At 54.7% G+C, this 57,671-nt stretch carries 49 protein-coding genes and 4 pseudogenes (2 of these 53 running past the window's edge); 44 read left to right on the forward strand and 9 right to left on the reverse strand.

Features of this window, described 5'->3' with window-relative positions:
* From KGB20_RS01990 to KGB20_RS02045, 13 genes and pseudogenes are all read left to right on the forward strand, one after another.
* Positions 1–32, forward strand: partial view of an aldehyde dehydrogenase family protein gene (locus tag KGB20_RS01990; RefSeq protein ID WP_218497839.1) — the final stretch only. The gene continues 1,387 nt to the left of window position 1, outside the view; 32 of the gene's 1,419 nt are visible here — the last part of the coding sequence; the start codon falls outside the window, past its left edge; it ends in the stop codon at positions 30–32.
* A 99-nt stretch (positions 33–131) separates the two neighbouring features.
* Positions 132–1,670 (forward strand): amino acid permease, encoded by a 1,539-nt coding sequence (locus KGB20_RS01995; RefSeq protein ID WP_218497840.1) that lies wholly within the window; start codon positions 132–134, stop codon positions 1,668–1,670.
* A 34-nt stretch (positions 1,671–1,704) separates the two neighbouring features.
* The gene (locus KGB20_RS02000; RefSeq protein WP_024777145.1) at positions 1,705–2,907 is read left to right on the forward strand and encodes a trans-sulfuration enzyme family protein; all 1,203 of its coding nucleotides are present in this window, start codon (positions 1,705–1,707) and stop codon (positions 2,905–2,907) included.
* A gap of 208 nt (positions 2,908–3,115) precedes the next feature.
* Positions 3,116–3,433, forward strand: coding sequence for a DMT family transporter (locus KGB20_RS02005; protein WP_223531874.1), 318 nt, complete (start codon positions 3,116–3,118; stop codon positions 3,431–3,433).
* A gap of 444 nt (positions 3,434–3,877) precedes the next feature.
* Positions 3,878–4,660 (forward strand): transporter substrate-binding domain-containing protein, encoded by a 783-nt coding sequence (locus tag KGB20_RS02010; protein ID WP_218497842.1) that lies wholly within the window; start codon positions 3,878–3,880, stop codon positions 4,658–4,660.
* 57 nt (positions 4,661–4,717) lie between these two features.
* Positions 4,718–5,446 carry an ABC transporter permease gene (locus KGB20_RS02015; protein WP_064676932.1) on the forward strand — a complete coding sequence of 243 codons (729 nt, stop codon included), beginning with the start codon at positions 4,718–4,720 and terminating at the stop codon, positions 5,444–5,446.
* On the forward strand, positions 5,443–6,153 hold the full coding sequence (locus KGB20_RS02020) for an ABC transporter permease (RefSeq protein ID WP_218497844.1): 711 nt from the start codon (positions 5,443–5,445) through the stop codon (positions 6,151–6,153). Before KGB20_RS02015 ends, KGB20_RS02020 begins: the two co-directional genes overlap by 4 nt.
* A 103-nt stretch (positions 6,154–6,256) precedes the next feature.
* Positions 6,257–7,018: an ABC transporter ATP-binding protein gene (locus KGB20_RS02025; RefSeq protein ID WP_024777150.1), complete on the forward strand. Its 762-nt coding sequence runs from the start codon at positions 6,257–6,259 to the stop codon at positions 7,016–7,018.
* 12 nt (positions 7,019–7,030) lie between these two features.
* Positions 7,031–7,528 carry an Lrp/AsnC family transcriptional regulator gene (locus KGB20_RS02030; protein WP_064676935.1) on the forward strand — a complete coding sequence of 166 codons (498 nt, stop codon included), beginning with the start codon at positions 7,031–7,033 and terminating at the stop codon, positions 7,526–7,528.
* A 115-nt stretch (positions 7,529–7,643) separates the two neighbouring features.
* Positions 7,644–8,675 (forward strand): annotated as a pseudogene (locus KGB20_RS29205) (cache domain-containing protein); the annotation flags it as partial.
* A gap of 72 nt (positions 8,676–8,747) precedes the next feature.
* On the forward strand, positions 8,748–9,533 hold the full coding sequence (locus KGB20_RS29210; RefSeq protein ID WP_411740885.1) for a methyl-accepting chemotaxis protein: 786 nt from the start codon (positions 8,748–8,750) through the stop codon (positions 9,531–9,533).
* Between the two features lie 413 nt (positions 9,534–9,946).
* Positions 9,947–10,090, forward strand: coding sequence for a hypothetical protein (locus KGB20_RS29215; protein WP_371318483.1), 144 nt, complete (start codon positions 9,947–9,949; stop codon positions 10,088–10,090).
* A 113-nt stretch (positions 10,091–10,203) separates the two neighbouring features.
* Entirely contained in the window at positions 10,204–11,382 is a 1,179-nt protein-coding gene (locus tag KGB20_RS02045; RefSeq protein ID WP_218497848.1) for a M20 aminoacylase family protein, read from the forward strand.
* A gap of 224 nt (positions 11,383–11,606) precedes the next feature.
* Here KGB20_RS02045 and KGB20_RS02050 read toward each other — a convergent pair whose 3' ends face one another.
* Positions 11,607–12,500, reverse strand: a complete 894-nt coding sequence (locus tag KGB20_RS02050; RefSeq protein WP_223531878.1) for a LysR family transcriptional regulator — start codon at positions 12,498–12,500, stop codon at positions 11,607–11,609.
* Between the two features lie 110 nt (positions 12,501–12,610).
* Between KGB20_RS02050 and KGB20_RS02055 the strand changes: the two genes are divergently transcribed.
* Positions 12,611–13,033 (forward strand): DoxX family protein, encoded by a 423-nt coding sequence (locus KGB20_RS02055; RefSeq protein ID WP_024777155.1) that lies wholly within the window; start codon positions 12,611–12,613, stop codon positions 13,031–13,033.
* 168 nt (positions 13,034–13,201) lie between these two features.
* Here the strand turns inward: KGB20_RS02055 and alr are convergent, their stop codons facing one another.
* The gene (gene alr, locus KGB20_RS02060) at positions 13,202–14,431 is read right to left on the reverse strand and encodes an alanine racemase (protein ID WP_223531880.1); all 1,230 of its coding nucleotides are present in this window, start codon (positions 14,429–14,431) and stop codon (positions 13,202–13,204) included.
* Between the two features lie 442 nt (positions 14,432–14,873).
* On the opposite strand from alr, the gene KGB20_RS02065 reads away from it, so the two are divergent.
* The 15 genes from KGB20_RS02065 (at position 14,874) to KGB20_RS02135 (ending at position 33,733) form a co-directional block, all read left to right on the forward strand.
* Positions 14,874–16,247, forward strand: a complete 1,374-nt coding sequence (locus KGB20_RS02065) for a sigma-54 interaction domain-containing protein (RefSeq protein WP_218497851.1) — start codon at positions 14,874–14,876, stop codon at positions 16,245–16,247.
* 182 nt (positions 16,248–16,429) lie between these two features.
* Positions 16,430–17,578: an iron-containing alcohol dehydrogenase gene (locus KGB20_RS02070; RefSeq protein ID WP_223531882.1), complete on the forward strand. Its 1,149-nt coding sequence runs from the start codon at positions 16,430–16,432 to the stop codon at positions 17,576–17,578.
* A 76-nt stretch (positions 17,579–17,654) separates the two neighbouring features.
* Complete coding sequence (locus KGB20_RS02075) at positions 17,655–19,097, forward strand: hypothetical protein (protein WP_223531884.1); 1,443 nt, start codon at positions 17,655–17,657, stop codon at positions 19,095–19,097.
* A 361-nt stretch (positions 19,098–19,458) separates the two neighbouring features.
* Complete coding sequence (locus tag KGB20_RS02080) at positions 19,459–21,174, forward strand: sensor histidine kinase (RefSeq protein WP_223531886.1); 1,716 nt, start codon at positions 19,459–19,461, stop codon at positions 21,172–21,174.
* A 7-nt stretch (positions 21,175–21,181) separates the two neighbouring features.
* A complete protein-coding gene (locus tag KGB20_RS02085; RefSeq protein WP_223531887.1) occupies positions 21,182–22,531 on the forward strand; it encodes a sigma-54-dependent transcriptional regulator in 1,350 nt (449 codons plus the stop codon).
* 373 nt (positions 22,532–22,904) lie between these two features.
* Positions 22,905–24,149, forward strand: coding sequence for an ABC transporter substrate-binding protein (locus KGB20_RS02090; protein WP_223531889.1), 1,245 nt, complete (start codon positions 22,905–22,907; stop codon positions 24,147–24,149).
* Positions 24,150–24,179: 30 nt separating this feature from the next.
* Positions 24,180–25,499, forward strand: coding sequence for an ABC transporter substrate-binding protein (locus KGB20_RS02095; protein WP_223531891.1), 1,320 nt, complete (start codon positions 24,180–24,182; stop codon positions 25,497–25,499).
* Positions 25,500–25,571: 72 nt separating this feature from the next.
* Positions 25,572–26,471, forward strand: a complete 900-nt coding sequence (locus KGB20_RS02100) for a branched-chain amino acid ABC transporter permease (protein WP_223531573.1) — start codon at positions 25,572–25,574, stop codon at positions 26,469–26,471.
* Positions 26,471–27,415 carry a branched-chain amino acid ABC transporter permease gene (locus KGB20_RS02105; RefSeq protein ID WP_223531893.1) on the forward strand — a complete coding sequence of 315 codons (945 nt, stop codon included), beginning with the start codon at positions 26,471–26,473 and terminating at the stop codon, positions 27,413–27,415. The genes KGB20_RS02100 and KGB20_RS02105 overlap by 1 nt, the downstream gene beginning before the upstream one ends.
* Positions 27,412–28,194 carry an ABC transporter ATP-binding protein gene (locus tag KGB20_RS02110; RefSeq protein WP_107022596.1) on the forward strand — a complete coding sequence of 261 codons (783 nt, stop codon included), beginning with the start codon at positions 27,412–27,414 and terminating at the stop codon, positions 28,192–28,194. Before KGB20_RS02105 ends, KGB20_RS02110 begins: the two co-directional genes overlap by 4 nt.
* A complete protein-coding gene (locus tag KGB20_RS02115; protein WP_223531895.1) occupies positions 28,191–28,838 on the forward strand; it encodes an ATP-binding cassette domain-containing protein in 648 nt (215 codons plus the stop codon). The genes KGB20_RS02110 and KGB20_RS02115 overlap by 4 nt, the downstream gene beginning before the upstream one ends.
* Positions 28,839–28,847: 9 nt before the next feature.
* On the forward strand, positions 28,848–30,002 hold the full coding sequence (locus tag KGB20_RS02120) for an iron-containing alcohol dehydrogenase (protein WP_223531897.1): 1,155 nt from the start codon (positions 28,848–28,850) through the stop codon (positions 30,000–30,002).
* A 17-nt stretch (positions 30,003–30,019) separates the two neighbouring features.
* The gene (locus KGB20_RS02125) at positions 30,020–31,174 is read left to right on the forward strand and encodes an iron-containing alcohol dehydrogenase (RefSeq protein WP_223531899.1); all 1,155 of its coding nucleotides are present in this window, start codon (positions 30,020–30,022) and stop codon (positions 31,172–31,174) included.
* A gap of 184 nt (positions 31,175–31,358) precedes the next feature.
* Complete coding sequence (locus tag KGB20_RS02130; RefSeq protein ID WP_223532006.1) at positions 31,359–32,603, forward strand: OprD family porin; 1,245 nt, start codon at positions 31,359–31,361, stop codon at positions 32,601–32,603.
* A 173-nt stretch (positions 32,604–32,776) separates the two neighbouring features.
* The gene (locus KGB20_RS02135) at positions 32,777–33,733 is read left to right on the forward strand and encodes a cyclase family protein (protein ID WP_223531901.1); all 957 of its coding nucleotides are present in this window, start codon (positions 32,777–32,779) and stop codon (positions 33,731–33,733) included.
* 379 nt (positions 33,734–34,112) lie between these two features.
* On the opposite strand, the gene csiR is transcribed toward KGB20_RS02135, so the two are convergent.
* Positions 34,113–34,811 (reverse strand): DNA-binding transcriptional regulator CsiR, encoded by a 699-nt coding sequence (csiR, locus tag KGB20_RS02140; RefSeq protein ID WP_223531903.1) that lies wholly within the window; start codon positions 34,809–34,811, stop codon positions 34,113–34,115.
* A gap of 195 nt (positions 34,812–35,006) precedes the next feature.
* Here csiR and glaH point away from each other — a divergent pair, with 195 nt between their 5' ends.
* The 4 genes from glaH (at position 35,007) to KGB20_RS02160 (ending at position 40,333) form a co-directional block, all read left to right on the forward strand.
* Entirely contained in the window at positions 35,007–35,984 is a 978-nt protein-coding gene (gene glaH / locus KGB20_RS02145) for a glutarate dioxygenase GlaH (protein WP_223531905.1), read from the forward strand.
* Between the two features lie 89 nt (positions 35,985–36,073).
* Positions 36,074–37,348 (forward strand): L-2-hydroxyglutarate oxidase, encoded by a 1,275-nt coding sequence (lhgO, locus tag KGB20_RS02150; RefSeq protein WP_223531907.1) that lies wholly within the window; start codon positions 36,074–36,076, stop codon positions 37,346–37,348.
* A gap of 13 nt (positions 37,349–37,361) precedes the next feature.
* Entirely contained in the window at positions 37,362–38,810 is a 1,449-nt protein-coding gene (gabD, locus tag KGB20_RS02155) for an NADP-dependent succinate-semialdehyde dehydrogenase (RefSeq protein WP_223531909.1), read from the forward strand.
* A gap of 101 nt (positions 38,811–38,911) precedes the next feature.
* Positions 38,912–40,333 (forward strand): aspartate aminotransferase family protein, encoded by a 1,422-nt coding sequence (locus tag KGB20_RS02160; RefSeq protein WP_223531911.1) that lies wholly within the window; start codon positions 38,912–38,914, stop codon positions 40,331–40,333.
* Between the two features lie 246 nt (positions 40,334–40,579).
* Here KGB20_RS02160 and KGB20_RS29220 read toward each other — a convergent pair.
* The 3 genes and pseudogenes from KGB20_RS29220 to KGB20_RS02170 form a co-directional block, all read right to left on the reverse strand.
* Positions 40,580–40,739, reverse strand: a pseudogene (locus KGB20_RS29220) (transposase); the annotation flags it as partial.
* A gap of 506 nt (positions 40,740–41,245) precedes the next feature.
* Positions 41,246–41,989 (reverse strand): cache domain-containing protein, encoded by a 744-nt coding sequence (locus KGB20_RS02165; RefSeq protein WP_223531913.1) that lies wholly within the window; start codon positions 41,987–41,989, stop codon positions 41,246–41,248.
* Positions 41,990–42,097: 108 nt separating this feature from the next.
* A complete protein-coding gene (locus KGB20_RS02170) occupies positions 42,098–42,829 on the reverse strand; it encodes a FadR/GntR family transcriptional regulator (protein WP_223532007.1) in 732 nt (243 codons plus the stop codon).
* A gap of 279 nt (positions 42,830–43,108) precedes the next feature.
* Here KGB20_RS02170 and KGB20_RS02175 point away from each other — a divergent pair, with 279 nt between their 5' ends.
* From KGB20_RS02175 to KGB20_RS02185, 3 genes are all read left to right on the forward strand, one after another.
* The gene (locus KGB20_RS02175; RefSeq protein ID WP_223531915.1) at positions 43,109–44,602 is read left to right on the forward strand and encodes an aldehyde dehydrogenase; all 1,494 of its coding nucleotides are present in this window, start codon (positions 43,109–43,111) and stop codon (positions 44,600–44,602) included.
* A gap of 87 nt (positions 44,603–44,689) precedes the next feature.
* Complete coding sequence (locus tag KGB20_RS02180) at positions 44,690–46,168, forward strand: APC family permease (RefSeq protein WP_223531917.1); 1,479 nt, start codon at positions 44,690–44,692, stop codon at positions 46,166–46,168.
* Between the two features lie 66 nt (positions 46,169–46,234).
* Entirely contained in the window at positions 46,235–46,720 is a 486-nt protein-coding gene (locus tag KGB20_RS02185; protein WP_223531919.1) for an ester cyclase, read from the forward strand.
* Positions 46,721–46,984: 264 nt separating this feature from the next.
* Here KGB20_RS02185 and KGB20_RS02195 read toward each other — a convergent pair.
* Positions 46,985–47,691, reverse strand: a pseudogene (locus KGB20_RS02195) (transposase); the annotation flags it as partial.
* A gap of 172 nt (positions 47,692–47,863) precedes the next feature.
* Here KGB20_RS02195 and KGB20_RS02200 point away from each other — a divergent pair.
* The 7 genes and pseudogenes from KGB20_RS02200 to KGB20_RS29225 form a co-directional block, all read left to right on the forward strand.
* Positions 47,864–48,895, forward strand: coding sequence for an IS110 family transposase (locus tag KGB20_RS02200; RefSeq protein ID WP_223531921.1), 1,032 nt, complete (start codon positions 47,864–47,866; stop codon positions 48,893–48,895).
* A gap of 517 nt (positions 48,896–49,412) precedes the next feature.
* Positions 49,413–50,717 (forward strand): AAA family ATPase, encoded by a 1,305-nt coding sequence (locus KGB20_RS02205; protein ID WP_223531923.1) that lies wholly within the window; start codon positions 49,413–49,415, stop codon positions 50,715–50,717.
* The gene (locus KGB20_RS02210) at positions 50,714–51,232 is read left to right on the forward strand and encodes a hypothetical protein (protein WP_223531925.1); all 519 of its coding nucleotides are present in this window, start codon (positions 50,714–50,716) and stop codon (positions 51,230–51,232) included. Before KGB20_RS02205 ends, KGB20_RS02210 begins: the two co-directional genes overlap by 4 nt.
* A 68-nt stretch (positions 51,233–51,300) precedes the next feature.
* Positions 51,301–51,603, forward strand: coding sequence for a hypothetical protein (locus KGB20_RS02215; protein ID WP_223531927.1), 303 nt, complete (start codon positions 51,301–51,303; stop codon positions 51,601–51,603).
* Between the two features lie 126 nt (positions 51,604–51,729).
* Positions 51,730–52,311 (forward strand): hypothetical protein, encoded by a 582-nt coding sequence (locus KGB20_RS02220; RefSeq protein ID WP_223531928.1) that lies wholly within the window; start codon positions 51,730–51,732, stop codon positions 52,309–52,311.
* A 594-nt stretch (positions 52,312–52,905) separates the two neighbouring features.
* Positions 52,906–53,754 (forward strand): IS110 family transposase, encoded by an 849-nt coding sequence (locus tag KGB20_RS02225; RefSeq protein ID WP_223531930.1) that lies wholly within the window; start codon positions 52,906–52,908, stop codon positions 53,752–53,754.
* A gap of 108 nt (positions 53,755–53,862) precedes the next feature.
* Positions 53,863–53,937: pseudogene (locus tag KGB20_RS29225) on the forward strand (gamma-glutamyltransferase); the annotation flags it as partial.
* Between the two features lie 183 nt (positions 53,938–54,120).
* Here KGB20_RS29225 and KGB20_RS02235 read toward each other — a convergent pair.
* Together KGB20_RS02235 and KGB20_RS02240 are read right to left on the reverse strand one after the other, a co-directional pair.
* Entirely contained in the window at positions 54,121–54,348 is a 228-nt protein-coding gene (locus KGB20_RS02235; protein WP_317850880.1) for an AbrB/MazE/SpoVT family DNA-binding domain-containing protein, read from the reverse strand.
* Positions 54,349–55,074: 726 nt separating this feature from the next.
* Entirely contained in the window at positions 55,075–56,307 is a 1,233-nt protein-coding gene (locus KGB20_RS02240) for a glycosaminoglycan attachment site (protein WP_223531932.1), read from the reverse strand.
* Positions 56,308–56,731: 424 nt separating this feature from the next.
* Between KGB20_RS02240 and KGB20_RS02245 the strand changes: the two genes are divergently transcribed.
* A protein-coding gene (locus tag KGB20_RS02245) for a DUF4238 domain-containing protein (RefSeq protein ID WP_223531934.1) crosses the window boundary here: on the forward strand, positions 56,732–57,671 show its start. It continues 1,454 nt past the right edge of the window; the window shows 940 of its 2,394 coding nt (coding positions 1–940); the start codon lies at positions 56,732–56,734; the stop codon falls past the right edge of the window.

Below are 57,671 nucleotides of genomic sequence, written 5' to 3' on the forward strand. Positions count from 1 at the left end.
TGATCTGCTTAAACGGTGTTGGCGGAAGTTGATTAAAGGATCGATGTGAATCCCTAGGATTAAATCGGGTCCTCGGCAAGGCTCTTCTGGTCGGTAGAGCCTTGCCCAATACAACAATAAAAGGTAACAAAATGAGTGTGAATGATCTTAATCCCACACGCGTGCCATCGTCTGGTGTAACTCGAAAGAGAGACTTCAGCGCAGAAGATGCTGGCTATCAAAAGGTGCTCAAGCCTCGCCAGGTTCAGATGATTGCCATAGGGGGGGCAATCGGAAGTGGTCTATTCATGGGCGCAGGCGCACGACTCGCCGAAGCCGGACCCTCGCTTGTGTTTGTCTATGCAATCTGTGGCTTTTTTGCGTGGTTCATCATTCGGGCTATGGGCGAACTGGTGATGTATCGCCCATCCTCGGGCTCGTTCGTCTCCTATGCTCGAGAGTTCTACGGTGAGAAATGGGCTTTTGCCGTGGGATGGATGTACTGGACTGACTGGGTAATGGTTGCCATTGCAGATCTCACAGCGACAGCGCTCTACCTGAATTTCTTCAAAGCCTATGTCCCTTTCATGGGCGACATCCCTCAATGGTCCTTGGCACTGGGAGCATTGGGTTTTGTTACTGCGATTAACCTTGTCTCGGTAAAAATTTTTGGTGAACTCGAATTCTGGTTTGCCCTGATCAAGGTGGCTGCATTAACGACCTTCCTTGGGATCGGCATTTACATGGTGCTGTTCGGCACTCCGCTGCCAGGCCATGAGGTTGGATTCAAACTGATTTCTGACAATGGCGGTTGGTTCCCATCAGGCCTCTTGCCCGCCGTAATCATGATCCAGGGGGTGATATTTGCGTATGGCAGTGTGGAGTTGGTTGGTACTGCAGCTGGCGAAGCCCAAGACGTCGCTACAGTCATGCCGAAAGCCATTCGGGCAGTTGTTTTCCGCATTATTGTTTTTTACGTTGGTTCTGTATTGCTGTTGGCAATGCTGCTCCCCCACACAGCGTACTCGGCGGGGGTAAGCCCGTTTGTGACTTTCTTCGGCTCGCTGGGGATCAAGGGTGCAGACGCGATTATGAACATGGTCTTGATTACCGCGGCCGTGTCTTCTCTGAACGCTGGCATTTACTCCACTGGCCGGGTGCTTCGCTCGCTGGCAATCAACGGATCAGCCCCTAGCTTCCTGGCCAAGATGAACCGTCAAGGTGTTCCGTTCGCTGGCATCATGCTGACGACCGTTGCTTCACTAATTGGTGTCGTACTTAACGCCATTGTTCCGGGGGAAGCCTTTGAAATCGCGCTGACACTCACTGCCGTTATGTTGATCGGTTCGTGGTCAACAATCGTCCTGTGTCAGATCAAGCTCTTCAAATACTCCCAGCAAGGTGATCTGGAGCGTCCGGGGTTTCGAATGCCGTTTGCGCCTTACAGTGGTTACGCGACTTTGGGGTTCTTCGGTTTGGTTCTGGTTCTTATCGCATTCGATTATCCCGTAGGTACGTACTCGATTGCTTCGCTGCCGTTTTATGCCACCGCCCTTGTTGTTGGTTGGTACATGGTTCGTGGCCGTGTTCGTGCAATTGAGAGTGGTGAATTAGTCTTTGACGAAAATCAAGAATTGGTCCGAGCAGATCAGACTAACCGTCCTTCTTTCACTCACCTTCAGAATCAATGACACCCAACAAAAAATAACTTTGGAGGAAATAGACATGCGTCCTGACAAAAAGAATCTGTCCACACTTTCGGCGGCTACACTCGCAGTTCATGGTGGTAACGTAACCGACACCACTACTGGTGCTGTTCGCACTCCGCTGGTAATGGCTAACTCTTATCTCTTGCCTGAAGATCCGGCCACGATGGACTGGTCTAGCCCAGACGGCCTTGTGTACACGCGGAACCAGGGGCATAACCAGGTATGCCTTGAAAAGAAACTTGCTGCACTCGAAGGCTGCGAGGCTGCGGTTGTATTTGCTACCGGCGTAGCCGCTTTGCATTCAGTGTTTTTCTCTTTCTTGAAAAGCGGTGACCACGTCATTGTCAGTGATATTACGTATCAGGCTGTATGGCGTCTTTTCGCGGAGCTTTTGCCTGAGCGTTATGGCATTGAAGCCACATTTGTCGACGTAGGTGACCTAGAGGCTGTTCGCCAAGCGATCCGCCCTAATACCAAACTGATCCATACCGAGACGATTGCTAATCCAACCACTAAGGTTGCAGATATCGCTGCGCTGGCTGAAATTGCCCATGCACACGGGGCACTGATTTCCGTCGATGCTACTTTCACTCCACCTCCGTTTTTCCGTGCCAGTCAGCACGGGGTCGACCTGGTCGTCCACTCTCTGACGAAGTATATCAATGGCCATGGTGATGCCATGGGCGGGGTGGTTATCGGTTCCACTCAGATGATTACCAAGATCAAGAATGACGCTCTTGTTGACCTCGGCGCGACCATCTCTCCATTTAACGCCTGGATGATAATGCGCGGTTCAGTCACGCTGCCTCTGCGACTGAAACAACTTCTAAATACGGCTGAAAAATTGGCTGAGTTTCTCAATTCGGATGATCGTATAGCCTATATCTACTATCCGGGGCTTCCGTCCCACCCGCAGCATGAACTAGCCCGTCGGCAATTTGCAGGCAAGGGATATGGGGCGATGATGGCTTTTGCAGTAAAGGGCGATCCGGATACTCAGAATCGGTTCGTTTCGAATCTGCGCATCATCACTTCTGCAGTATCCCTCGGGCACGATGAGTCCCTCATCGTTCATGTGGGTGCGGAAGGCCGAGGCGGCTTTGACAAGTACCCTGAAGAGTTCCGTACCTACGGTCACCTTCGGTTTTCGGTGGGGCTCGAAGATCCGGACGATTTGATCAAAGATATTTCCCTGGCCTTGGACGAGACATTCAAATGATCTGAACGCAAAAAATTGGTGGCACCTTTAGCGTTGGATGTACGGCATTGCTCAAAATATGGTCTGGTCGGTAACCCTCCTTTGCCCCCGTACCAGCGGGGGCTTTTTTAAGAGCCCGATCCATTGTTTTTATTTTCAGGGGCGCGGCCCCAATACTTGTAGGTTGTATTCGTCTTGGTCGTGACGGATCTTTCAATGGAGGCTTATCATGGCTTGGATATGTTTAATATTTGCAGGGGTACTTGAAGTTGTTTGGGCTTTCTCCATGAAGCAATCTGAAGGTATGACCAAGCTTGGGCCGACTGTTGTTACCTTGGTCATGCTAATGGCAAGTTTTGCGCTCCTATCATTTTCCATGAGAAGTCTACCGCTTGGTACTGCTTATACAATTTGGACTGGCATTGGTGCTGTTGGCGCGTTTGCAGTGGGTATCATTTTTCTAGGGGAACCTGCCAGCCTTATGCGAGTTGTCGCAGCTGTCTTAATTGTCAGCGGTCTTGTAATGATGAAGCTGGCTTCAGCTTGATTTTTTCTGTTTCGGTTAGAAAATAAATGATAAGAGTTGGAGTGACGCCTCAGCATTTCCTGAGGGGGTTCATGCGCTGATTTTTTGTTTACCTTTGCAAAACAGGTTTTCAGTCAAGCAGATTGCTCTCTGTTACGAGCGGTTTGCTCATAACATTGATCTGTTTGCCATATTTGGATGAGCGAGCCATCGGCGTACTATCAGTGTCCAGTACCAGGACATGAGGTCTTGATTATGAGTGAGTATAAAATTGCTTAGGAGGTGTATAGCTAAATTTCTATTGCCGTTGATTGCGTAACGCTTGCCACAGCTCTTAAATGGGTGTGCAGTAATGCAACTATTGCGGGGGTTTATATCCGAAATGTAGTTGCCGAAAGAAGAATCGTTAAAGTCGTCAAATCGTTCACTGCCCTTAATCAAACTACAACATCTAGGGATTCTCATATGATTTCGCTTCGAAAGCTCTTCGTGTTAGCACTTTTCCCACTTTGCGCAAATGTCGCTCTGGCCAAGGAGTACAAAGAACTGCGTTTTGGCGTTGATGCTTCTTACGCACCATTCGAATCTAAAGCCGCAGATGGTAGTCTTACGGGGTTTGATATCGATCTGGGTAATGCAATCTGTGCCAAATTGAAGGTCAAATGTACGTGGGTCGAGAGCGATTTCGACGGCACGATTCCTGGCCTGAAGGCCAACAAATTCGATGGCATTCTCTCTTCCATGACGGTGACCCCAGCCCGCGAGAAAGTCATTGACTTCTCAAATGAGCTGTTCTCCGGCGCAACCTCTTATGTGTTCAAGAAAAACTCTGGTCTGAGCGAAGAGGTTACTTCCCTTAAGGGCAAGACCGTAGGCTATTTGCAAGGAAGTATCCAGGAAGCCTATGCCAAAGCGGTTCTGGATAAGGCAGGTGTCAAAACTCAGGCCTATCAGAACCAGGATCAGGTTTACTACGACCTGGTTTCCGGTCGCCTCGATGCGGCGATCCAGGACATGCTGCAAGCTCAGCTGGGTTTTTTGAATTCCCCCCAAGGCACTGGTTATGAAGTCAGCAAGCCCGTTGACAGCGAGTTACTGCCAGCCAAAACAGCTATTGGTATCTCTAAAGGTAACAAAGACCTCAAGGCCTTTTTGGATAAGGGCATCCAAGCGTTACACGATGACGGTACCTATGACTTAATCCAGAAAAAACACTTCGGTGATCTGAATCTCTATAGCGGCAAGTAAGGCCCGGGTGCCCGTCCTTGGGGCGGGCGCTTTATTATCGCGATAGGTTCCTGAATTATGTTCGAAATACTGTTGCAGGCCCTCGGGCTCTCCACATACAGCATGAAAGGGTTCGGTCCTCTGTTGCTGGAGGGCGCCTGGATGACCGTCAAGTTGTCAATACTCTCGCTGCTGTTGAGCGTGCTGCTTGGTCTTATCGGGGCCAGTGCCAAACTTTCCAGTGTCAAACTCCTGCGAATCCCAGCACAGCTCTACACTACCTTGATTCGCGGGGTGCCGGACCTAGTGCTGATGCTACTGATCTTTTACAGCCTGCAAACCTGGTTGACCGGGATCACGCAGGCACTGGATTGGGAATACATAGAGATCAATCCGTTTGTTGCCGGGATCATCACGCTGGGGTTTATCTACGGGGCCTATTTCACTGAGACTTTTCGCGGGGCGATGCTAGCCGTGCCCCGTGGACAGGTGGAAGCGGCCACCGCCTATGGCTTAAGTCGCACTCAGCGCTTTCGCTTTGTGGTCTTCCCGCAAATGATGCGTTTTGCTTTACCGGGTATTGGTAATAACTGGATGGTCATCCTCAAAGCCACTGCACTGGTGTCGATCATAGGCCTTGCTGACTTGGTAAAGGCAGCCCAGGACGCTGGTAAAAGCACCTATCAATTGTTCTATTTTCTGGTCTTGGCAGCGCTTATTTATTTGGTGATTACCAGTACTTCAAACTATGTCTTGCGTTGGTTGGAACGGCGTTATGCGGCAGGTTCCCGGGAGGCTGTACGATGATCGAACTCTTGCAGGATTACTGGAAGCCTTTTCTCTATAGCGACGGCCACCAGATCACGGGGCTAGCCATGACTTTGTGGTTGCTCAGTGCCTCAATCTTCATCGGATTTTTGGTGTCGGTCCCGTTATCCATTGCCCGGGTTTCATCCAAGTGTTACCTACGCTGGCCCGTACAGTTCTACACTTACCTGTTTCGGGGAACGCCGCTCTATATCCAGTTGCTGATTTGCTACACCGGGATCTACAGCCTGGCTGCAGTTCGTGCACAACCGGTGCTCGATGCATTTTTTCGCGACGCGATGAACTGCACCATCCTTGCGTTTGCGCTGAACACCTGCGCTTACACCACGGAGATTTTCGCCGGAGCAATTCGCAACATGGCCCATGGCGAAGTCGAAGCTGCGAAGGCCTATGGCCTGACAGGTTGGAAGCTCTATGCCTACGTGATCATGCCATCGGCGCTACGTCGCTCGTTGCCGTACTACAGCAACGAAGTAATTCTGATGCTGCATTCGACCACCGTGGCCTTCACTGCAACCGTCCCGGACATTCTGAAAGTTGCTCGCGACGCCAACTCGGCGACCTTTCTGACCTTTCATTCGTTCGGTATTACTGCGCTGATTTACTTGGTGGTTACCTTCGCGCTTGTCGGACTATTCCGCATCGCCGAGCGCCGTTGGTTGGCTTTCCTTGGTCCGGCTCATTAGGGCTTGGTACTCCATATGGCCGCTCATTAGGCCTCGGGCTTTGTCGCCGGCTGTCACAGCTGCACAGCGACGCCACATTTTCCCTTAGAGGATGATTGCGCACATGTACAAATTGACTGTTGAAGAACTGCACAAGAGTTACGGTAACCACGAAGTACTCAAGGGCGTATCTCTGAAAGCCAAAACTGGTGATGTGATCAGTTTGATCGGCGCCAGTGGGTCAGGCAAAAGTACCTTCCTGCGCTGCATCAACTTTCTCGAAACACCCAATGACGGAGCCATGAGCCTGGACGGCAAGCAGATTCGCATGGTCAAAAACCATCATGGCATGCAGGTGGCCGATGCCGCTGAGTTGCAAAGGCTGCGCACCCGTCTAGCCATGGTCTTCCAGCACTTCAATCTGTGGGGCCACATGACCGTTCTGGAAAACATCACGATGGCCCCGCGCCGGGTGCTGGGTGTCAGCAAAAAAGATGCCGAAGATCGTGCCCGACGTTATCTGGACAAGGTGGGGCTGCCAGCGCGCGTTGCGGAGCAGTTTCCAGCATTTCTCTCTGGCGGTCAGCAACAGCGAGTGGCGATTGCACGAGCATTAGCGATGGAGCCGGAAGTTCTGCTGTTCGACGAACCGACGTCGGCGCTGGATCCTGAACTGGTGGGCGAAGTACTAAAGGTGATTCAGGGCCTGGCCGAAGAAGGCCGGACCATGATCATGGTGACCCACGAAATGAGCTTTGCCCGCAAGGTGTCGAGCCAGTTACTGTTTCTGCATCAAGGCCGAGTCGAGGAGCAGGGTGGGGCAGAGATTCTGGATAACCCGCGCAGCGAGCGCCTTCAACAATTTCTGTCTAATGGACTGAAGTGAATAGAGTTAACAATGAAAAGGAAGGAAAAAAATCCCGATTTTTCACGAACATTGGGGCGTATTGATGAGGCTATCATTGACGTATTACGCCATGACGGGCGCATCACGTACCAGAAACTAGCAACACTTGTGCACCTGACCGCAAGCCCTTGCCAGGAACGCGTACGCAAGTTGGAGAGGCTAGGGGTGATTCGCGGTTATGGTGCGTTCATCGATGTGCAAAAGGTCTCACCGGGATTGTCACTACAGGTATTGGTCGCTATATCGAGCCAGAATCGGCGCACTGCACAAAAAGCCTTCGAAGCATGTGTAGATAGCTGTTCTCAGGTCTTGGAATGCCATCTTATCAGTGGTCCGTTCGACTACAGCCTGCGTATGCACTGTACAGATATGAAGCACTATCGTGCGCTTACGGAAGTTTGGTTGGAGAATGAGGACCTGTGTATCGACAAACTGGTTGCCTACCCTGAATTGGCTGTTGTTAAACATTCGTCCACACACCACGACTAGCGGTGTAGTGTAAAAGATACGGGCTACGCATGAGATGAACTGGCGCAGGTCTTAAAGGCCTGCGGTTGGAGTTAAATAATAAAAACAGAAATTTTTAATCTCGGGTAAATTTCCAATGACTGTCCACTTAAGGTTCAGCCACAAAGTTCTGCTCGCCGCATCGCTCGTAGTCATTGCAGCATTCTCATTATTCACACTGTACAACGATCTTTTTCAGCGTGACGCTATACATACAAACCTCGAAAGCCACCTTGAGGGGATGAGCAAAATTGCTGCAAGCAATGTCCAAGCTTGGCTGTCTGGACGTGTTTTGCTGATAGACACCGTCGCTCAGACTGTTGCCAACGACAATACGCCGGACAGTGTGGTGCGCCTGCTGGAACAGAAGACGCTGCTTTCAACGTTTAACTTCACCTATTTTGGGGGTATCGACGGCAGCTTTGCGATGCGACCAAAAGACGAATTGCCCGCCGATTATGACCCGCGTACCCGGCCTTGGTACAAGGATGCGATGGCAGCTGGTGGTACGACTTTGACTGAGCCGTACCTGGATGCATCCACTGGCCAGTTGATGATGACCATCGCTACTCCGGTTCACCATGGAAACCAACCTCTCGGTGTGGTCGGTGGTGACCTGACTTTGGATACCCTGGCGAAAATTGTCAGTTCGCTCGATCTGGGCGGCATCGGTTATGCCTTCCTGGTCAGTGCCGACGGCAAGATACTTGCTCACCCGGATAAAGACTTGGTGATGAAAAATCTTATCGATATCTATCCGCAAGACACACCCGCTATCAGCACCCATTTCAGTGAGACTGAGCAGGCGGGTGTTCCTTATATTCTGATGTTCTCGCCGATCAAGGGGCTGCCCTCGGTCAACTGGTATATCGGTTTGTCCATCGACAAGAAAAAAGCCTACCAGGCGTTAGGCGATTTCCGTGCTTCAGCTATTTTCGCCACTCTGATTGCCGTGCTAATCACGTTGCTTCTACTGGGCATGCTAATCCGCGTACTGATGCAACCTCTGAGGTTAATGGGCAAAGCCATGCGCGATATAGCCCAGGGGGAGGGGGACCTGACCCGACGTTTGGCCGTGCATTCTCAAGATGAGTTTGGAGAATTGGCCAGCGACTTCAACCTTTTCGTGGAGCGAATCCAACATTCAATACGCGAAGTCTCATCAGCGACCGAACAAGTCAACGAAGTGGCAAAGCGAGTGATGTTTGCCTCCAGCTCATCCATAGCAAATTCCGACGAACAGGCCAATCGCACCAACAGCATTGCAGCAGCGATCAACGAGCTGGGTGCAGCCGCTCAGGAAATCGCGTGTAATGCCGGTGATGCCTCACTTCAGGCGTCAGATGCACGCCTTCAGGCTGAGGGTGGCCGGCAAGTGGTAGCTCAGACGATCAACGCCATGAACGAGTTGTCAGGAAAAATTCGTGCATCCTGCAGCAACATAGAGACGCTTAATGGTAAGACGGTGAGCATTGGTCGGATCCTTGAAGTGATCAAGGGCATTTCCGAACAGACCAACCTACTAGCGCTCAACGCCGCTATCGAGGCTGCGCGGGCGGGCGAGGCAGGTCGCGGTTTCGCTGTGGTGGCGGATGAAGTACGCAGTCTTGCCTACCGCACTCAGATATCGGCACAAGAAATTCATACGATGATTGAGGAGCTTCAGGTCGGCGCTCGTGAGGCGGTTTGCACCATGAGCGAAAGCGAGCGCTATAGCCATGAAGGTGTGGTTATCGCCAACCAGGCTGGCGAGCGACTAGGGAGCGTTACTCAGCGTATTGGCGAAATTGATGGCATAAATCAGTCTGTAGCCACTGCTACTGAAGAGCAGACCGCTGTAATCGACTCGTTGAATATGGACATCACCGAGATCAAATCCCTCAACCAAGAAGGCGTGGAGAATCTCCAGGCCACCTTGCTCGCCTGTGATGACCTTGAGCAACAAGCCAGCCGACTCAAACATCTGGTGGATAGCTTCCGTACTTAAGTTGAATACATCGAACGCTGTTGATTATTAATAGTTTTTCCTGCTCAGTGGGAACCCCGAGTTCTTGATACTGAGGGCCCATTGAGCAAACTGAATCGCATCGCGTTTCGGATGTATCTCCTTGCCTTAAACGAGGCCAACTCAAAAAGCTATGAGCAAATCGAACTACTTCGAGGCATTAAAATTCAATCACTCGATCAACAATATCCGACCTTTACATGACCCGGGTTAACGATGGAACGAACTACACATAATGCTGCCTTTCTCAATCGGGTGATTCACCTACAAGCATCGTTCCTCGCAGGCCTGGGCGGAAACGAAAAGCCTATCTCACGTTTTTGTCGGAGCTAAGTGTTCATGCGCGTGAATTTCTGCGTAATAGACTTCAGTGTCAACCAAGTGATATCGAGGACTTGCTACAAGAAACATTCTTGGCCGTGTATAGCAGGCGCGAAACGTACCTCCCAGATCAACCAGCGACGGCTCAGGTATTTGCCATTGTGCGCTACAAACTCGCTCGAGGTGGGCGCGTCATGATGCGTTTCACGACTCGCTAGACAATACAGCTGCCTGCCAGTGATTGAGCAGAGTTTGCAGCACTTAACGTTGATGAGCTTTATATCCTCGCACTTTGCAGGCGAGCCTCCCTTACATGAAACAGGTGAAGTCCATGACCGTTCGACCCATGCTGCCGGGTATCCGTGCCATTGAAGCTGAAATGATTGAGTTGCGCCGTCAGCTTCATGCTTATCCGGAGCTCAGCCTTAAGGAGTTCAAAACCTCAGATCTGGTTGCTGCCAAGCTCGAGTCGTGGGGGTTTGAGGTGCATCGTGGTTTTGGGGGGACTGGTGTTGTAGGGCGTTTTCAGCAAGGTTGTGGAAGTAAGGTCATTGGTATTCGGGCAGATATGGATGCACTGCCGATTCAGGAGCAGACCGGATTGCCTTATGCGAGCCAGCATCCAGGCGCCATGCATGCCTGTGGTCATGACGGCCATACTGCAATGCTGCTGGCTGCCGCGCAGCACCTAGCCAACAGCCGGCAGTTCGACGGTACGCTGGTGGTCATCTTTCAGCCCGCCGAAGAAAGCGATGGGGGCGCGCAGAAAATGCTGGATGATGGTCTCCTGGAGCGATTTCCCTGTAATGCGTTGTTCGGTATGCACAACATGCCTGGGTTGCCAGTAGGGAAGTTGGGTTTTCGGGCCGGACCGTTCATGGCCTCCACCGATACGGTTGAAATTCGAATTGATGGTACGGGCGGGCATGGCGGAATGCCACATAAAGCCATTGACCCCATACTTACTGGAGGGGCAATTGTCATGGCACTGCAGAGTATTGTGTCGCGCAATACGGATCCTCTGGAGACGGCGGTGATCACTGTGGGCTCCTTTCATTCTGGTGAGGCGCCCAATGTCATTCCGGGGCATGCAGTACTCCAACTATGTGTGCGCGCCTTGAAGCCTAACGTTCGTGCCGACCTTCTCAAGCGGATTGTCCAGGTTGCCCAAGCTCAAGCGCTTAGCTTCGGTGCCAGTGTCAGTGTGGAGGTTGATAGGGAAGAATCATTGCCACCCTTGATCAATGATCCTCAGCTTACTGCGTTTGCCCGACAGGTCGCTGTTGATTGGTTGGGTGAAGAGGGGGTGATTCAAGACATGGCACCTATTGCTGCCAGCGAAGATTTTGCAGTGATGCTTGAGCATTGTCCTGGCAGCTATCTCTTTATCGGTAATGGTGATGGGGAAGGGGGGTGCATGGTGCATAACCCTGGGTACGACTTCAACGATGACTGCCTGGGGACGGGGGCTAGTTACTGGGTTCGGTTAGTTGAACAATTTCTGGTTTGAGCTGGTTGAGATCAGGTGCAGTACTTACCCGATCCAGTAGCATTTGTGAGTGAGAGACAGGAACAGCACAGTCACCAGCGCAATGATCGCGGCACTGGTGAAAACCAGGGATTGCCTCCCCGGCAAGCCCCCCATGAATAAAGAAAGTAACTGTCCGGAAAAAATCGCAATTGAACGGTACGCAAGGTTACGTTCCATCTGAAATACGTCACTCTGCTCAACGGTCATGTGGTTGTCGGTCCAGGCCAGGAACGTTGAAGTGCTTCATTCAAAAAGCGGGTGAAGGCTTGCACCCGAGCGGTATGTCTCAGGTCCTGATGGGTGAGGACCCACAGTCCCGTTTTGAGGGCGTTGAGTCCTACGAACGGGACCCGCTCTAGCCCGGGGGTTGAATCTCCCAAATAGCAGGGAAGTGCGGCTATTCCCAAGCCCCCCAGCGCTGCTTGCCTAAGGGTGACCAAAGAGTCGGCCTTGAAAACAATGGACGTTGCAGGAACGCTGGCACGCAGCCATTTTGCAATATCCATTTGACCAAGTGCGAGATCCGGGGCAAGCCATCGATTGAAGTGCGCTGGATCAACGCTCCCATGACGCTGAGAAAATCCCCTGGCAGCGTAAACGGCAAACCCGACATCGGCGATACGCCTACCGATCAATGCGTCGGGAGGACTGTCACTGGTTCGTATTGCTACATCTGCATGCCGTTGGGCCAGATCGCTGATGAAATTGCCGGTGGTGACTTCAAGTGATATCTCGGGATGGAGTTCACTGAATCCTCCAAGTGCCTCCGGTAAAATGGATGCCATTAAAGTATCGCAGGTGGTAATGCGGAGTATGCCCTCCAATCGCAGATCCTTGCCTTCGAGTTTGCGGGACAGTTCGCTGACGGCGATATTCATGATATGTGCTGTCTGCAGTAATTCTTCTCCGGCGTCAGTCATTGTGTAGCCGGTCGAGAGGCGATCAAATAGTCGAAATGCATGAAGTTTTTCGAAGGCATTGATACGCCTCAGCACGGTGGTGTGATTAAGATGAAGTGCGCGTCCGGCGGCGGCAAAAGACTTGTGTTCGGCAACGGCAAGTATCAGGCGCAGATCGTCCCAGTCCCAAGTGTGCATATATGCAGTCCGTAATAGCTAAATTGCAGATTGTAGGGTTGCTGATTACTCGCAACAATATATTCGGAAGGCAGCGCAACGTGCGCTGTCAGTGTTATTTTGGAAGTTGTATGGACGATTTTAAAGGTATCTCCTATGGTGTTTTATTGCTTCGCCTGACAGCTGGTATTGCGTTGCTTGCGCACTCTCTGTATTTAAAGGTTTTCGTTTTTACAATGTCAGGTACTTCAAGTTTTTTTGAGTCGATTGGCTTGCCGGGTGTGTTGGCGTGGCTGGTTCTCGGAGTTGAGGTCACCACGGGTGCAATGCTGGTGCTGGGCTTTAAAACTCGCTATGCGGCCTTGGCGGCCATTCCTGTTTTATTGGGTGCCACCTGGGCGCACTCGGGTAATGGCTGGCTGTTCAGCAGTACCGGCGGGGGCTGGGAGTACCCGGCATTCTGGACGGCGGTGCTGATTGCTATCGCGCTGTGTGGCGATGGTGCTTATGCCCTAACGCCGCAGCGTGCATCGGATAAAAATGCCGCCAGCTGAAAGACGGAACAGACGTCCTGAAAAAACCATGACCGCTGCCCAGGCCGAAGCTCCGTTGCCAACTGAACTCTGGTGCGGTTTTTGGCCAACTGGCGGATCAGTGCAACTGCGCAATGAAAAGCCACCCTGATGAGGTGGCTTTTCATCACATGCTATGGGCCTCTTGCTTTAGTCGACCAGTATTCGAATGTTTGAGGTGCCCCACATGGTGTAAACATCGGCGAGCAGTGCACCGTTATTGATGTCTTCCAATTCAGCTTGTGTAATCTCGGCATCGCCTTGTTTGCCATAGAGCGTTACGGTATCGCCGGGCTTGACGTTTTTTATGTCGGTCACATCTACCATAACTGTGTTCATCGAGATTTTTCCGACCGTGGGCACTTTCACGCCATTGATAACGACAAAAGACTTGTTGGTAAACACTCGGCGGTAGCCATCTGAGTAACCTACTGGGATGTTGGCGAGCCTGGAGTCTCGAGTCAGTGTGAGGGTGCGGTCATAACCCACTGTGTTTCCGGCAGGATAGGTGTTGACCGCAGCAACCTTGCTTTTAAGTGACATGACGCGTTTCAGCTCGGCGCGGCCGATCAAATCGCCGTAAAGTGCTCCGCCCACGCGCACCATGTCCAAGTGGGTTGCCGGGACGTCAAGCGTTGCGAACGAGTTGGCACAATGAACGGTAATTTCGTCACGGTTCAAGTGTGCTGTCTTGATGATCCAGTCCTGCTCCGACATGAACTTGTCATAGGCCTCCATGACGAAGGCCTTATCCTCGACGGCGAAGTGCGTCATGATCCCGGTGACCTTCAGTCCCTTCATTGAGGTGATTTCCAGCACGTCTTTTTTGCCCTGCTCGGTGGCAAGCTCCAAGCCATTCCTACTCATGGCGCCCGCATTGGTAACGAGATGAATTTTGATGGGCTTGCCATTGTGTTCTGCCAGCGTGCTGATGGCTTGGGCTACCTGTGCATTGCCGATAAGCTCTTCAATGTCATAAGGCAATGCGCTGACGATTTCTCCCTCCGTGGCTTGCCGAACGCGAATTATTTTTCCTGTGTAGCCCTCTTTTCTGGCAATTCGCGCTTCTTCATTACTCGCAATGCCGATGCAATTAATGCCCGCTTCCATGATCGTCGGAATCAATAATGCGATGCCGTGGCCATAAGCATCTGCTTTCATCACGGCGCACAAGCTACTGCCTTTCGATAATCTGCTTTTTACGAATTCTATATTTTGCTTGAAAGCAGATTTATTGATCTCTAACCAGGCGTTTGTTTGGGATATTGTTGCATTTACGTCCTGCTTGAAGTTGTACTCCTGTAGCAGCGGTGCAGCGACAGCCTGAGTGCCAAGTGCAATGAAACCTACTGCGGCAAAGTGAGAAAATGTTGTTTTCATTATTTCATCCTTTGAATGCTTTTTTGCAGGGGAAGTTGGTTTCGTGTTATTCGCTCAATGCTACACCTTCAATGCACAGGTGCCAGTTGGCAAATGGCTTGTTGCATTGAGCGTTTTGCTTGTTGTAGCAAGCTAACTGCTCGTGCGGGTTGTTCTGAAGTTAGTGTCTTTGCTGTTTCTTCCAGGTGGGCGGGGAGGTGTGGGAGCAGTTCGTGAGAGGGGAGGTAAGTGATGACTCTTTTCACTTGTCGGACGGTGACCTGTTCCAGCCAGCCCTTGAGTCAACGCCGGCGTCACACGCTTCTATTGGATTAGGCCCCATGCCCTTGGCTGCATGGGACCACTTCAAGGCTTCAATTGCTCTCTTGTCTTCCCGTCACTCTCCATCCCTCAACACAACGTTTACACTTAACGGCTCCGCACTCTCGAAGGAATCTCCCCGGTGAACGTCAACGACGCCAGTTTCGAAGAACTGCTCAACGCTTTGCATGACGGCGTCTACATCACTGATGGCGACGGCAAGACGCTGAAGGTCAATCAAGCCTATGAGCGCCAGACCGGGCTCAGTGGTGCTGATCTCATCGGCCGATCCATGCAGGAGCTGGTGAAGGAGGGCGTCCTCTCGCAATCGGCCACACTGCGTGTATTGCATGAAGGTCGGCCGGTGTCGGTGATGCAGAGCCTGAGTCAGGGCAAGAAATTGCTAGTCAGCGCCACGCCGATTCTCGACGCTGATAACCGGATTTCATATGTTGTCAGTACCGTACGCGACATGACCGAACTGCTGCGCATGAAACACGAGCGCGATGAGTTGCAACAGCTTAAACAACTGCGCAACAGCACCGCCAAACTTCATGCTGGCCAACGAGACAATCTTTTGCGTTCTCCGCTTATGGCCGATCAGGAGGTTTCAGGCCGCGTCTTCTCGCTGGCCCGGCAGGTTGCCAGTAGCTCGGTGAAGGTTCTGCTTCAGGGAGAAACCGGCGTCGGAAAGACCCTTGTAGCGCAATTCATCCACAACGCCAGTCCACGGGCCAGTGAACCATTTCTCGCGCTCAACTGCGGTGCACTGCCCGAGAATCTGATTGAAGCCGAGCTGTTTGGTTATGCGCCTGGAGCGTTCACAGGCGCAGGCCCCAAAGGCAAGCGCGGCCTGTTGGAATTGGCGCATCACGGAACATTGTTTCTCGACGAAATTGGTGATTTGCCACTGCCGGTGCAGGTCAAGTTACTCAAGGTTATCGAAGAAAATCGCTTCATTCCTGTCGGCGGCCTGGAGTTGAAGGAGGTCGATGTGCGCATCATTAGTGCCACCCACCACGACCTCAAGCGTCTGGTGGCAGACGGTCGTTTTCGGGCTGATCTGTATTACCGGCTCAACGTGGTGCCGATCAACATTCCAGCACTGCGCGAGCGTCGTGAGGAGATTCTGCCGCTTCTAAATTACTACCTCGATAGATTCAATGTCCGTTATGAACGCCAGGTTCAATGGAGTCTCGAAACCCTCGACCTGATGTGCGACTACACCTGGCCTGGCAACATCCGTGAGTTGATCAACATAGTCGAACGGTTGGTGGTGACCAATCAAACCGGGACTATTGAGGCGCTGGACATGCCTGAGGAGATCCTCAACCTCAACCCGCTGAATACCGATGACAGCCGCTTACCGCTGCGCAAGGTGTTGGAAAACGCCGAGCGCAGTGCGATTCGTGCCGCGCTGCGTGTGCACAAGACCACGCGCCTGGCAGCCAAGGCGTTGGGCGTGAGTCAGGCGACTGTGGTGCAGAAAATGAAACGCTGGGAACATTCTGATTAGGATTTTAATCAGCCCCGAATTAATCGATCAGAAAACTAATCGGGACTGACCGGTAAAAAACCCTCTTTTTTCGTGTGAATCGCGCAAAGGCCCACGCCACAGGGCTTTGCGGGTATTGGCACGTCTTTCGCTATCTCATATGGCACGTCTTCCAATAAAACAACATCCACTGGACGAGCACTATGAACATCTCTGCTTTCAAAATCGCCAACAAACTGATCACTGGACCGGCTGCTATCGAGCAGCTTGCCACTGAACTGAATCGCCTCAATGTCAAAAACCCGCTGATCGTGACAGACGCCGTTCTGGTCCAGTCTGGCACTGTGGGCTTGGCGCTGGCACAGTTGGGGGGGCGCTGTTACGGCATTTTCGATCAGGTCAAACCGGAACCTGAAATTGCCATCGTTGAGGACTGTACCCGCATTTATCGCGAGGGCGGCCACGACGGGTTGATTGCTGTGGGTGGCGGCAGCGCAATTGACATCGCCAAAGGCGTCGCGGTGTTTGCCGAATATGAAGGTCCACTGGCTGAACTGTTCGGTGTCGATCTGGTGAAACGCAAAGGCCCCGTGCTGATTGCCATTCCGACTACCGCTGGCACCGGTTCGGAAGTGACCAACGTGGCAATCTTTTCTGACAAGCAAGCGAAGCTGAAGAAAGGCATTGTCAGCGACTACCTGCTGCCTGACGTAGCATTGGTCAGCCCGATCATGACCCTGACTTGTCCACGCAGTGTGACGGCGGCCAGCGGTGTCGACGCGCTGGTGCATGCGGTCGAGTCTTATCTTTCGGTGAATGCTTCGCCCATCACTGATGCCATTGCGCTGGGTGCGATCAAGCTGATCGCCAAGGCGCTGCCCAAGACTTATGCCAATCCGTCCAACCTCCAAGCCCGGGAAGACATGGCCACCGCCAGCCTGATGGCCGGCATGGCCTTTGGCAACGCAGGGGTAGGCGCAGTGCATGCTCTGGCGTATCCATTGGGCGGCCGGTTCAACATCGCCCATGGTGTCAGCAATGCCTTGCTGCTGCCGTACGTGATGGAGTGGAACAAGATGGCCTGCGTCGAGCGCTTCCGTGACATTGCCGAAGCCATGGGCGTGCGTGTCGCCGACCTGAACGACAAGGATGCGGCGGATCAGGCTGTCAAAGCCATGGCGGATCTATGTGCCGCTGTGGATATCCCAACTGGTATGCGCAGTTTCAACGTGCCTGAGGATGCCATCCCGGCGATGGCCGAAGAGGCCAGTAAGATCGACCGCTTGATGCGCAACAACCCGCGCAAGTTGACCGCCACTGATATTGAGAAAATCTACCGCGCAGCCTACTGATCCCGAAAAGCCGCGACGCCCCAGCCTGCCGGTTCGGGCGTCTGCCATTACAAGACCAATAAAACAGGTGCACTCAATGTCCAACACTACTGCGCAACGGAGCGAAAGCCCGTACATCCCGCTGGGTCCTTTCAAGGTTCGGTTGCCGTTTGTTCACTACAAAATCGAGCTTCCGGACTACCTTCAAGGCTTGCTGATGTGTGCCGTGGATCTGGCCGCCATTCCGCTGATGACCGAACTGCTCGGCATGCCATTTGAGGTCGCACTGGCCGTCGTGATGCTCAACGGCTTGCTTTACCTCGTGCACCATTTGCTCGGTGACCCGACCATACCTGGCTGGATCACCCCGGCGGTACCACTGTTGATGGCTTACTGTGCTCAATTTCCAGTGGGCCCGGAGCGTGTCCACGCCTTGATTGCCTTCCAGTTGATGCTGGGGATTTTCTCAATTGCCCTAGGGGCGACCGGGATGGCGAAGAAGGTTGTGGAGTATGTGCCCTCGGCGATCAAATCCGGGATTATCGTCGGTGCCGGCTTGAGTGCGGTGATCGCGGTGTTCCAGGTTGGCGGTAAATTCAATGTGCTGCCCTGGACGATTTCCATTGCGGTCGGCATCGCCTTCTATCTGATCTTCTCTCAGCACTTCAACGAACTGAAGCAGCGTAACCGCTTCTGGTGGAACTTCGCCAAACTGGGGATCTTGCCGATCATTCTGTTGGCGGTGGTGATTGCGCCGCTGTTCGGTGAGGCGCCTTGGCCAACCATTCAGTGGGGCATCAGCAAACCGGATTTCGCCGGGCTGTGGAGCAACTACACCGTGTTCGGTCTGGGCATGCCGCCACTGTCTATGTTCATCTCCGCGCTGCCGACCATGCTGGCGGTGTACATCATTGTCTTCGGCGATGTGCTTAGTGCGAAATCGCTCCTCGATGAGGCAGAAACTGTCCGCACTGATGAAGTCGTCGACTACAACGCTGATCGCTCTCACCTGATCTTCGGCGCGCGTAATGCGTTCATGAGTATCTTTGGCCCGGATGTCGCCATGTGCGGCCCAAAATGGGCGGCGATGCTGGTGGTGGTGATCGAGCGTTTTAAAGGTGGGCCGAAGGCGATGAAATCGATCATCGGCGGTGTCGGGTCGTTCCGTTGGGGGACCAACACCGGTCTGCTGTTGTTGCCGGTAGTGACTCTGGTACAGCCGATTCTCGGTGTTGCCCTGTCGCTGACGTTGCTGATCCAGGGTTATGTGAGTGTGCGTCTGGGCATCCTTGAAGCTCGTAGCCAGCGCGACTTGGGTATCGCGGGCGTGATCGGCGCGGTACTGGCGATCAAGGGTGCGAGCTGGGCATTCGGGATTGGCGTTGTGTTGTGTTTGCTGATCTACGGCAAAAACTTCTTCAAAGGCGAGGTGGATGGGACATTTGCCAAGGATCTGAAGGCGGCGGATACCAAGCCGGCCAAAGGTGCTGAGTCGCCCAAGACTACTAAGAAGGTAGCAGAAGAGGCTATGGCTGACTGACAGGCCTGAGTCGCTCTATCTGACACTATTGCGGTGAGCTTCCTCCCACAGGTTTTGTATTGATCACGTCATCTGTGATCAACACTCATCCATTTGTGGGAGGAGCCACGGGCTAACTCCAGCCAGGCCCCACGAAAGAAAGTTCGCCTTGCCTTCGCCATGCGAGCGATACCTTCCAGGTTAGCGATGGTGGTCGGGTTTCTGCGATCGTGAAGCTGTTAGCGTCAAGTGTGTCGCAGAATATGCGGGGAGGAGGGTATCTCCGACAATTCGCAGTCGTACTTCCACCGAGACGAATAGACAGATACAAGCTGTCGTCTCTATGCTGGCAGCGACTTTATAAAAACAATCAAAAAAAGCCATGAACCGTACTGCTTACTTCTGCTTGCTGCGCAAGTGGCTCGCCCGGCCGCACGGCAGCCTGGTGGCACGCTATACCTTACTGTCCGTCTTTGTGATGAGCATCGCCCTCATTATGCTGGCAGTGCTCTATGAGCAATTGGCCAAAGATTTGCTCAATCGCTTGACTGGTGAACGTCTGGACGCCCAGGCCTTGTCCACGGCGAACCGCTTGTCTTCATTTCTCGATGATCGCTTTTACCAGGTCTCGGCATTGTCCAATCACCCGAACATGCCGGGGTTTATTGCCGATCAGTCCGCGCCCGGCAGTGACGTGGAGTCTTTGCTCAAGATCGAAGCGGATTTTCCGTTCCTGTATGGCGTGCTGTTTTTCGATGAACAGGATCATTTGGTCAACGTGCTGCCGGGGCAAGCCGCCTCTGGTGAGCCCTATTGGACCAACACTCATTGGTCTATCGCCGGACTGCCGATCCAGTGGGTAGGTGATATCGAAGTGATCGGGCCATTGCTGGCTGAACCCGGGCGCTCGGGTGGCTTCTTGATCCGCAAGACCATCCGCAATGGTCGCACCGATCACCGTGTGCGCATCGCCTTGCACCTGCGCCTTGCATCACTCACCGAGTTGCTCGTCAGTGCCGGGATGAGCGGGGTGGTTGCGCCGTTGCTGCGGGTGCCAGGCGGTGCCTTTATCGACCCCACCGGGCGCGCGGTCGAGGCGCCGAATCAGTGGCGTGACGGCCCCCAGATAATTCCCGGTTGGCAACTGGTGTTCAGAGTGCAGCCTGGGGCCATCCTTAAGCCGTTGAACGATGCACGCTGGTGGTTGTACTGGATAGCTGCTGGTTTTATCGTGTTTATCCTCATAGTGTTTTTTACTCTGTCGCGACAGTTGCGCTCGCGGGTCAGCACCTTGTTACAGGGCGCTCATCAGTTGTCCATGGGCGACCTCAGTTATCGCCTGGCTGAACAGCCCCGTGACGACGAAATCAACCATGTAGCGCGGGCGTTCAATGTAATGGCCGCGCGCTTGGCGGACATGTTGGAAAACACTGTGCGGACAGAAAATCTCGCGGTACTGGGGGCCTTTGCCACGGGCGTGGCCCATGAGGTGCGCAATCCCCTAACAACCATGAAAACTACAGTGCAAGCCTTGCTGCGCCGAGAAGAAGAACCCGAGCGACGCCACTTGCTGACCGACCTGGGCAAGGAAATCGACCGCTTATCCCATGTCACCAGCGATCTGTTGGAATATGGGAGGCCTCACCCGGCTCAACCCGAGGTGGTTGCCGTCGCGTCGTTGTTCGAGCAGATCGTCCGGCTGGCAGGGCCGGACGACCCGCAATTGCTGTGCGAAACAGAACCAGGCTTGCAGCTTTACGTCGACCCGGACCAGATCCGGCAGATCCTGGTCAACCTTTGTTTGAATGCCTTCCAGGCCTGCGACAACCAGAACCCTGTGCGCCTGTGCGCCCAAGTATGGGGCGGGCAGGTGCGAGTCATGGTCATTGACCAGGGATGCGGTATCTCCGAGGCGGACTTGCAGCGCATCCGCCAACCGTTTTTTACCTCCAAGGCGCGGGGTACCGGGCTGGGGCTGAGCATCAGTCAGCAACTGCTGGATGCCAACGGTGCGCGCATGGACATTATCAGTACGCTTGGCGTAGGGACTCAGGTGATCCTGGACTTTCCCGCGCCCCCAGGGAACGAGGTGAAGTAAACCACCGATGTCTGACATTCACGTTTTGATAGTAGATGACGAAGAGGCGCTGGTGCGCTCCCTCAGCTATGCCCTGCGCGGCGAAGGAATGCGCATCAGCACGGCCGGCAGTGGTGAGGCAGCACTGGAGCTGTTGGCGGAGGAGACCACCGGCATCGATATCGTGCTGCTCGACCTCGGTTTACCGGGCATCGATGGCCTAGCCACGTTGGACGGTATACGCCAGCTTCACGCACGACTGCCGGTGATCATGATTTCCGCTCACGGTGATACCCGCGCCGCCGTACAGGCAGTGAAAAGCGGCGCCACTGACTACCTTACAAAACCTTTTGAACTCGACGACCTGCTGGCGACCATCACCAGCACCTTGCCATTGGCCAGATGCGAAGAACCCGCAGTGGCGGTGAGTGATGAACTGGCCGCTGGCCTGCTTGGCCATAGCCCGGCGATGAGCACCTTGCACGCAGCGGTGGGGCGCATTGCCCGTAGTTCCGCAACGCGGATTTTGTTGCTTGGAGAATCCGGCACAGGGAAGACTTTGGTCGCCCAAGCCCTGCACAACCATAGCGGGCGGGGCGGGCAACCGTTTATCGAGGTCAACTGTGCGGCATTGCCGGAGCAGTTGATCGAGGCAGAGTTGTTTGGTTCGGAAAAAGGCGCGTATACCGGCGCTCACCAAAAGCGTGCCGGGCTGGTCAGTCAGGCAAATGGCGGCACGCTGTTTCTCGATGAGATCGGCGAATTGCCGCTGGCACTTCAAGCCAAGCTCTTGCATTTTCTTGAGAACGGCAGCTACCGAGCCGTGGGCGCCAATGCCGCGAGTCGCGCGGATGTGCGGGTGGTGGCGGCGACCAATCGGGATCTGGCCGATGACGTGCAATCGGGACGGTTTCGTGAGGACCTGTTCTATCGCCTGAACGTTATCACACTGGATATTCCTTCACTGCGCGAGCGCGGTGAAGACGTGCTGTTGCTGGCCGAGCATTTCGCCCGGCGCCAGGCTGTGGAGGAAGGGGTCGAACCGATCCGCTTCCCGCCGGACAGTGCCCAGGCATTGGCCCGTCACCGCTGGCCGGGGAATGTACGCGAGCTTAAAAACCTGGTAGAGCGCTTGACCATACTGTCACCAGGGCAGGCGATTAGCGTGGCGATGTTGCCTTCAGCGTTGCAAGGCCTGCAGATCGAGCCACTGGTACTGGGCGAGCAGCTCGAACTCGCCGAGCGTGATCTGGTCACCGATGCTCTGAGCCGCGCATCGGGCCATAAGGGCCTGGCAGCAAGCCTGTTGGGGATTTCCCGGCACGCGCTCAAGCGCCGTCTGCATCGCCTGGGACTGGATCGCTCGACCGAGCGGTAACCGCTCAACAATGCGCGCAGGTTGAGCGCTAAGCGCTCAATGCAATCGTCGCAAATCTCAGTAGCCGCTGCCGAGGCACGTGGCTGCGATCAATTTCAAGTGCGCTCACCCCGGGCGCCCAGGTATGCCTGGCAGACTGCATTTCCAAGCTGGCGGCCGCTATGCGTCCGATCGCAGCCACTTGCCTAGGCAACTCCTACAAGCTTTTCAGCCTTTCTGGCACACCCTTTGCTCTATCCCTCTGGCGAACTAACAAGAGGCGTTGCCAACGCCCTAAAGGATACTTATGTCACTGCCACGTCCATGGTTTTATTGCTCGTTCACAGTGTGCAGTCTTTTGCTGAGCGTTGTAGCTTCAGCTCAGGTCGGCCGCGTGGAGTTGGGCGCTGCCGCCTCTCAGGCGGACCTGACGATGGGCTGCCTTTACCCGATGACCGAGCGCGCAGCGATCTACGGCCAGGACAGCATCGCCGGGATCCAGATTGCCCTAGGTGAGTTGCAGGCGCAGCGCGAGGCTGGCCAGCAAGTGCCACGTCTGCGCGTGATCATCGATGACGATCAGTCCAAGGCTTCCTATGGCGTAGGCCTGGCGAAAAACTTCATTCATCAGGACGGTGTGCAAGTGCTGTGCGGTATGGTCTCGTCCGGCGTGGGGCTGGCGGTCAGTCAGTTGGCCAAGCGCGAGAAAGTACTGATGATCGGCACCGACCATGCGTCCTCGCGCATGACCTTGGAAAACGGCCACCCGTACTATTTCCGCGTCACCAATGACACTTGGACCTCGATGGCCGCCGGTGCCCGCTACCTGCAAGCCCTGCAACAACAAACCGGATGGAAACGCCTGGCGTTCATAGGCCCCGATTACGAATACGGCCACGTGTCCCGCGATGACCTGCACGAGGCCTTTGCCCAACTGGGTGTCAAGTTCGAGGACGTCACCGAACTCTGGCCACGCCTGTATGAACCTGACTACTCCGCCTATATCGCCGCTCTGGAACAAGCTAAACCCGACATCATTGTCTCGGCCCTGTGGGGCGGTGACTTCCAGGCCTTCGTCAAGCAGGCAGCAAGCACCCAGTTGTTCGCCACCTCGCGCCTAGCCAACTTCGACACCGGGGGTAACTACGATTTCCTGGTGTCCCTGGGCGACCAGGCTCTTCCGGGGCTGATCCTCTCGGCACGGCACCATAACAACTGGCCGGATACGCCGCGCAATCGTTCCTTTGTCGAGCGCTTCCAGGCCATCAACGGTCGCTACCCGACCTACGCCGCCGAAGGTGCCTACACCGGTGTCATGGTGTTAGCCAAAGCCTATGAAAAAGCGCTGGGCAGCGTCGACGCCCCGGATTTGATACGTGCCTTGGAAGGCTTGGAAATTGCCTTGCCAGAAGATCCGCCCGGGTTCGTCTCATGGATCGATCCGCTAACCCACCAAATCCAGCAGACCCAGGCAATTGGCACTCCGGTGCTCAACAACGATTACCCGCCCGCCAAGGTGATGCTGGGTAATTGGGTGGTGTATTCCGCCCAGGAACTGCAGCAGAACAGCGCAACCATCAAGCGTCGAATGAGCGCTGAAAGCCCTGACTCGAAAAAGAGTCGTCCCGAGAGTCCCTAGTCAATTCATCAATCGAAAGTGGAAGCACAGATGAACAATTATAAGAAAAACATACTGAAGCACCGTTTGACCCTTGCTATTACCGCTGGCGTGGCCCTGTCCATGGGCTCCTCAGCCATGGCTGCCGAGAACGGTAAGTTTCGTATCGGAGTCGTGACTTTCCTATCGGGCCCAGCAGCCGGGCCGTTCGGCGAGCCCTCCGCGAACGCCGCCAAAGTGCTGGTGGAAGGGCTAAACCAAGGCAAGCTCCCGGCGCCTTACAACACCATTGGTATTAACGGTGCCGAAATCGAGGTGGTGATCATCGACGAAGCGGGCGGCGCGGCTAAACAGGTCGAAGAGTTCCGTAACCTGGTGCAGCGCCAGAAGGTCGATGCAGTGGTGGGCTACATTTCCTCCGGCGACTGCCTGGCCATTGCGCCTGTGGCCGAAGAGCTGGGGGCCATGACCGTGTTTTACGATTGCGGCACTTCTCAGTTGTTCAACGAAGACAAGACCCCGCAGTTTGTCTTCCGCACCGGCCTTGATGCGGCCGTGGACAATATCGGCGCCGCCCGTTACCTGACCAAGACCCGCCCTGACGCGCAGAAAATTGCCGGCATCCAGCAGAACTACGCCTTTGGACAAGACAGCTGGAAAGACTTCACCCACTCCATGGAGCAGTTGATGCCCAAGGCCAAGGTGGTCGAGTCGCAGATGCCTAAGGTTTTCCAGGGCCAATACGGCGCCGAGATTTCCGCTCTGTCGGTCAAGCGCCCGGACATCATCCACTCCAGCTTCTGGGGCGGCGACATGGAAGCGCTTGTGTTGCAAGCCAATGCCCGTGGTTTGTTGGAAGACGCCACCGCGGTTTTGACCTGCGGCGAGTCCGCCCTGGACCGCTACAAGGACCAGGCTCCCAACGGCATGGTCATAGGCGGCCGTGGCCCGTTTGGTGCGTTCGCGCCGGATAACGAACTCAATCGCTGGTTCAAGGACAAGTACCAAGCCGCTTACAGCACCGCGCCAACTTACCCGGCGAGCAAAATGGCCCAAGCCATTCTCGGCCTCAAGCACGCAGCGGAAAACGCCAAGGTTGAACAGGGCAAGATCCCTGCGCCGCAGGAGATCGCCAAGGCGTTCAAGGGCGCGACCTTTGAGTCGGTGTCCGGCACGGTGCAAATGGCTCGCGCCGGGGGGCATCAGGCGATGCAGGGCATTTCCTATGGCGAGTACCAATTCGACAAGGCGAGCAAGAAAGGCAACGTGCAAAACGTCATCGCCTTCTCCGGCGAATGCGTGACTCCACCAGACGGCACCACCGCCCTGGAATGGATCAAGGCTGGCTTCCCCGGTGCCCAGTGCAACTGATCAACCTCGCTTGATTGTTCCGAAGTGGCGGCCCGTCCGGCGTCGCCACCTTTATGCCAAGGTAGGACCTCTATGATGAGTCTTTTCGCGGTGCTGATTGACGGCACCATCTATGCCTCGTGGCTGTTTTTGGTCGCGGCAGGGTTGACGGTGATCTACGGGGTCATGCGGATCCTGAACATGGCCCATGGCAGTTTTTATGCCATTGGCGCCTACACCGCAGCTTCGCTGGTGGGCTGGTATTTCAATAACGGTATTGGCCCGGTCTGGGCCGGTTACCTACTGATGCTTGGCTGTGCCGTGGTGGCCGGGCTGATCGTTGGCCTGATTATCGAGCGCGGGCTGCTCAAGTTTATGTACGGCCGAGACGAAGTGCTGATGGTGATCATCACCTACGCGCTGCTGCTGGTGTTGGAAGACACCATGAAAATGATCTGGGGCGTGAACCCCTATTTTGCCTATCAACCCTATGCCGAAATGGGCCGTAGCGCCTTGGCCGGGCTGAAGGTATCCAATTACGACCTGATGCTGGTAGGCGTGTCGCTGGTGCTTGGACTGGGCTTGTACCTGTGGCTGGAGCGCACGAACCAAGGCAAGGTCCTGCGGGCTGTGATCCACGACCGTGAAGTGGCTATGGCCATGGGTGTCAACGTCAAGCGCATGTTCACCCTAGTCTTTGTGTTGGGCACCATGCTCGGCACCTTGGCCGGTGCCTTGACCGCTCCGGCTATTTCCGTAGCGCCGGGCATCGGCGTGGAAATTATCGTCCTGGCCTTCGCCGTGGTGGTGATCGGTGGCATGGGCAGTATCGAAGGCGCGGCGGTAGGCGCCTTGCTAGTAGGGCTGAGCCGTGCGGCGGCGGTGCACTATGCGCCGGAGTTCGAACTCTTTGTGATTTACGGCGTCATGGCGCTGGTTCTGGCGGTACGTCCGCAAGGCCTGTTCGGCCGCGTGCTTGCGAGGAAAATCTGATGCGTATGGATAAAACCGAACTGATTCTGCTGGCGGTTGCAGCGTTGCTGGCCGCCGGTGGCTGGATTGCTCCGCAATGGCTGGTGTTTTTGCTGACCATGGCGTTGGCCAAGGCCATGGTGGTGCAAGGCGTGGTGATGCAGATGCGCGCCGGTCTGGTGACTTTTGGCCAAGGCTTGTTCTTCTGCGTTGGTGGCTATGCCGTGGGCATGAGTGGACATTTCCTAAACATCACCGACCTAGCCGTGTTGCTAATGATCGGAGTTGGCGTCGCGGTTTTATTGGCGATGATTCTAGGCCTGCTGATGACCCGCTATCGGGAGATTTTCTTCGCCATGCTGTCGTTGGCGTTTTCGATGATTCTCTATGGCGTGCTGGTGAAAAGCTCGGCCCTGGGCAGTACTGACGGCTTCAACGTCAAGGCCTGGACCCTGTTTGGCTGGTCGCCGGCCGCCGGGCAGGGGCCGCTGGTTTTGTTCATGATCATCGTTGCCAGTTCGACGGTATTGGCTGTGTTGCTGCATCGCTATAGCCGCAGCAATGCCGGGATGATGTGTGAAGCAATTCGTGAAAACGAAGTGCGTGTCGAATACCTCGGGCAGTCCCCACGCTGGGTGCTGTACATGAACTACGTAGCCGCCGCAGCCGTTTCGGCATTGGGAGGTGGTTTCATGGCCTTGTCCGCCGGGCATATCGACCCGGAAATGGCCTACTGGATCACCTCCGGTGAGTTCGTGTTCATAGCCTTACTCGGTGGCACCGCCCACGTGGCGGCACCCTTTATCGCCGCCATCGTGTTTGCCGTGGTGCGCACTTACGCCATCGAACTGGTGCCCCATAGCTGGCAGTTGATTCTGGGCTTCACCTTACTGGCGATCATTGTGTTCCTGCCCAAGGGCTTGTGGAGCCTGTTTGCCGGTAACGCTAGGAGGGCTAAAGCATGACCTGCATTCTCGAAACCCAAGGTCTGTGCAAGGAGTTCGGCGCCGTCACTGCAGCCAAGGACGTCAATGTGCGGATCAACAAAGGGGAAGTGGTCGGTGTGATCGGCTCCAATGGTGCCGGCAAGACCACTTTCATCAATATGGTCACAGGTTACTTGAAGCCGAGTCGGGGCGAGATCCTGTTCAATAACCAGTCGATCATTGGTCGCACGCCTCGAGCGATTACCCGCTCGGGCATGGCCCGCTCGTTCCAGGTCGCCCAACTGTTTGCGCAATTGAGCGTGCTAGACAACCTGCTGATTGCGGTGGCGGCGGCCGAAAGCCCGTTTCCAGCGCTGCTGGTGCCCATGCGTAGCGCCTCACGCATTGCCCGTGCCGACGCCATTCTCGTCGAGTTCGGCATACCGCAATGGCGTGACACTCTGGTCACTGCGGTGCCGCAAGGGGTGCGCAAACTCATCGATATTGCCATGGCGTTGATTGGTGATCCGCAGATGTTGTTGCTCGACGAGCCAACCAGCGGCGTTAGCGCCGAAGAGAAAACCGCGCTGATGGACACCGTGATGCGCGTCGTTGCCGAGCATCAAGTAACCGTGCTGTTCGTCGAGCATGACATGGACGTGGTACGCCGCTATGTGTCGCGGATTCTCGCGTTCTACAGCGGTGAAGTCCTGGCCGACGGCGCCCCGGAAGAAGTCTTGGCCAATGCGCAGGTGCAGGAGTTTGTCACTGGCGGCGCCAAAGCCCACGACAAGGCGCAAAGGAGTGCCGTGAAATGAGCCTGGAAATTCGCAATCTCAATGTATCGATTGAAGGCATACCGATCCTCAATGACGTGTCGCTGTCCATCGGCCCCGGGCAAATGGTCGGTCTGATCGGCCACAACGGCGCCGGTAAGACCACCTTGATCCGCGCCATCATGGGTTTGTTGCCCACGGACCGCGGCGAGATGTTTTTTGGCGGACAGGACCTGCGCGCGCAGCCGGCTTTTACCCGCGCCGCAGCGGGTATCAGCTACTTGCCCGAAGATCGGCGCCTGATTCCGTCGCTGACCGTGGAAGAGAACATCATGCTGCCAGTGTGGGCCAACAAACTGGCCGACAGCAAACAGCGTCTGGAATGGGTCTACAGCCTGATTCCAGAGATCGCCCAGTTCCGTGACCGCAAGGCGATGCAGTTGTCCGGTGGCCAGCAGAAGCTGGTGGCCATGGCCCGGGCACTGATGCCGGGCAAGCAACTGTTGATTCTGGACGAACCTTTCGAGGGCGTAGCGCCGGTCTTGTCTCGGCGTTTAAGCGAGGTGATTGCCAAGCTGGGCCAGCAAGGCCTGTGCGTGTTGATCTCCGAATCCGATGACACACATTCTGCCGACCTGGTCGATGCGTTGTTTCGCATCGAGCGCGGCAGCGTGACAGCAGGGTAGGGCAGATGTATGTCGACATTTAACTTTGAAACCACGCCACGTGTGATCTGTGAGATCGATGGCGCGTTGCGCCTGGGCACCTTATGCCGCGAGCTAAAGGCCGAGCGGGTATTGCTGGTCAGCGATCCGGGGTTGTTGCGCGCCGGTTTGCTGGATGCACCTTTGCGAGCCCTGAACGAAGCCGGGGTCGACGCGACACTGTACAGCGATGTGCAGGCCGATCCACCGTCGGAATCGGTACAGCACGCGGTGGATACCGCCCGTAACTGCCGTGCCCAAGCAGTGATCGGCCTGGGCGGTGGCAGCTCCCTGGACACCGCGAAGTTGGTAGCTTTGCTCTGTGGTCGCGAGCAGGCGCTGGAGTCGATCTACGGTATCAACCTGGCCCAAGGCCCGCGTTTGCCATTGATCCAAGTGCCGACCACGGCGGGCACGGGCTCGGAAGTAACGGCGGTGGCGATTGTCACTACCCCCAGCCATGAGAAAAAGGGCGTTGTCAGCCCATTGCTGTATCCGGATATCGCGCTGCTGGATGCCCGACTGACCGTCGGCTTGCCGGCAGCCGTCAGCGCCATGACCGGTATCGATGCCATGGTCCATGCCATCGAGGCCTACACCAGCGTGCACAAGAAGAATGTGCTGTCCGATGGCCTGGCAATGCAGGCGTTGCGCCTGCTGGCGGGCAATCTGGATCGGGTCCTGGCGACGCCTGGGGATTTACCGGCTCGCTCCGACATGCTTCTCGGCTCGATGCTAGCGGGCATGGCCTTTGCCAACTCGCCGGTGGCGGCGGTGCATGCCCTGGCGTACCCATTGGGCGGCCACTTCCATGTGCCCCACGGCTTGAGCAACGCCTTGGTGCTAGTGCCGGTGCTGAACTTCAATCGTCCTGCAGCCGAGGCGCTGTACGCGCAACTGGCGGCGGCGGTGCTGCCAGGGCAGCGCTTTGCCAGCGAGGCGTTGGCCTGCGATGCCTTTATTGAGTTCATGACCCGGTTGGTGGAACGCATGCCGTTTGCCCAGCGGCTACGGGACGTGGGCGTGACTGTCGACGACCTGGATCGCCTGACCGATGACGCGATGAAGGTCGAACGCCTGCTTATCAATAATCCGCGCCCGGTAACCCACCAAGATACCCGCGCCATCTATGCCTCGGTGCTGTAAACAAAAAGGACTGACCGATGAGTTATGAATTCAGAAGCGTGCCGCGCATAGTCTGCGAAGAGGGCGCGTTGCACAGCGTGGGCAAGGTGCTCAAGGATCTCGGTGCGCAACGGGTGATGCTGGTGTGCGATCCTGGCATTGTCAGCCTGGGTTTTGCAGTTGAGGCCCAGGACTCGCTTGAGGTGGCTGGCTGCGCAGTCACAGTGTTCGACCAAGTGGTTCCCGACCCTTCGTCCGCCGTGGTCAAAGAGGCCGCCGAGCAGGCCCGACAATTCAAGGCCGATGGCGTGCTGGGCCTCGGCGGCGGCAGTTCCTTGGACGCCGCCAAACTGGTGGCGTTGCTGATCAACAGCGAGCAGCCCCTGGAGGAGTTGTATGGAACCGACAAAGCCCTGGGGCAGCGGGTGCCGCTGGTGTTGGTGCCGACCACGGCAGGCACCGGCTCTGAAGTGACTTGGGTCTCCGTCATCACTGACGAGCAACAGCGCAAGCAAGCGGTGTATTCGTCGCAACTGATGCCGGACGTGGCGGTGCTCGACCCGCAACTGACACTCGGACTGCCGCCCAGAGTCACCGCCGCCACCGGTTTGGACGCCATGGTGCATGCAATCGAGGCCTACACCAGTCGCACACGTAAAAACCCGATTGCCGATGGCTTGGCCTCCGCCGCCTTGGGGTTGCTGAGCGCCAACCTGCGCAAAGTATTGGCCAACGGTCAGGACGTGGCGGCGCGTACAGCGATGCTGCAAGGCTCGCTGATGGCGGGTGTGGCCTTCGTCAACGCCTCGGTGGCGGCGATTCATGGGTTGGCCTATCCGCTAGGGGCACGCTTTCACATTCCCCACGGCCACGCCAATGCCCTGGTGATGGCGCCGGTACTGCGCTTCAACCTGATTGCGGCGCAACGCCAATACGCGGAGCTGGCGACGTACCTGTTTCTTGATCGCCATTTCGAGGACGAAGCCGAGGCAGCCGAAGCCTTTGTCCAGGCAATTGAAGCGCTGGTGGCCGACAGCGGCCTGGAAACCCGGCTGTCGAAACTGGGAGTGGACGAACCCGCCCTCACCGAAATGGCCAACTCGGTGGTACTGAACCTGCGTCGCCTGATCGACAGCAATCCCAGGGACATGACTGAGCAGGACGTAGAAGCCCTCTACCGCAGCATCTTCTAACCGACTGACGCGCATCGCCCATTAGCGTGCGGTGCGCCGAAGGGATACGCGCTCTGATTCGACAGTGCGTATCCATTTGTCCCTCCCTTTATTCACCTCGTCTGCCAACGCGGAGGGGAGGGTTTTGTGTGCTTTTTTAACCATGAGTATAAAAATAATGAACTGCAGCAATAAAAACAGCCGCATGTTGGCACCTGTCGTCGGTACCTATGTCTTAGGGCTGGCGCTGGCCGCGTCTGCCTTTCCGGCCGTTGCCGAGGACTTTCTCGAAAACGCCAAGGCGAACCTTACCTCGCGCAACTTCTACATCAACCGCAACTTTACCAACCCGGCTTACCCGCAGAGCAAGGCCGAGGAGTGGACTCAGAGTTTTATCCTCGACGCCAAGTCCGGCTTCACCCAGGGCACCGTGGGTTTTGGTGTGGACGTGCTGGGGCTGTACGCGCTCAAACTCGATGGTGGTCGCGGTACCGCCAACACCCAGTTGCTGCCAGTGCATGACGATGGCCGTCCAGCCGATGATTTCGGGCGACTGGGCGTGGCGTTGAAGGCTCGGCTGGCAAAAACTGAACTGAAGGTCGGCGAATGGATGCCGGTACTGCCGATCCTGCGTTCCGATGACGGCCGCGCCCTGCCGCAAACCTTCCGGGGTGGCCAGGTGACTTCCCAGGATATCGACGGTTTGACCCTGTACGGCGGGCAGTTCCGCGGCAACAGTCCACGCAACGACGCGAGCATGGACGATATGTCGATGACCGGTCGGGGCGGGGTTACCTCCGATCGCTTCAACTTTGCCGGGGGCGAGTACAGCTTCAACAGCAAGCAAACCATGATTGGCCTGTGGAATGCCGAGCTCAAGGACATCTACAACCAGCAGTTCATCAACCTGGTGCACAGCCAAACAGTGGGTAGCTGGGTAGTGGGCGCCAATCTTGGCTACTTCATCGGCAAGGAAAGCGGCAGCGAGCGGGCAGGGGAGCTGGACAACAAAACCGCCTCCGCCCTGTTCTCGGCCAAGTATGGCAGCAGCACCTTTTACCTGGGCTTGCAGAAGGTCAGCGGCGACAACGCCTGGATGCGCGTCAATGGCACCAGCGGCGGCACCCTGGCCAACGACAGCTACAACTCCAGTTACGACAATGCCAAGGAGCGGTCCTGGCAGTTGCGTCATGACTTCAACTTCGTTGGTGTGGGCATTCCCGGGTTGACCCTGATGAACCGCTACATCAGCGGTGAAGACGTACACACCGCGACTGTGAGTGACGGCAAGGAGTGGGGCCGGGAGAGTGAGTTGGCCTATGTGATCCAGAGCGGCAACCTGAAAAACCTTTCGCTGAAATGGCGCAACAGCACCCTGCGTCGCGATTACAGCAGCTTGGAGTTCGACGAGAACCGTCTGATTATCAGCTACCCCTTCTCGGCGCTTTAATACCGCTAAACAGATCGCACGCTACGCCAGCGGCTACAGACTTTTGTAGCCGCCGCTCGTTTGTCATTAAGCGAGCACTTTCATTTCAATGTTTTGTATGTCCTGAGCGGTAAGGACGCAAGGCGCATTAGTCGTGCGCTTCAATAACCACCGTGACTGAAAAGGAAAACATCATGACTACTGCAGTTCCTAAGATGGATGATTTTTTGCAGAACGCTCCTTCTAACTGGGGCAAGTGGGGCGCGGAAGATGAAGTTGGCTCTCTGAATTACCTGACCGCGCAAGAAGTCATGCGCGGGGTTGCGCATATTAAGACGGGAAGCGTATTTACTTTACAGCGTATGATCGGTGATCCCGCAGGCGATCCGGTTTGGCCAGGCCGTACCCCGGCGGAACGTACTATGGTTCTCGATGAGTCAAGCTGGGACAATGATCATGGCCCATGTTATCCCGGCGGGTTGCACTACGCTGATGACAAGATCGACGCGTTCCTGCAAGGCTCCACGCAATATGATGCGCTTGGCCACCTCTGGTACGGCGGGAAAATATGGAACGGCTACGACGCGCGAACAACTGTGGGTGGCCTCGACAAGGCCAGTGTCGCACCTATCGGCGAGCGAGGAGTGGTCGGGCGCGGCGTATTACTGGATATGGCACGGCATCGTGGCAAGCGTATGCTGGATAAAGGTGAGACATTCACTCACATGGATCTTATGGCGTGCGCAGAGGCTCAGGGCCATACGATCGAGCCCCACGATATCCTGATTATCAGGACTAACTTCCTTCAAGCTTTCTATGAGCAGGGCGAGGCGTTTTACGACGGATTCTGCGAGCCAGGCCTTACATATTCGGAGGAGCTTGTTCGATGGTTCCATGACAAGGAAATTCCAAACCTTGTCACCGATACCATCGCCAATGAGGTCACGACAGACCCAGTATCAGGTGTGGCTCTGCCACTACACTGCGCTTTGATGCGTAATCTTGGTATCGCCTTTACGGAGATCTGCGACCTGGAAAAACTAGCCGAAAGTTGCGCTAAAGACAGGCAGTATACTTTCCTTTATGTGGCCGCCCCGCTAAAAGTACATCGCGCTGCGGGATCACCGGTCAATCCGGTAGTGATCAAATAGTCGTTTATGCTGGGGCAGGGTTACTCCTGCCTCAGCATAAGTGAAAGTCGCCGATTTCTGTCTCAATCTAGTACATTTGCTGGATCAGTGATAGAGAAAATCAATCTGTAGCTGGGCGAACTCTATGGCTTCTTTGTGAGTGTCTGCCTCCATTGTTTTTTGCCAAGTGCCTGATGCAGATTCGCGAATATGCTTATAAGCGCACAGCTTAGTTAGTGAGCTGAGCTGTTAATAAATTAATTCAATGTTAATAACGCTCGGCTTCGCCTTATGTACTTAAACGCACAGTATATCGTTACCGGTAGATCAATGAATTAACTGCTCAGGACACTAGAGTGGGCGGATATGCTCGCTTTAGCCGCCCCGTTCAACCCCAAACTCACGCGGCACTGCCCATTCCTTGCACCAACATAATCTCGGCGATGATCGGTACCGGCGTCATCAGGTGAGTGCGCATCATGGTGCTGGCCCGTGGCGCATCGCGCGCCAGAATAGCTTCAACCAGCGCAGCATGTTCCTTGCGCTTCAACGCCAGGGCTTCTTCGGAGAAAACCGTCTGGGTCAGCCAAAGGTGGCGGTAGCGTTCGGCCTGATCAAATAGATAGCCACGTGCCTGTAACAGGTGTTTTGAACCACAACCGGTGGCAATAGCCGTGTGGAAGGCCTTGTGCCGTTCGTCCCAGACATCCAAGACCTGCTCTCGGGTTTTGACATCCATAACTTTCGAGAGGGTATGGGACTGGGCAAGGATCTGCGCCTCCCAAGCGTCGTCACCGCGCTCAATGGCCAAGCCTACGATCATCGCCTCGAGGTTGGCGCGGGCATCGTAGATGTCCTGCATTTCTTTCAACGACATGGGCGCGACCCGGTAGCCCTTCTGGCTGATCACCACCACCAGATGTTCGGCCACCAATTGCGAAAGCGCCTCTCGCAGCGGGCCAACCCCCAAGTCATAACGCTCCTTGAGCCCACTCATGAGGAGCTTCTCTCCGGGCTTGAAGACCCCGCGAATGATGTCCTGTTTGAGTCGCTCATACCCGCTGAATGCAGAGTTCTGCTTGGGGGTGAGGCTATCCAAAGGTACTGCTCCTGAAAACGACAAGGTCCAATCATACCTAAACATCTGTCATACGAAAAACATAAGACGAAACGACGTATTGTCGACAATGCATAAAAATGTAGACAATAAAAATTTATGGCGATATTTTTGCTCTGAGCCTGATCCACATCAATGCTGGAGGGGCCAATCCCTACCTTCTGCCCAGGAACTGCCATGAACGCCTTTACGCAAATTCAGGACCTTGTGATGCCACTGCCATCGGAGTGCAAGGGTTTCACTCTCACCCCTTCCAGCCAGTCACCGCGCCTGCTTGAGCTGAAATTTGCCAAGCAAACCGTCGACGCGTTCATAAAGGCGGTGACGCAATGGCCGGTCCAGGCTCTGGAGTACAAATCGTTCCTGCGCTTCCGGGTTGGCCAGATACTTGACCAGCTGTGCGAAGGCACCCTGCGCCCGGTGTTGATCAACACAATTCTCGACCGCGCCACCGGCGGCATGCTGATCACGCCGGAGGGGTTGAACGAAGTGTCCCAGGCCGATGACATGGTCAAGTTTTCCTCGGCCGTCGCGCACTTGATCGGTCGTTCCAACTTCGATGCCATGAGCGGCCAGTTCTACGCGCGCTTTGCAGTGGTCAACACCGACAACTCCGACAGCTACCTGCGCCAGCCACACCGGGTCATGGAACTGCACAACGACGGCACATTTGTTCAGGAGCGCACTGACTATGTGCTGATGATGAAGATCGACGAGCAGAACATGGAGGGTGGCAACACCCTGCTGCTGCACCTGGACGATTGGGGAGACCTGAACCACTACTACACGCATCCGCTGGCCCGCCGTGAAATGCGCTTCACTGCGCCACCGAGCAAGAACGTGCGTGAAGACGTGTTCCATTCGGTGTTCGACAACGACGCCGAAGGCCGCCCGACAATGCGCTACATCGACCAGTTCGTGCAGCCCAAGGACTTCGAGGAAGGCATTTGGCTGACCGCCATGAGCGAATCCCTGGAAGGCAGTCAGGAGAAGGTTTCGGTACCGGTGCCGGTCGGAAGCTTCGTGCTCGTCAACAACATGTTCTGGCTGCACGGCCGTGACCGCTTCACCGCCCACCCGGGCCTGCGTCGTGAGCTGATGCGTCAGCGCGGCTACATCAGCTACCAAAAAACCATGTACCAGCGCGGCCAGTAAGGTTTGGCAAACGCTGAAGTGACGAGGGCCACCTCATGTGGCCCTTATCGCGCTTCTAACAAAAACGTAATACAGGTGGGTGCAAGCTAATGGCTGCGTACGACTTCATCATCATCGGTGGCGGCATTGTGGGTATGTCCACGGCCATGCAACTGGCCCAGGTTTACCCGGACGCAAAAATCCTCTTGCTGGAGAAAGAGTCCGGCCCGGCCAAGCACCAGACCGGCCACAACAGTGGCGTAATCCATGCCGGCGTCTACTACACCCCGGGCAGCCTGAAGGCGCGCTTCTGCCTGGAGGGCAACAAGGCCACCAAGGCCTTCTGCGACAAGCACGGCATCCGTTACGACGAGTGCGGCAAGCTGCTGGTGGCCACCAATGAGCTGGAAATGCAGCGCATGAGCGCGTTGTGGGACCGCACCGAAGCCAATGGGCTGAGGCGTGGATGGCTGTCGGCCGCCGAGCTGCGCGAGCGCGAGCCGAACATCGTCGGCCTGGGCGGTATCTTTGTGCCGTCGAGCGGCATCGTGAACTACGCCGAAGTCACCGCGGCCATGGGCCGAGAATTCGAAGCCTCCGGTGGTGAGATCCGCTACAACAGCGAAGTCGTCGCCATCGACGAGCGTCCCGATGAAGTCGTGGTCCGCACCGACACGCTGGAGCACCACGGGCGCTTTCTGATCACCTGCTCGGGCCTGATGGCTGACCGCGTGGTGCGCATGCTCGGGATCAAGCCCAACTTCATCATCTGCCCGTTCCGCGGTGAGTATTACCTGCTGCCCAAACAGCATAATCAGATCGTCAACCACCTGATCTATCCGATCCCGGATCCGTCCATGCCATTTCTCGGCGTGCACCTGACCCGCATGATCGACGGCACCGTCACTATCGGCCCCAACGCAGTGCTGGCGATGAAGCGCGAAGGCTATCGCAAGACCGATTTTTCGCTGTCGGACATGTTCGAAACCCTGACCACCCCGGGCATTCTGAAGGTGCTGATGAAGAACCTGCGCCCCGGTCTGATCGAGATGAAAAACTCACTGTTCAAGGGCGGCTACCTGAAGGAAGTGCAGAAGTACTGCCCGAGCATCAACAAGAGCGACCTTACCGCCTACCCGGCCGGTGTGCGCGCACAGGCGGTCTCGCTTGACGGCAAGTTGATCGACGATTTCCTGTTCGTCAACACTGCCCGTAGCGTCAGCGTCTGCAACGCCCCGTCGCCTGCAGCGACCTCCGCCATCCCGATCGGCGCATACATCGTCGACAAGGTCCGTGAGCAACTAGCAAGTGCCGGTGTCAGTTTTGTCAAACCCGCCAACTCCACTCGGACCGCCCCGATGGCGGCTTCCGGCGCAACCCGCTAATGAGGAATTTCGCGTGCAACTCAACGATCAGAAACTGTTTCGCCAGCAAGCCTATATCGACGGTGCCTGGGCAGATGCTGACAGTGGCCAGACCCTCATGGTCAACAACCCGGCCACCGGTGAAATCATTGGCAGCGTGCCGAAGATGGGGGCGACCGAAACCCGTCGTGCCATTGAAGCCGCTGACAAGGCGCTACCGGCCTGGCGCGCCCTGACCGCCAAGGAGCGCGCCAACAAGCTTCGCAAGTGGTTCGACCTGATGATGGCCAACCAGGAAGACCTGGCCCGCCTGATGACCCTGGAGCAAGGCAAGCCACTAACCGAGTCCCGTGGCGAAATCGCTTATGCCGCTTCCTTTCTGGAGTGGTTCGGCGAAGAGGCCAAGCGCGTGTATGGCGACATGATCCCCGGTCACCAGGTCGACAAGCGCCTGATGGTGCTCAAGCAGCCGATCGGTGTAACCGCCGCCATCACTCCGTGGAACTTCCCTTCGGCGATGATCACCCGCAAGGCCGGTCCGGCCCTGGCCGCCGGCTGCACCATGGTACTCAAGCCGGCCTCGCAAACGCCTTACTCGGCCCTGGCCTTGGCCGAGCTGGCCGAGCGCGCCGGCATTCCGAAAGGCGTGTTCAGCGTGGTCACCGGCAGTGCCGGCGAAGTCGGCAGCGAGCTGACCGGTAACCCGCTCGTGCGCAAGCTGACCTTCACCGGCTCCACCGAAATCGGCCGCCGGCTGATGATCGAGTGCGCCAAGGACATCAAGAAGGTGTCGCTGGAACTGGGCGGCAATGCACCCTTCATCGTCTTCGATGACGCCGACCTGGACGCCGCTATCGAGGGGGCGTTGATCTCGAAGTACCGCAACAACGGCCAGACCTGCGTCTGCGCCAACCGTCTGTATATCCAGGACGGCATCTACGATGCCTTCGTCGACAAGCTCACCTCGGCCGTGGCCAAGTTGAACATTGGTAATGGCCTGGAAAACGGCATCACCACCGGCCCCTTGATCGACGCCAAAGCCATGGCCAAGGTTCAGGAGCACATTGAAGACGCTGTGAGCAAAGGCGCTCGCGTGGTCGCCGGTGGCAAGCCGCACGCCCTGGGCGGGACCTTCTTTGAGCCGACCGTGCTGGTTGATGTTCCGCGCAACGCCGCCGTTGCCAAGGAAGAAACTTTCGGTCCGCTGGCACCGCTGTTTCGATTCAAGGATGAAGCCGATGTGATCGCCATGGCCAACGATACCGAATTCGGTCTTGCGTCCTACTTCTATGCTCGCGACTTGAGCCGGGTGTTCCGTGTGGGCGAGGCGCTGGAATACGGCATTGTCGGCGTCAACACCGGGATCATCTCCAACGAAGTCGCGCCGTTCGGTGGCATCAAGGCCTCGGGTCTGGGTCGTGAAGGCTCCAAGTACGGCATTGAGGACTACTTGGAAATCAAATACCTCTGTATCGGCGTGTAATTACGGCGGACATTCATCAAGCGTCAAGTGGGGGTGGAAATGAACACCCACCGAAACCTGTAACAATGCCATATGGCTGTCATTCCCCGGAGTTCCTTAATATGAATCGCTCGTATCTTTCGCTCGCCGAAAAGGATGTTCAGCATCAACTGCACCCCTACACGGATGCGCGACTGCACCAGGAAGTAGGCCCGCTGATCATCGAGCGTGGCGAAGGCGTTTACGTCTATGACAATCAGGGCAAGCGTTATCTTGAAGCGATGTCGGGTCTTTGGAGTGTGGCGCTGGGTTTCAGTAATGAGCGCCTGATCAAGGCGGCAGAGCAACAGCTACGCAAACTGCCCTTTTATCACCTCTTCAGCCACAAGGCCCACACGCCCAGTATCGAATTGGCCGAGAAGCTGATCGAACTCGCCCCGGTGCCGATGAGCAAAGTCTTCTTCACTAACTCAGGCTCTGAAGCCAACGACACCGTCGTCAAGATGATCTGGTATCGCAACAATGCCATCGGCAAGCCTGGCAAAAAGAAGTTCATCAGCCGTCACAATGCGTATCACGGAATTACTGCTGTCAGCGCCAGTTTAACCGGGCTGCAGGTGAACCAACGTGGTTTTGACGTGCCGTTGCCCGGCTTCTTTCACGTTGCTTGTCCGCACCACTATCGCAATGCCAAACCTGGCGAGACCGATGAACAATTTGCTGATCGCCTGGCAACCGAACTGGAAAATGTCATCCTCCGGGAGGGCCCGGAAACCGTAGCCGCTTTTTACGGCGAACCGCTGATGGGGGCGGGCGGCGTGATCGTGCCTCCGCGCACATATTGGGACAAGGTTCAAGCGGTGTGCCGCAAATATGACGTGCTGGTCGTTGCGGATGAAGTGATCTGCGGCTTTGGTCGTACCGGTAAAATGTTTGGCTGTGAAACCTTCGGTATCAAGCCGGATGTCATGGTGGTTTCCAAGCAACTATCTTCTTCGTATCAACCGATCGCGGCAGTCCTGATCAACGATAAGGTCTTCGAGGGGATCGCCGATCAGAGCCACACCTTCGGTACTCTGGGCCATGGCTTCACCGGCAGCGGCCACCCGGTTGCGACTGCAGTTGCGCTGGAAAACATAAAAATCATTCAGGAAGATCGGCTTGTCGAGCGCGCCTGTGAGTTGGGCGAACAACTTCAGGCCGGACTGGCTCAATTTGCTGATCATCCGTTGGTAGGGGAGGTCAGGGGCTGTGGACTGATCGCCGCTGTAGAGCTCGTTGCGGATCGTCGGACAAAGGAGCCGCTGGATACGGTTGGGAAGCTGGGGCGCTACCTGGCGGGACGTGCGCAGGAGTACGGCATGATCACAAGGGCGATGGGAGACTCGATCGCATTCTGTCCACCACTGATATCCACGACAGAAGAAATACAGTTCGTGGTTGATACGTTCAGCCGTGCACTCGACGACACTGACCGTTGGTTTGGTCTGGGTGTCAACCAAAGCATGTGGCATCAGTGGGAAGGCTACACGCACAATTCCTGATAGCGCATCTCGGTGTCATGAAGGTGTATCGATCATAGGCGCGGCCCAAGTACTGGTCGCGCCACCATCTTCGTTTCGTGAGTAAAAATGATTCTTCACGGATTACCGGGAAAGATGCTCTTGATCTTCATGAAAAAGAGCTCGCTGTCCCGGTAGCCGTACACCATCTGTTTGATAACCATGATTTGTATCTTTTTAATTAATCGGTGTGAATTGACCAACGAATCCGGCTCACAATGTCTCTAGGTGAACCCGTTGTTCCGGCTTCTTCAGGTTCTCTGGATTGCGCAGCAGTAAGCGGCGGGTTCGCTTGATAACCTGATAGGGCTGGTTTGCGGTGTGGCAGTCGCTTGGTCTCGTCGACTCGCACTTGATTGATCACTTCTCGGCCATATTTGATGACCACGTAGATAGGATGTAGGCCTACCGCGCTTTCAGGCAATGCTGGCTAAACTCCAGGTCAAAAGCTGTATTCAATTCCACTGCAACGGCCTCGATTTGAGTGCACCCCTCTGGCTCCATTCTTCGAAAAATGATCTGACCGCGACGCGGGTTTTAGTCAGGCACGACAGGCCCGGCTGGCAGGAAAATGTGTGGCATGAAACGTCAGAGTGCTTGTTTCAGTTGTTCACGAACTTCGTGAAGAACCCCAGTGGCTGCGCGACCACCTGCGGCTCCTTCTACAGGTGGTGCTCTACCAGTACCGCGGCGAGAGAGCACAGCTTTGCCAACTCGGTTGAGATGATTCTTGTGCAATTGCCTGATGGCGCAGGCGGCCAGAATGGGGGCCGCTTTCAGTGGCGGAGTACATGGCGACCTCCTGCCATCCGTGGGAGGAGCTTTCATTCAACGGGATTCTTCCTGCAGCGCACGGGTTGAACTTTGGTTCTTCAAACCAAGATGGAGTCTTGATCAAAACCTTGGGACAGGTCGCTCCACGACACTCCAATATGACGATGTGTCGATAAGGTTCAGGACGCGACCCTGTTCTTTGTCCAGGCTCAGGGGGCCTCGGATCAAATCACCGGCCAGCCAACTCGGTGTGTTAGCCGCCAGCACCCGACCTTCCGCATTAAGCAACAGTGCCTCGTTGCTGACTCGCATGAGGCTGCGCACGAGCAAGGGTTCCAAAGAATGTAGAGAAATATCGGCAGCGGCTACGCCAACAAAGCGATTTTCACAAAAAATAGGGACTGAAAAAGCAACGATATACAGCTCCGTACCGTACAAATCCACAAACGGGCCATCAATGGAGGGTTGCCGGGTTTGCTGCGGACGGGTGTACCACGGCATGTGTAAGTAATCGTAGAAGCGGTCGCTACGGCTATTAAAATTCAGCGTCAGAGGCTGGATCTCTTCTTTTTGGGTTCGGCACAACCATTCCAGATGCATTCCGCGGCCTTCCAGCTCACCAGGAGCGAATACCACGCCGGCACCATGAAACTTGAGGTTCTCCGAGTTCAGGATTTGCCGAATAATCGGCAGCAATGGCTTCAGGTCGCCTTGGCTGGGGCGCTCCTTTTTGCTACACGTATGCTCCCAAATGCTCAATACCGCGGCGCTCATATCGTTGAGCCCCTTGAATACGTTACTTACGGAAGCATTGATTAACGTGGCACATTGGGACAGCTCGTTTGCTGACATTTCGTTAGCCATGGCTCTACCTCATGACTCAGAGAAGACAATGCGGTGCCTGCAGTCGACGGGGTATGTGACACCGAGCTGCATAGCGAGCGAATAATTCAGCAAGTTTCGTTCCATTCATTAGTCGCCTTCTGCCATTTGTTGTAGTCGTAGGGTGCTTAGGCGGCGAACGCCTCGTGTTACATGTGCTTCTGCCAGTGCGCCGGCCAGATTGGCGTCGTTCGCTACGATGGCTTCCAGGATAGCTCTATGTTCCCGCTCGATGGCCTGTGGGTCTGGTTGGCCGGCAAACGGCAGCCATAACAGTTCCCCAAGTTCTGCCTGCAAGCGCGCTTCGCTGTGAGTCAGGCGCACAGACTGCGCTGCCACGGCTATTTCGATATGGAACCTGGCGTCGGCTCGGCGGCGCTCTCGCCGATCTTGAGCGTTGGCCAGGGCGTCGACAAGGCTGCTCAGTTTTGCATGTTGCTCAGGCCCGGTGCGCTGGGCCGCCAGTCGGGCGGCGGCTCCTGAAATGGCAGCGTGTTCATCGGCGAGGTCACGCAGTTCAAGCGTGCTGAATTCACGCAGTTGATTGAACAGGGCCTGATCTGAGGTTTGCGGCGCGGCGCAGATGAAACTCCCCCCGCTGCGTCCGCGCCGGGTTTCGATAACCCCGCGCTCTCGCAAGCCTGCCAGCGCGTCCCGTAGCGTAACCGTGGCGACGCCGAGTTGGGTGGCCAGGGCACTTTCATTGGGGAGCTGTTCGCCTTCTGTGAACAACCCCAGATCGATCATTTCTATCAGGCGACGGGTAACAGACTCCGTTTTACCTTCCTGGTTAAGGCGTATGAGGCTTGAAGTAGGGCTCATGGTTGATTCATTCATGGGCGGCGCCGTTTTACGCCTGTGGCAATAGTCCGATATAGCGTCAAGCGCGTCCGGATGTGTGTTTCTTTTAAAATTCTATTTCATATTTAATATTATTTTTGTACGTATTCGTGGGGGGATTCTAGAATTTTGGCGCATGAAAAGTCAAAAAAATCACCAGATGTTCGCTTTTTTGGGGTTCTCATGGGTTAAAAGATATGGTTCCATATGTTTAAGGCGATTTGAGATCGCATCCATCCGAACCCAGGAGCAGTTTTAACCATGAGTCAGTTGACCCGATCAGAGTGGGAAGCCAGAGCCAAGGCGCTGAGCATTGAAGGGCGAGCCTTCATCAATGGCAAATATGTGTCGGCCAGTTCAGGTGCAACCTTCGAATGCATAAGTCCTATCGACGGGCGTGTGCTTGCCTTGGTCGCGAGTTGTGATGCGGCGGATGCGAATTTGGCGGTCGCCAGTGCCCGGTTATCGTTCGAGTCCGGTGTCTGGTCACGCCAAGCACCTGCAATGCGCAAGGCAGTGATGGTGCGTTTTTCCGAATTGTTGCAGGCCCATGCCGAAGAGCTGGCTCTGCTGGAAACATTGGACATGGGCAAGCCGATTTCCGATTCGCTGTCGGTCGACCTCCCGGGGAGCATTGACAGTATCCGCTGGTGCGGTGAGGCAATCGACAAAATCTACGATGAGGTGGCAGCGACCTCGGTTGATCAGCTCGGGCTGGTTACCCGGGAGCCGGTTGGGGTGGTTGCGACTATCGTGCCGTGGAATTTTCCACTGATGATGGCGTCTTGGAAGTTGGGGCCGGCGCTGGCTGCCGGTAACTCCGTGATCCTCAAACCCTCGGAGCGTTCTCCGCTGACGGCTATCCGCATCGCACAGCTAGCTCTGGAGGCGGGTCTTCCAGCGGGTGTGCTCAATGTTCTGCCGGGTTATGGCCACACCGTGGGCAAGGCGTTGGCCCTGCACGGTGAAGTTGATACCTTGGCGTTTACCGGGTCGACCCAAGTGGCCAAGCAATTACTGGTTTATTCGGGTGAGTCGAACATGAAGCGAGTCTGGCTCGAGGCCGGCGGCAAAAGTCCCAACATCGTATTTGCGGATGCCCCCGATCTGCAGGTGGCGGCCGAAGCAGCAGCGGCAGCCATCGCCTTCAACCAAGGTGAGGTTTGCACTGCCGGTTCACGTTTGCTGGTGCAGGCATCGATCAAAGAGCGTTTTGTACCGATGGTTGTCGAGGCCATGAAGGGCTGGAAGCCGGGGCATCCTCTCGACCCTGACACCAACGTTGGCGCACTGGTGGATGGCCGTCATCTGGATGGGGTGATGCAGTACATCGAAGAGGGTCAAGCGCAAGGCGCGCGGCTCTTACTCGGGGGACGCGTGGCACGGGTAGAAACCGGTGGCAGTTACGTAGAGCCAACCTTGTTCGACAACGTCAGCAATTCGATGAAAATCGCTCAGGAAGAGATATTCGGTCCCGTACTGTCAGTCATCGAATTCGACGATGCCGAGGATGCGGTACGTATCGCCAATGACACCCCTTACGGTCTGGCCGCAGCTGTCTGGACGTCTGACCTGTCTCGAGCCCACAACATGGCCCGCGCACTTCGTGCCGGCAGTGTTTGGGTCAACCTCTATGACGGCGGTGACATGATGGCGCCGTTCGGCGGCTTTAAACAGTCCGGCAATGGCCGTGACAAATCCCTGCATGCCTTTGATAAGTACACGGAGATCAAGGCCACCTGGATACAACTCTGAGTCAACTCTGGTTAATCGCGCAACGGATTGGATGGCACCGTCCAATCAACGCCTATTAAAACAAATTCCTTTTTGAAGGATGTTGCAATGAACAGCTCAATTAGCGCCAAGGTAGCTGTAGATCAAGACGCGGAGCAACTCCGTGCCCTTGGGTACACCTCAAATTTCGAACGTAGTATGAGTCTGTGGCAGAACTTTGCCCTTGGATTCACCTATCTGTCCCCGGTAGTAGGGGTCTACACCTTGTTCGGCCTGTGCTTGGCCGCCGGCGGGCCACCAATGTTCTGGTCCTACCTGCTGGTGGGGTTCGGCCAGATGCTGGTGTGTCTGATTTTTTGCGAAGTGGTATCTCAATACCCGATTTCCGGCGGCGTCTATCCTTGGGCCCGTCGTCTGGTTGGCAAGAAGTGGGCATGGATGGTTGGGTGGATTTATGCCATCTCTCTGTGTGTCACCATTGCCGCCGTCGCGCTGGGGGCTGGCCCCTACATCGCAAACCTTCTAGGTTTCGAGTCGTCGCCGGTAACTAACACATTGGTCGCGCTATTTTTGACGGCGACGGCGACGGTCTTGAATCTCAGTGGTACCAAGCTATTGGCGCGGGTGGCGATGTTCGGTTTTCTCTGCGAACTAGTCGGGGCTTTGTTGATCGGTGGATACCTGCTGATCTTCGAGCGCCACCAGCCTTTGAGCGTATTGTTCAATACCTTTGATATTTCCATTGATGGGGCCTATTGGCCTGCGTTTCTCACGGCCTCATTGGCGGGGATGTTTCTCTACTACGGCTTTGAAGCTTGCGGCGATGTTGCCGAGGAAACCCCAAATCCGAGCCGCCAAGTTCCAAAGGCGATGCGGATGACTATCTGGATCGGCGGCGCCGCCTCGATCTTTGCGGCCCTGGCGTTGATCCTTGCAGTTCCAGATATGGCTGCGGTCATTTCCGGGCAAGATAAAGACCCGATGTCGACCATATTCGGCAGCGCGTTCGGTCATGTGGGCTCTCGGGTAGTCATGGCGGTCATTACGGTTTCGTTCGTTTCCTGCGTGCTGAGTTTGCAGGCATCCGCCAGTCGTTTGCTTTATGCCTATGCTCGAGACGAAATGCTCATGGGCAGTAATGTGCTGAAAAAACTCTCGCCTACGACACACGTCCCGACTGCAGCCCTGGTGGTGTGTGGCGTGCTGCCCGCGATCATTGTGTGCGTAGGCTTCTACCTTCAGAACGCTATTGCGCTGGTGGTGAGCTTTGCCGCCATCGGTATCTACCTGGCGTTCCAGATGATTGTTGGCGGGGCGCTGTACGCCCGTATCCGTGGGTGGAAACCCAAGGGCCAGTTCACCATGGGGCGTTGGGGGTGGATAGTGAACATCGCTGCCCTTTGCTACGGCATGTTCGCAATCATCAATATGTCCTGGCCGCGTACCCCGGATGCGCCTTGGTATGTGAACTACGGCATCGCACTTGTCGGTGCCATCGTCATCCTTGTCGGTGTCCTATACATGACCCTGTTTCGTCCCTATGAAAAGGGCAAGGCCCCAGCTTCGGATGCCTGGAAAAACCGCTAAGTGACATCAATGCCTGCCGCTAAGCGTGGCAGGCAAACTGATCTTCTAACAATAAGGTTGAAGGCTATGACGTCTCGAATCCACTCACTACTGTTCGGGCTGTTTCTAGTTCTGGCCAGTCATGCAAGTTTTGCGGCAGGCCAAAACGATACCCTCAGCGTAATCCATGACTATATGAAGGCTTGGAATGCCCACAATGCGGATGCGGCGGCCGAGTACTTTTCTGATAACGTTGAGTTTCTCGACGCCTCGGTGGGCACACCTCAGGTTGGCCGCGAAAACGCCAAGTCCCAAGTAATTCAGGTGTTCATGCAGGCGGTGCCGGATCTGCAATGGAAAATGTTCGGCGAGCCGATTGTCAATGGAGAGAACATTGCCTTTGAATGGGAGTTCAATGGCACCAATACCGGCCCCTGGAGTGCGGAGACCCCAGCCACTCAGCGCCCCCTCAGCTTTAAGGGTGTTAGTTTCATACATATCAAGAACGGCAAAATTCTCACGCAGCATGACTACTACGACGCCCTCGGTTTTAACAAGCAACTGGGCTGGTAACGGGTTATTACAGTTGGCAGTGTCAGGGGAGGCCTGCCTACGCAGTGAGGTCACCTTGGGCAGAGTGCTGTCGATAATCGCGATCCATACTTGCATTTAGTGGCGCGATTTATACCAGATGTACGATGAATGGGGAGTTTGACCATGTTCATCTGATGATTCAAAGAGTGTCCGGCACGATCTGCTTATTCCTGTTGGTGAAGATGTTCATTTCCACCTGCGCGCGATTGTACGGTTATACCTACATAAGCCTGGATACCACCAGCACTTGGCTTTCATCGGACATGTCGCGCAGTCGGTCTGTCTGGATCGGAAGATGATGGTGTTGGCTTTTGTGACGTGCGAACGCTCGTTCTTGAAGGCTCGCCATTCGCTGCGTAATACGTTGCCGGCTGGGCAGCGATATTCCTCGGCCTCTTCATTCCAGTGGAAATCGTTACTCGAAAAGCTGTCGTTCTTGCGCTCAGTTTTGTCCCTCACCGGCACATGCGGTTCGATGTCTTTTTCCTCCACCATCCAGGCCAGCATCGGCGCTGTACCGTAAAGCCTTCGCCTTTAACCAGGCCTGCGTCCATGCAGCGACGCAGCACTTCATTGAACAACCAGCGAAACAGATCACTGTCCCGAAAGCGGCCGTGTCGATTTTTGGAAAACGTCGAGTGATTGGGTACTTCATCTTCAAGGCTCAACTGGCAGAACCAGCGATACGCCAGGTTCAAATGGGCCTCTTCGCACAGCCGCCGCTCGGAGCGAATACCGTAGCAATAGCCCACGATCAGCATGCGGATCATCAGCTCAGGGTCAATCGAGGGACGCCCAATTGGGCTGTAAAAATCGGCGAGGTAATGGCGCAAGTCGCTCAGATCGAGACACCGATCGATGCTGCGCAGAAGGTGATTGGCTGGGATGTGATCTTCAAGGTTGAACGAGTAAAACAGTCGTTCCTGCCCACTCGATAACTGTCCCATCATGCTGCGTGCTTCCCTGCTGGCCAATGTAGAGTTTTTGCCGCAGGCAAGACAGGGGAGCTACTTTTTCAACAGAATCGGCCAAAGGCAATGGGATGGACTCCTCCTCACTTCGGCATCTTGAGTGCCAGACTGAAGGTGCGAACCACAGTCAACGGTGAGAAGGAGTCCACACATGAAGCTTATGCGAATTGGGGTCGACCTGGCCAAGAACGTGTTTCAGATCCACGGTGTGGATTGTCATGAGCTACCCGTCTGGCGGCAGCGCCTACCGCGCGATCGCTGGCTTCAAACGGTGCTGGAGAAGATCGAGCCCGGCTGTGAGATCGGCATGGAAAGTTGTGGCGGTGCGCACCATTGGGCCCGACAGCTACAGGCACGTGGATTTCGGGTGAGACTGATCGCGCCGCAGTTCGTCAAACCATACGTCAAAAGCAACAAGAACGACGCCAACGATGCCGAGGCAATCTGTGAGGCGATGAGCCGCCCCAGCATGCGCTTCGTCGCCGTCAAGACCATCGAACAACAGGATATCCAGGCGACGCATCGCATCCGGGCCGGCTTAATCGAACAGCGGACGGCCAAAGCCAATCAGATTCGTGGGCTGATCGCCGAGTACGGCCTCATTGCACCGAAGGAATTACTGATGCTGCGTCGCGCAATACCGTGCTGGCTAGAAGATGCAGATAACGGATTGACGGCACGCTTTCGTCGTCTGCTGAATGGCTTGTGGAGTGACCTGCACACACTTGATGAGCGCGTAAGCGAACTCGATGGCGAGATATCTGCGATCGCGGCAAGTGAGCCAACGGCGGTCCGTTTGCAACAGCTGCGTGGCGTCGGCCCGATGATTGCCACCGCGCTGGTTGCTGCCATCGGTGATGCCAGTCAGTTTGCCAACGGCCGACAACTGGCCGCCTCACTAGGGCTGACGCCAAAGCAACACAGCTCTGGCGGCAAGGATCGACTGCTTGGCATTAGCAAACGTGGGGATGCTTATCTGCGAACGCTGATGATCCATGGTGCGCGGTCGGCACTACGCACCGCCAAGTCCAAGGACGATCGACTCAGCCAGTGGGTCGTCCGTTTAGCCGAGCGCTCACATCCCAATGTGGCCGCTATTGCTTTGGCGAACAAAACTGCACGCATGGCTTGGGCAATGCTGCGCAACGGTACTGATTACCAACCGGATCGGGCAGCGGCCTGACCCATTCATCCCGGGAGAAGCACCCACACCACGATTGCGAAGCAACCCGAGCAATGGCAAACCGGTCGAACCGGCGTCGGCAAAACCCTTTAATGTCCAGGTGCGTAAAGCACGTAAAAGCGATTGGGAGCTGACGCGCGAATAGCCCATCATGGCCCTGCATCAAAACGATGCCGCAGTAAGAGGCCGAATATACGTGTGCAGTCGGCACGGGCGCCAAAGTAAAGGAGGCTTGCAACGAGGAGGAGTCCATATACGGACATTCGGGTCAGATCGGCTTCTCGCCAAAAAGATCCTTCGGATCAAAATTCAATCATTGCTTCATTCACAGCATGTGAGTAAAAAATCCTGGAAGATCCGACTGGACAACAACCCGCTCCATGGATAGCTTATCGCCATTAGTAGGAACCTAAGGCGAACAAATCAACACATCGTAGTTCGCCGCACTGAGCGATCTGGCTGTTTTTTGACCACTTTAACGAGTTCAGCTTAGCAATAGGGACCTTATGAATGTTAAATGTTTATGGAAGAAAAAATGAAGCTATCCGTTGAAGGTTACAAGTCAATCGCATCTAAGCAGGAGTTAAGATTCGATGGGCTGACCATTCTTTCTGGCGCTAATAGCTCCGGCAAGTCTAGTTTTATGCAGCCCTTCCTTGTGTTAAAACAAACGATAGAAAATCATTATGATTCTGGATCTCTCGTGCTATACGGAGAAAATGCAAAGCTAACTGACTCAACCCAGTTAATTTCAAAAGTTCCTGGCTACGATAAGAAATCTTTTAGCGTTTCTATGTCCGATGAATCGAGCAACTGTACGGCCTCATACAAATACAAGAGAGGAGTGGGGCTGCAAGTTGACTGCGTACGGATGATTAACCAAAAAATCCCAAATGGTCTAGCGCTTAAAGTCGGCATGAAAAGTGAAGAGATAGAAAGTCTCTTGCCAATAGATGACTTTAAGTTTGTCAAAGAATTTTATGCTGAAAAAAATAAAATTGCTTCATGGAAAGCTATAAGAGATAAGTGCTTCATTCGAGCAGAATTATCTTTTGAAGGTAAGGAGTTCTTTCCGTTAAGAGCGGGTATAGATCCAGCACATCCGTTGGAACGGTTTATAACGCGACTGATACATGTGCCTGGCTTACGAGGAAATCCTGAACGAACCTACAAGATCGCAGCTTCAGATGACGTTTATCCTGGTTCATTTGAAAAGTACGTTGCTAGCATTATTAGTGATTGGTCAAAGCATAAAAAATACAGAGCTAAAAATCAGACTTTAAAATCACAACTCGCCGAACTTGGATTAGCTAGCAACATTAAAGCGTCTAAAGTAGATGACACCAGTGTCGAAATTCAAGTTTCAAGAAATAAAGCGGGAGTAGATTCTGACTGTGTAAATATTGCTGACGTTGGTTTTGGTGTTTCGCAAACGCTACCGATGCTAGTTGCGTTAATCGGCGCAAAAAAAGGGCAGCCAGTTTATATAGAGCAACCCGAGTTGCATTTGCACCCAAAAGCGCAATTCAAATTAGCACCTATTATCGTTCACGCTATTAATAGAGGAGTTCGCGTTATCATCGAAACACATAGTGCGATCCTGATCCGGGGTATTCAGTTAGCAGTTGTAAAAAAACAGCTGGATAGCAAAAAGGTGTCCTTGAATTGGTTTACCCAAGATCTTGAAACGGGTGAAACAAATGTAGATCAAGCTGGTTTGGATGAGCAAGGTGCATTCGGAGACTGGCCGGAAGATTTCGATGATACGAGTTTAGCAGTAGAGCAGATGTATCTAGATGCAGTAGAGGATTCACTACTATGACTGGCGCTATCATGTCGTTCGTCATCGATGCCGATATCGCGCGCTCTTCAGGAATGACCGAACATCCAGTGTCTAGTGGGGCCAGAAAGTTATTGGAGACGGTATCTGCTGGCGGTCATAAAGCTGCTATGTGTCCAGCCCTTCGAAAAGAGTGGCGGGATCACAAATCAAACTTTGCTACAAGATGGATGGCGTCCATGGTGGCAAAGAAGAAAATCTCATTCATTGCGCCAGATAAAAAAATTAAAACATATATAGAAAATCATGTGCCAGACGGTAATGATAAAGAAGTAGCGCTTAAAGACTCTCATCTCTTAGATGCCGCCTTATCAGTTGATAAAATCATCGCATCTAATGACGAAAAAGCTAGGGTTGTTTTTTGCAAGATTTCTGAAGGTAACGGAGAAATTGGCACCATTTTATGGTTCAACGCATTAACAGACCGTGATTTTTTTTGCAGCACTCTGATGAGTGGCGGATTTATACCTAAGAACTACTATCTCTGCCCTGACTAAGTCAGGTCATTAAGAGGGCTTCGCTTAAACACTCTCTAACGCCTGCATCTGGCCGACTTCTGCCCGTCATGACCGGCAGAGAACGGCCGATTCTGTTGAAAAAGTCGGCCATGGTTTCTACGGCAGAAAAATACGCGTTTGAGATTGAAATCTATATTTTGAGCAGAGGATTCCGGGCTCAGATTTCGCGTAGCGGCGCGCAAAAGAAGGCGTTTTCAGCGGTCAGTATGCGGGCAGTCTGGAAGGACCGACTTTTTCAACAGAATCGGCCAGAAGCAGACATTCAATTGCTAAGTGCCTACGAGATCGGACGAATCAGGGTGATTTTGAAAGCTAAAAGACAATCTGAAGATCGAATCCCGTCACTGTGATTCGATTAAGCTCAGAGCCAAGTTCTTGTTCGAGAAAACCTTTCTGCCTTAGGGGCTTATAACTGGGAAAATTGCGAACACATAAAATATTTGATAAAAACGATGCCTGAGTCCAAGGAGGTCTTTATGGCAATACAAATTGATTTTGTCTACCCTAATGAACGCCCAGACCAATGTCCCGAAGTAATGTGGGATTTACAAGTAAAGCTGGATGCTTGCGCTCAACAATTGTTTGGCAAGAGGAACCCGAGTAAGGAGCTTTTACGTCCTGAATTCGTAAAAGACGGCCCTCATGTCCGGAACACAATCAAGCTTGATGGTGGATTCGCAGAGTTGAGCCTCAACGCTGCGGGCTACTGGCCCACAGCGATCTACGAACTGGCACATGAAACCATTCACTTGCTTGACCCTCGGCCAGGCCATCCTTTGGGTAAAGGCGCTAGCTGGCTTGAAGAAGGACTAGCGGTAAATTTCTCAATTGCTATTTCTAAGGCAATTGGTGACCAGTCAATAAAAGTCAGCCATAAAAAATATCAAATAGCGAACGGACTCTTCACCAGAATTGGGGGGGATCTATTCCACAGAGCGATGGAAATCAGGAGCAGAAGCGGACACTTTAGTGACGCAAATACGTCAGACATACTGGCAGTCTCACCTGGAGTTCCTCAGCATATTGCAGAAAAACTCGTCTCATCTTTCTATTCTTGAGCTCGTCATACTAGTGTGCCGGTAGATGGGGATGTATTTAAAAATGAGCAAGTCGAAAAATTCCGCATTCAGCGGACCAAGAGAAAAGTGGTCGCTCAGAAACTTCCACCATTGGCCCGCGTCTGCCGGATGCTGACCGACCGCAATGGGTAGATTCTGTTGAAAAAGTCGGCCATAGATTCCACGACAGAAAAGTACGCGCTTGAGATTGAAATCTTTACTTTTAGCAGTGGATTCCCGGGTTCAGATTTCGCGTAGCGGCGCGCAAAAAAGGCGCTTTCAGCCGTCAGTATGCGGGCAGTCTGGAAAAACCGACTTTTTCAACAGAATCGGTAGGTTGCGGCCTGTCAGGAATGGCAGCAACCGACCCATTATAGATAGTCCGTCCCGCCTTCACCGATACTGGTAACGGTTGGCAGGTAGCTGTCAGCGAGGGTGGAACATGCACCTGTAGACTACGAATAAAACGACCCAAACGCATGACGTTTGCAGCTTTAGTTTCGAGTCTACAGGTGCGCTTGCGCTCGATAACGAATACTCAGGGTTCGCCGTCGCACCGGCTCACTATATTGCCTTCGCTGAACGCAAGCATGCATGTCCCTATCAGCTATATTATCGCTTGCGGAGGTTCGCGTGACAGCGTCCTTGAGTCAGCACTTCACAGCCTATGTCAGCATCGATTGGGCCGATACCAAACATGATATTTGCCTACAGGCTGGGGATGACAATCATCGCCAGTTCGACTGTATTCCGCACCAGATTGATCGCATTGATGAGTGGGCCAAGGCATTGCATCTGCGCTTCGGTGGCCCTATCGCTGTAGCTCTGGAGTTGGCCAAAGGGCCTATTGTGTCGGCTCTGCTGAAGTATGATTTTTTCGTGCTGTTCCCGATCAATCCCTCGACGCTTGCCAAATATCGCGTGGCGTTCAAGCCGAGTCGCGCCAAGGATGATCCCACCGATGCGGAGTTGGCACTCGATCTATTGCTTCGCCATCCTGAACAGTTCACCGCGCTCAGGCCGCAGAGTGCGGGGATGCGCTCGCTGCTGAGCCTGATCGAACAGCGCCGGGATCTGGTCAACGACAAGACGCGTTTTACTAACCGTTTATGCAGCACCCTCAAGCAGTACTACCCGCAGGCACTGGACTGGTTTGAGCAGCGAGACACTCTGTTGTTTTGCGATTTCCTCACTCGCAGGCCGACACTCCTGTCAGCCAAACGGGCGCGTAAAACCACGCTTGAGGCGTTCTTTTATGCCCATAACGGGCGTCGCTCCACATTGATCGAGGCGCGTTTGGCGTCGATCCGTGCGGCATCTGCGCTCACCGAAGATGCCGGCATAATCGAGCCTTGCCGCTTGCACGTCCTCGCGTTGGTGGAGCAGCTGTGGAACCCACACCGGCTCATCGAACCGCAGAAGTCGAGAGCACCAAGACGATGATCGATCGGGTCGAAGCGCAGTTCGACATCAAGCCAGAGCGCCTCATTGGCGACACCGCTTACGGTACAGCGCCGATGATCGGCAGAGAACGGCCAGGAGCGAACGGTCAAGCCGGTCGGCAACAACCGCTTCTACGATGCAAATGACCCGCGACGGACCACTGGTTTATCGCTTGGCTACTAAACTAATAGCGTTCTGACTGAGAGACTGGTTTGGCGGCGATCAGGTGGTCCCGCCATATTCAGTTGCGCAGAACTTGCACCTTTAAAGTCGGCCGCAAATCCAGTCGCGCGGGCTGCTTTCAAGACGCTGTACTCTGAGTAAACCAGCTGGGAATTTAGGTTGTGCACCGGGGTAGGGCAGAGTTCAGGGAGATGGCGATGTATTGCGCTTCGGCTCCAGGACAATCGCGCCATCTACCACCTCGATGGTCAACTCGTCCCCAAGGCCTAAACCTAATTTCGCAAGCAGTTCTGGCGGCAGATCTACGATGACGTCGCCAGTTCCATCTGCGGCTTCCTGGCATTTGACTGTCCAGCGTTCGCTTTCGCTCATAAACGTTTGACTCTCATTCCATCGTTGGAGACGTTTCATTATGCTCGTGCTGAGTTCTACTCGGACGAATATTACCCGCTGGTCATCGACGGTCGCTGCCTGTCGCGAAAGGTCCAAAGCAAATGCCGAATCAAGAGGGTGCCCTATGTTTGGGTAATTGCACTGACTTGACCAGCTGTTTGCATACGACCTGACCAACTGTTTGCATGGGACTTGACCAGTTGAGCTTCTAACCGTAATCGACCAGCAATGGCCATCAGCTGCATTTCCCCTGTGCGGATTCAGATTCTTCAGCAGCTCAACGTATGTGGTACTCAAGGTAAGCTGCTGCAGGAGTTACGCCGGCTGGTATGCTTCGCTGCATGGATGCGGAACCGGTCAAAGGCGATGGCTCAGCAGCGGACTCCAGGACATCAGATTGGACGTGAGCTGGCAGAGCAGCGTGCCGATTGATGAGAAGGTCAATTGAGTGATGGATAAAGGAATGTTCACATCATTCGTGAGCGCCTTGAGGCGCTCAATGAGGAGACGTTGGCTGAAACGATGCGAAACCTTTCTAGTACGTTACACAGCTGCATCCAGCGGCCAAGCGCTCCATGCTCATGTCGCCAACTATCTGATCAACGCCGAACACCGGGTCATTGATGTGGTGCCCATATTGGCTGATCGTACGGCCGAGGTCGAAAGCGCCCAGATTAGGATCGCGGGGTTCGAAGCGCGGTTCGACGTCAAGCCGGAAAACTTCCGCGCAGGCGCAGTTTCACATCAACGACCAGGTGGTATTTCTCCTTCTTCGAAAGTGGTAACAGACATGATCTGTCGGTACATCAAAAAGTCATCGGGACAGATGATTTTGTATTCGCCGTTCTCTTTGAGCCAGAGCTGAGCCACCCTTTCATGGTTGAAAACTGACGGGGCGAGAGGTTTCTTGGCGTAAGGGTTATGAAATACATACAAGCCATCAAGAAGATGCTCTTCGTATCGATTCGACGGTTGCTGTCGACGTTCAGGGTGGATGCTTCCTTCGACGGGATGCAGTGTAGTGAACACTGCCGGGATCCCTGTGTTTTTTGCGAGAGCCCGGATCTTCCCCCATGTGGCGACCGGCGAAAAGATGATCGCACTTATGTCTGCATAGCTATCGTCTAAAAAAATGCCCATCGGGACCGTGCTGCCATTGGGCTTGATCGCGCTCTGGACATGATACTGACCCAAATGCTGCTTCCCATCCTCCTCGTAGATGTCGGACTCATCAATGTAATGGCCATACAGCGCGGCCATGATCGGTCGGTTTACCGCCATGTGGGCATATGGGCGGTCAAACGCGGCCAGGCCGATAACGAATGGCAAGTCTTGAGACTGGGGCAATTTAGAGTAGCGGCTCTTGTATTTCTCGTGCTTTGCCGAAATGCTGTTGCAGAGCCTCAGTGCTGCTTCGTGGTTTAGCTCCCCGAAATCTTTCGGTATTGTTTCCTGGGCATCAAATCCAAAAGCTGGCTGCCCGTCGACGGCAGGCTTGGCGATTGTCGCTTCGATGGTTAAAGGAATCGGGCCGGTGACGACGAAATCTGGGGCGTCGAAACTCATGTCCGTGGTGCAGCCTAGCTCCTTCAAAACTGCGTGCAGGTATAACTCCCACATCGCTGCTTCGAATGTGAGTTGAAATTCGTCGACAAACTTGCCATCACGATCCGTGAATCCTTCGGCCCACCTGTTGAGAACCTCCCGCTCTGGCGCATGACGGTTCCTTGATATCAGCGTAAATATCGGATGGAGCCGATCCTTGCTGAATTTTGCCTCGAAAAGATTGAGCATTTGTCCTACGACCCCCGATGAACGAAGACACGGTGAGGCACGCATTTTAAGCCAGGTGATCTGCGGAGCCCGTTTTTTCGTGATCTTTGGGGTATAAAAGGGATCGAAGACCATCCTACCCTGATGGAAACGCTGAGCCATTATCTTTCGCTCATGGTTAAAAATCGTATCGGTGAAATCCATCCCGCTCGATCAGAGCGAGTGCAACGGAATTGCCGGTACGGGTGCAAATGGCTGGTCAAGTGAAGTGCAACGTTGAAGCGTTATGAAACTCACTTTTACGACTTGTTAATCAACGCGGTTAACAGTGTAAAAAACAGGTTTACACGATTCGGTATACCCGCTTGAGATTTGCCAACCTATACCAGGCAATCAACCAGTCCTGAGTGGTTGGCTTCGAGTAGTTTCTCCAGCGTGCTTGCGTAATCGCGCAAGAATATGCGTTTTAATCTGTTCAACCGTGGACGAGAGTACGGGGGCTAGCTATCGTCGATAGTCATCATTCATTTTAAAGGAGGCCGCCCGGTTAGGCGCCGTGATCTTTAGCGTCCACCTGACGATGTGAAGCGGGTCATGTATCAACCCTAGCCTCTGGAAACCTCTATCAATGGACCAACAGACCCACGAAAACCACTATGTACCAATCTGGTACCAGAAGCGTTTCCTTCCAGCGCCTGGAGCGCAGTTTTTCTATCTTGATCTGTCACCCACCATCTATCGGAATGGCCCCGGAAAATCGCTCTCCAAACGCGTCCCGAAGAGCAGCTTCAAAAAAACTGACCTCTACACTACCTGGCCTGGTGGACAGCCCAATGATGAAATCGAGCGTTTGCTTTTTGGAGAAATCGACAACTCCGGAGCCGTTGCGATTCGCCAACTGGCTGGTGGTCAGCCAGAAGAGGTTCATGATGCGTTTACGCCTTTTTTTGAGTACCTAGGTGCACAGAAGTTACGTACACCGAAAGGTCTAGATTGGATCAATGCGCACTACTCGCAGCTTGATCAGCTCGGGCTAATGAGAGAAATGCAACACCTGTTGACACTGAACTTGACCATCTGGAGTGAAGGGGTTCGCGAAATCGTCTCCGCGAAAAAGTCGGACGTTAAATTCATCATTTCCGACAATCCTGTCACCCTTTACAACGCTGCCTGCCCCCCAGATGCGCCGACATGTCGCTACCCAAATGAGCCGTCCGTGCAATGGAACGGGACGCAGACGATTTTCCCTCTAGATGCCGAGCATTGCCTAATCCTTAGCCACCTCGATTTCGCGAAGCAGACAGACGGTGTCGACCTGTTAGCCGAGAGACAGAATGCCCGCAACTTCGGAAAAAGTCTGGTTCGAACGGATGCATGGATCCGTTCCAGGTCGCTGTCCAGAGAGCAAGTGCTGGCAATCAATTACCTTCTAAAATCTCGCGCCTGCAAACATGTGGCAGCGCCTGTGGAAGATTGGCTCTATCCGGAACGGGAATACGCCGGAGATTGGGGCAAGATCGGGGAAGTGCTTCGCCCACCAGCTGACGAGCTTTGGCATTTCGGCGGGG

Origin of the sequence: Pseudomonas sp. BF-R-30 (assembly GCF_019956175.1) — a bacterium.
Lineage (GTDB): Bacteria > Pseudomonadota > Gammaproteobacteria > Pseudomonadales > Pseudomonadaceae > Aquipseudomonas > Aquipseudomonas jessenii.

Excerpts from the sequence above, each read along its gene's own strand:
- KGB20_RS01995 (WP_218497840.1), top strand. The coding sequence starts at position 132 with ATGAGTGTGAATGATCTTAATCCCACACGCGTGCCATCGTCTGGTGTA.
- KGB20_RS02000 (WP_024777145.1), top strand. The coding sequence starts at position 1,705 with ATGCGTCCTGACAAAAAGAATCTGTCCACACTTTCGGCGGCTACACTC.
- KGB20_RS02005 (WP_223531874.1), top strand. The coding sequence starts at position 3,116 with ATGGCTTGGATATGTTTAATATTTGCAGGGGTACTTGAAGTTGTTTGG.
- KGB20_RS02010 (WP_218497842.1), top strand. The coding sequence starts at position 3,878 with ATGATTTCGCTTCGAAAGCTCTTCGTGTTAGCACTTTTCCCACTTTGC.
- KGB20_RS02015 (WP_064676932.1), top strand. The coding sequence starts at position 4,718 with ATGTTCGAAATACTGTTGCAGGCCCTCGGGCTCTCCACATACAGCATG.
- KGB20_RS02020 (WP_218497844.1), top strand. The coding sequence starts at position 5,443 with ATGATCGAACTCTTGCAGGATTACTGGAAGCCTTTTCTCTATAGCGAC.
- KGB20_RS02025 (WP_024777150.1), top strand. The coding sequence starts at position 6,257 with ATGTACAAATTGACTGTTGAAGAACTGCACAAGAGTTACGGTAACCAC.
- KGB20_RS02030 (WP_064676935.1), top strand. The coding sequence starts at position 7,031 with ATGAAAAGGAAGGAAAAAAATCCCGATTTTTCACGAACATTGGGGCGT.
- KGB20_RS29210 (WP_411740885.1), top strand. The coding sequence starts at position 8,748 with ATGTTTGCCTCCAGCTCATCCATAGCAAATTCCGACGAACAGGCCAAT.
- KGB20_RS02045 (WP_218497848.1), top strand. The coding sequence starts at position 10,204 with ATGACCGTTCGACCCATGCTGCCGGGTATCCGTGCCATTGAAGCTGAA.
- KGB20_RS02050 (WP_223531878.1), bottom strand. The coding sequence starts at position 12,500 with ATGCACACTTGGGACTGGGACGATCTGCGCCTGATACTTGCCGTTGCC.
- KGB20_RS02055 (WP_024777155.1), top strand. The coding sequence starts at position 12,611 with ATGGACGATTTTAAAGGTATCTCCTATGGTGTTTTATTGCTTCGCCTG.
- alr (WP_223531880.1), bottom strand. The coding sequence starts at position 14,431 with ATGAAAACAACATTTTCTCACTTTGCCGCAGTAGGTTTCATTGCACTT.
- KGB20_RS02070 (WP_223531882.1), top strand. The coding sequence starts at position 16,430 with ATGAACATCTCTGCTTTCAAAATCGCCAACAAACTGATCACTGGACCG.
- KGB20_RS02075 (WP_223531884.1), top strand. The coding sequence starts at position 17,655 with ATGTCCAACACTACTGCGCAACGGAGCGAAAGCCCGTACATCCCGCTG.
- KGB20_RS02080 (WP_223531886.1), top strand. The coding sequence starts at position 19,459 with ATGAACCGTACTGCTTACTTCTGCTTGCTGCGCAAGTGGCTCGCCCGG.
- KGB20_RS02085 (WP_223531887.1), top strand. The coding sequence starts at position 21,182 with ATGTCTGACATTCACGTTTTGATAGTAGATGACGAAGAGGCGCTGGTG.
- KGB20_RS02095 (WP_223531891.1), top strand. The coding sequence starts at position 24,180 with ATGAACAATTATAAGAAAAACATACTGAAGCACCGTTTGACCCTTGCT.
- KGB20_RS02100 (WP_223531573.1), top strand. The coding sequence starts at position 25,572 with ATGATGAGTCTTTTCGCGGTGCTGATTGACGGCACCATCTATGCCTCG.
- KGB20_RS02105 (WP_223531893.1), top strand. The coding sequence starts at position 26,471 with ATGCGTATGGATAAAACCGAACTGATTCTGCTGGCGGTTGCAGCGTTG.
- KGB20_RS02110 (WP_107022596.1), top strand. The coding sequence starts at position 27,412 with ATGACCTGCATTCTCGAAACCCAAGGTCTGTGCAAGGAGTTCGGCGCC.
- KGB20_RS02115 (WP_223531895.1), top strand. The coding sequence starts at position 28,191 with ATGAGCCTGGAAATTCGCAATCTCAATGTATCGATTGAAGGCATACCG.
- KGB20_RS02120 (WP_223531897.1), top strand. The coding sequence starts at position 28,848 with ATGTCGACATTTAACTTTGAAACCACGCCACGTGTGATCTGTGAGATC.
- KGB20_RS02125 (WP_223531899.1), top strand. The coding sequence starts at position 30,020 with ATGAGTTATGAATTCAGAAGCGTGCCGCGCATAGTCTGCGAAGAGGGC.
- KGB20_RS02130 (WP_223532006.1), top strand. The coding sequence starts at position 31,359 with ATGTTGGCACCTGTCGTCGGTACCTATGTCTTAGGGCTGGCGCTGGCC.
- KGB20_RS02135 (WP_223531901.1), top strand. The coding sequence starts at position 32,777 with ATGACTACTGCAGTTCCTAAGATGGATGATTTTTTGCAGAACGCTCCT.
- glaH (WP_223531905.1), top strand. The coding sequence starts at position 35,007 with ATGAACGCCTTTACGCAAATTCAGGACCTTGTGATGCCACTGCCATCG.
- lhgO (WP_223531907.1), top strand. The coding sequence starts at position 36,074 with ATGGCTGCGTACGACTTCATCATCATCGGTGGCGGCATTGTGGGTATG.
- KGB20_RS02160 (WP_223531911.1), top strand. The coding sequence starts at position 38,912 with ATGAATCGCTCGTATCTTTCGCTCGCCGAAAAGGATGTTCAGCATCAA.
- KGB20_RS02165 (WP_223531913.1), bottom strand. The coding sequence starts at position 41,989 with ATGGCTAACGAAATGTCAGCAAACGAGCTGTCCCAATGTGCCACGTTA.
- KGB20_RS02170 (WP_223532007.1), bottom strand. The coding sequence starts at position 42,829 with ATGAGCCCTACTTCAAGCCTCATACGCCTTAACCAGGAAGGTAAAACG.
- KGB20_RS02175 (WP_223531915.1), top strand. The coding sequence starts at position 43,109 with ATGAGTCAGTTGACCCGATCAGAGTGGGAAGCCAGAGCCAAGGCGCTG.
- KGB20_RS02180 (WP_223531917.1), top strand. The coding sequence starts at position 44,690 with ATGAACAGCTCAATTAGCGCCAAGGTAGCTGTAGATCAAGACGCGGAG.
- KGB20_RS02185 (WP_223531919.1), top strand. The coding sequence starts at position 46,235 with ATGACGTCTCGAATCCACTCACTACTGTTCGGGCTGTTTCTAGTTCTG.
- KGB20_RS02200 (WP_223531921.1), top strand. The coding sequence starts at position 47,864 with ATGAAGCTTATGCGAATTGGGGTCGACCTGGCCAAGAACGTGTTTCAG.
- KGB20_RS02205 (WP_223531923.1), top strand. The coding sequence starts at position 49,413 with ATGTTTATGGAAGAAAAAATGAAGCTATCCGTTGAAGGTTACAAGTCA.
- KGB20_RS02210 (WP_223531925.1), top strand. The coding sequence starts at position 50,714 with ATGACTGGCGCTATCATGTCGTTCGTCATCGATGCCGATATCGCGCGC.
- KGB20_RS02215 (WP_223531927.1), top strand. The coding sequence starts at position 51,301 with ATGACCGGCAGAGAACGGCCGATTCTGTTGAAAAAGTCGGCCATGGTT.
- KGB20_RS02220 (WP_223531928.1), top strand. The coding sequence starts at position 51,730 with ATGGCAATACAAATTGATTTTGTCTACCCTAATGAACGCCCAGACCAA.
- KGB20_RS02225 (WP_223531930.1), top strand. The coding sequence starts at position 52,906 with ATGTCCCTATCAGCTATATTATCGCTTGCGGAGGTTCGCGTGACAGCG.
- KGB20_RS02235 (WP_317850880.1), bottom strand. The coding sequence starts at position 54,348 with ATGAAACGTCTCCAACGATGGAATGAGAGTCAAACGTTTATGAGCGAA.
- KGB20_RS02240 (WP_223531932.1), bottom strand. The coding sequence starts at position 56,307 with ATGGATTTCACCGATACGATTTTTAACCATGAGCGAAAGATAATGGCT.